The sequence below is a fragment of the Photobacterium toruni genome, assembly GCF_024529955.1.
In the GTDB taxonomy this organism is placed as follows: domain Bacteria; phylum Pseudomonadota; class Gammaproteobacteria; order Enterobacterales; family Vibrionaceae; genus Photobacterium; species Photobacterium toruni.
In genome coordinates this window covers 403,487-461,157 of record NZ_AP024855.1, presented here as the reverse complement: position 1 = coordinate 461,157, position 57,671 = coordinate 403,487, and the positions used below count along the sequence as shown (strand labels likewise).

Annotated in this window: 46 protein-coding genes, 20 tRNA genes and 1 pseudogene (1 of these 67 cut by a window edge); 40 read left to right on the top strand and 27 right to left on the bottom strand. The window is 37.0% G+C overall.

Annotated elements, in window-relative coordinates:
- A protein-coding gene (locus OC457_RS16430; RefSeq protein ID WP_262054044.1) for an IS630 family transposase occupies positions 1 to 573 on the bottom strand; the annotation gives its coding sequence in 2 pieces (ribosomal slippage) (positions 1 to 113 and positions 115 to 573; 1,035 coding nt in all); it reaches 463 nt to the left of the window's first position.
- Between the two features lie 106 nt (positions 574 to 679).
- Here OC457_RS16430 and OC457_RS16425 point away from each other — a divergent pair.
- From OC457_RS16425 to OC457_RS16330, 20 genes are all read left to right on the top strand, one after another.
- Positions 680 to 770, top strand: a tRNA-Asn gene (locus OC457_RS16425).
- 124 nt (positions 771 to 894) lie between these two features.
- Positions 895 to 980: transfer RNA gene (locus OC457_RS16420), tRNA-Asn, on the top strand.
- A gap of 352 nt (positions 981 to 1,332) precedes the next feature.
- A tRNA-Ser gene (locus OC457_RS16415) sits at positions 1,333 to 1,423 on the top strand.
- 40 nt (positions 1,424 to 1,463) lie between these two features.
- Positions 1,464 to 1,540 (top strand) — tRNA-Asp (locus OC457_RS16410).
- 50 nt (positions 1,541 to 1,590) lie between these two features.
- Positions 1,591 to 1,666, top strand: a tRNA-Thr gene (locus OC457_RS16405).
- Between the two features lie 9 nt (positions 1,667 to 1,675).
- Positions 1,676 to 1,760: transfer RNA gene (locus OC457_RS16400), tRNA-Tyr, on the top strand.
- A gap of 6 nt (positions 1,761 to 1,766) precedes the next feature.
- Positions 1,767 to 1,842 (top strand) — tRNA-Asn (locus OC457_RS16395).
- Positions 1,843 to 1,964: 122 nt separating this feature from the next.
- Positions 1,965 to 2,055: transfer RNA gene (locus tag OC457_RS16390), tRNA-Asn, on the top strand.
- 122 nt (positions 2,056 to 2,177) lie between these two features.
- Positions 2,178 to 2,265: transfer RNA gene (locus tag OC457_RS16385), tRNA-Asn, on the top strand.
- A gap of 127 nt (positions 2,266 to 2,392) precedes the next feature.
- Positions 2,393 to 2,478 (top strand) — tRNA-Asn (locus OC457_RS16380).
- 354 nt (positions 2,479 to 2,832) lie between these two features.
- Positions 2,833 to 2,923 (top strand) — tRNA-Ser (locus OC457_RS16375).
- 41 nt (positions 2,924 to 2,964) lie between these two features.
- Positions 2,965 to 3,041 (top strand) — tRNA-Asp (locus tag OC457_RS16370).
- Between the two features lie 50 nt (positions 3,042 to 3,091).
- Positions 3,092 to 3,167 (top strand) — tRNA-Thr (locus OC457_RS16365).
- A gap of 7 nt (positions 3,168 to 3,174) precedes the next feature.
- A tRNA-Tyr gene (locus tag OC457_RS16360) sits at positions 3,175 to 3,259 on the top strand.
- 414 nt (positions 3,260 to 3,673) lie between these two features.
- A tRNA-Ser gene (locus OC457_RS16355) sits at positions 3,674 to 3,764 on the top strand.
- A gap of 47 nt (positions 3,765 to 3,811) precedes the next feature.
- Positions 3,812 to 3,887 (top strand) — tRNA-Thr (locus OC457_RS16350).
- Positions 3,888 to 3,896: 9 nt separating this feature from the next.
- Positions 3,897 to 3,981, top strand: a tRNA-Tyr gene (locus OC457_RS16345).
- Between the two features lie 19 nt (positions 3,982 to 4,000).
- Positions 4,001 to 4,075, top strand: a tRNA-Gly gene (locus OC457_RS16340).
- Between the two features lie 6 nt (positions 4,076 to 4,081).
- A tRNA-Asn gene (locus OC457_RS16335) sits at positions 4,082 to 4,157 on the top strand.
- A 363-nt stretch (positions 4,158 to 4,520) separates the two neighbouring features.
- Entirely contained in the window at positions 4,521 to 5,000 is a 480-nt protein-coding gene (locus tag OC457_RS16330) for a hypothetical protein (protein WP_144379599.1), read from the top strand.
- Between the two features lie 101 nt (positions 5,001 to 5,101).
- Here OC457_RS16330 and norW read toward each other — a convergent pair whose 3' ends face one another.
- The 3 genes from norW to OC457_RS16315 all read right to left on the bottom strand — a co-directional run bounded on the left by norW (position 5,102) and on the right by OC457_RS16315 (position 8,340).
- Positions 5,102 to 6,247: an NADH:flavorubredoxin reductase NorW gene (gene norW, locus OC457_RS16325; protein ID WP_080175594.1), complete on the bottom strand. Its 1,146-nt coding sequence runs from the start codon at positions 6,245 to 6,247 to the stop codon at positions 5,102 to 5,104.
- An 18-nt stretch (positions 6,248 to 6,265) separates the two neighbouring features.
- Positions 6,266 to 7,789: an anaerobic nitric oxide reductase flavorubredoxin gene (gene norV, locus OC457_RS16320; protein ID WP_080175595.1), complete on the bottom strand. Its 1,524-nt coding sequence runs from the start codon at positions 7,787 to 7,789 to the stop codon at positions 6,266 to 6,268.
- Between the two features lie 218 nt (positions 7,790 to 8,007).
- Positions 8,008 to 8,340 carry a hypothetical protein gene (locus OC457_RS16315; protein WP_080175596.1) on the bottom strand — a complete coding sequence of 111 codons (333 nt, stop codon included), beginning with the start codon at positions 8,338 to 8,340 and terminating at the stop codon, positions 8,008 to 8,010.
- 245 nt (positions 8,341 to 8,585) lie between these two features.
- Between OC457_RS16315 and OC457_RS16310 the strand changes: the two genes are divergently transcribed.
- Together OC457_RS16310 and OC457_RS16305 are read left to right on the top strand one after the other, a co-directional pair.
- A tRNA-Ser gene (locus tag OC457_RS16310) sits at positions 8,586 to 8,676 on the top strand.
- A gap of 270 nt (positions 8,677 to 8,946) precedes the next feature.
- Entirely contained in the window at positions 8,947 to 9,381 is a 435-nt protein-coding gene (locus OC457_RS16305) for a hypothetical protein (protein WP_080175597.1), read from the top strand.
- Here OC457_RS16305 and OC457_RS16300 read toward each other — a convergent pair.
- The 3 genes from OC457_RS16300 to OC457_RS16290 all read right to left on the bottom strand — a co-directional run bounded on the left by OC457_RS16300 (position 9,371) and on the right by OC457_RS16290 (position 10,529).
- On the bottom strand, positions 9,371 to 9,523 hold the full coding sequence (locus OC457_RS16300; protein ID WP_162841692.1) for a hypothetical protein: 153 nt from the start codon (positions 9,521 to 9,523) through the stop codon (positions 9,371 to 9,373). The two genes, OC457_RS16305 and OC457_RS16300, sit on opposite strands and share 11 nt — an antisense overlap.
- Positions 9,524 to 9,812: 289 nt before the next feature.
- Positions 9,813 to 10,001 (bottom strand): hypothetical protein, encoded by a 189-nt coding sequence (locus tag OC457_RS16295; RefSeq protein WP_080175598.1) that lies wholly within the window; start codon positions 9,999 to 10,001, stop codon positions 9,813 to 9,815.
- 234 nt (positions 10,002 to 10,235) lie between these two features.
- Positions 10,236 to 10,529: a hypothetical protein gene (locus tag OC457_RS16290; protein ID WP_080175599.1), complete on the bottom strand. Its 294-nt coding sequence runs from the start codon at positions 10,527 to 10,529 to the stop codon at positions 10,236 to 10,238.
- 539 nt (positions 10,530 to 11,068) lie between these two features.
- Between OC457_RS16290 and OC457_RS16285 the strand changes: the two genes are divergently transcribed.
- Positions 11,069 to 14,407, top strand: a complete 3,339-nt coding sequence (locus OC457_RS16285; protein WP_080175600.1) for an Ig-like domain-containing protein — start codon at positions 11,069 to 11,071, stop codon at positions 14,405 to 14,407.
- 130 nt (positions 14,408 to 14,537) lie between these two features.
- On the opposite strand, the gene corA is transcribed toward OC457_RS16285, so the two are convergent.
- Positions 14,538 to 15,491 carry a magnesium/cobalt transporter CorA gene (gene corA / locus OC457_RS16280; RefSeq protein WP_080175601.1) on the bottom strand — a complete coding sequence of 318 codons (954 nt, stop codon included), beginning with the start codon at positions 15,489 to 15,491 and terminating at the stop codon, positions 14,538 to 14,540.
- Positions 15,492 to 16,455: 964 nt separating this feature from the next.
- Here corA and OC457_RS16275 point away from each other — a divergent pair.
- The 3 genes from OC457_RS16275 to OC457_RS16265 all read left to right on the top strand — a co-directional run bounded on the left by OC457_RS16275 (position 16,456) and on the right by OC457_RS16265 (position 19,702).
- Positions 16,456 to 17,835, top strand: coding sequence for a D-alanyl-D-alanine carboxypeptidase family protein (locus OC457_RS16275; protein WP_080175602.1), 1,380 nt, complete (start codon positions 16,456 to 16,458; stop codon positions 17,833 to 17,835).
- 451 nt (positions 17,836 to 18,286) lie between these two features.
- The gene (locus OC457_RS16270; RefSeq protein WP_080175603.1) at positions 18,287 to 19,108 is read left to right on the top strand and encodes a hypothetical protein; all 822 of its coding nucleotides are present in this window, start codon (positions 18,287 to 18,289) and stop codon (positions 19,106 to 19,108) included.
- 39 nt (positions 19,109 to 19,147) lie between these two features.
- Positions 19,148 to 19,702 carry a hypothetical protein gene (locus OC457_RS16265; RefSeq protein WP_080175604.1) on the top strand — a complete coding sequence of 185 codons (555 nt, stop codon included), beginning with the start codon at positions 19,148 to 19,150 and terminating at the stop codon, positions 19,700 to 19,702.
- A gap of 186 nt (positions 19,703 to 19,888) precedes the next feature.
- Here the strand turns inward: OC457_RS16265 and OC457_RS16260 are convergent, their stop codons facing one another.
- Entirely contained in the window at positions 19,889 to 21,769 is a 1,881-nt protein-coding gene (locus OC457_RS16260; RefSeq protein WP_080175605.1) for an ABC transporter ATP-binding protein, read from the bottom strand.
- A 345-nt stretch (positions 21,770 to 22,114) separates the two neighbouring features.
- Between OC457_RS16260 and OC457_RS16255 the strand changes: the two genes are divergently transcribed.
- Both OC457_RS16255 and OC457_RS16250 read left to right on the top strand, forming a co-directional pair.
- Positions 22,115 to 22,735, top strand: a complete 621-nt coding sequence (locus tag OC457_RS16255) for a DUF1294 domain-containing protein (protein WP_080175606.1) — start codon at positions 22,115 to 22,117, stop codon at positions 22,733 to 22,735.
- 396 nt (positions 22,736 to 23,131) lie between these two features.
- Positions 23,132 to 23,605, top strand: coding sequence for a septal ring lytic transglycosylase RlpA family protein (locus tag OC457_RS16250; RefSeq protein WP_235866971.1), 474 nt, complete (start codon positions 23,132 to 23,134; stop codon positions 23,603 to 23,605).
- A 128-nt stretch (positions 23,606 to 23,733) separates the two neighbouring features.
- Here OC457_RS16250 and OC457_RS16245 read toward each other — a convergent pair whose 3' ends face one another.
- Together OC457_RS16245 and OC457_RS16240 are read right to left on the bottom strand one after the other, a co-directional pair.
- On the bottom strand, positions 23,734 to 24,510 hold the full coding sequence (locus OC457_RS16245) for a DUF2076 domain-containing protein (protein WP_080175607.1): 777 nt from the start codon (positions 24,508 to 24,510) through the stop codon (positions 23,734 to 23,736).
- A 394-nt stretch (positions 24,511 to 24,904) separates the two neighbouring features.
- The gene (locus OC457_RS16240; RefSeq protein WP_235866972.1) at positions 24,905 to 25,624 is read right to left on the bottom strand and encodes an HAD family hydrolase; all 720 of its coding nucleotides are present in this window, start codon (positions 25,622 to 25,624) and stop codon (positions 24,905 to 24,907) included.
- Between the two features lie 250 nt (positions 25,625 to 25,874).
- On the opposite strand from OC457_RS16240, the gene OC457_RS16235 reads away from it, so the two are divergent.
- Entirely contained in the window at positions 25,875 to 26,213 is a 339-nt protein-coding gene (locus OC457_RS16235; protein WP_080175609.1) for a hypothetical protein, read from the top strand.
- A gap of 71 nt (positions 26,214 to 26,284) precedes the next feature.
- Here OC457_RS16235 and OC457_RS16230 read toward each other — a convergent pair whose 3' ends face one another.
- Together OC457_RS16230 and OC457_RS16225 are read right to left on the bottom strand one after the other, a co-directional pair.
- Positions 26,285 to 26,608 (bottom strand): hypothetical protein, encoded by a 324-nt coding sequence (locus OC457_RS16230; RefSeq protein WP_080175610.1) that lies wholly within the window; start codon positions 26,606 to 26,608, stop codon positions 26,285 to 26,287.
- Between the two features lie 183 nt (positions 26,609 to 26,791).
- Positions 26,792 to 27,289, bottom strand: coding sequence for a hypothetical protein (locus OC457_RS16225; protein ID WP_080175611.1), 498 nt, complete (start codon positions 27,287 to 27,289; stop codon positions 26,792 to 26,794).
- 541 nt (positions 27,290 to 27,830) lie between these two features.
- On the opposite strand from OC457_RS16225, the gene OC457_RS16220 reads away from it, so the two are divergent.
- A complete protein-coding gene (locus tag OC457_RS16220) occupies positions 27,831 to 28,130 on the top strand; it encodes a PepSY domain-containing protein (RefSeq protein WP_235866973.1) in 300 nt (99 codons plus the stop codon).
- Between the two features lie 93 nt (positions 28,131 to 28,223).
- Here OC457_RS16220 and OC457_RS16215 read toward each other — a convergent pair whose 3' ends face one another.
- The 4 genes from OC457_RS16215 to OC457_RS16200 form a co-directional block, all read right to left on the bottom strand.
- Complete coding sequence (locus OC457_RS16215) at positions 28,224 to 28,406, bottom strand: hypothetical protein (RefSeq protein ID WP_080175612.1); 183 nt, start codon at positions 28,404 to 28,406, stop codon at positions 28,224 to 28,226.
- A gap of 120 nt (positions 28,407 to 28,526) precedes the next feature.
- Positions 28,527 to 29,786, bottom strand: a complete 1,260-nt coding sequence (locus tag OC457_RS16210; protein WP_080175613.1) for a hypothetical protein — start codon at positions 29,784 to 29,786, stop codon at positions 28,527 to 28,529.
- A gap of 130 nt (positions 29,787 to 29,916) precedes the next feature.
- Positions 29,917 to 30,513 (bottom strand): DUF1415 domain-containing protein, encoded by a 597-nt coding sequence (locus tag OC457_RS16205; protein ID WP_080175614.1) that lies wholly within the window; start codon positions 30,511 to 30,513, stop codon positions 29,917 to 29,919.
- Between the two features lie 106 nt (positions 30,514 to 30,619).
- On the bottom strand, positions 30,620 to 32,632 hold the full coding sequence (locus OC457_RS16200) for an exoribonuclease II (RefSeq protein WP_080175615.1): 2,013 nt from the start codon (positions 32,630 to 32,632) through the stop codon (positions 30,620 to 30,622).
- 744 nt (positions 32,633 to 33,376) lie between these two features.
- Between OC457_RS16200 and OC457_RS16195 the strand changes: the two genes are divergently transcribed.
- Positions 33,377 to 35,317 carry a DEAD/DEAH box helicase gene (locus OC457_RS16195; protein WP_080175616.1) on the top strand — a complete coding sequence of 647 codons (1,941 nt, stop codon included), beginning with the start codon at positions 33,377 to 33,379 and terminating at the stop codon, positions 35,315 to 35,317.
- Between the two features lie 66 nt (positions 35,318 to 35,383).
- Here the strand turns inward: OC457_RS16195 and OC457_RS16190 are convergent, their stop codons facing one another.
- Positions 35,384 to 36,307 (bottom strand): LysR family transcriptional regulator, encoded by a 924-nt coding sequence (locus tag OC457_RS16190; RefSeq protein ID WP_080175617.1) that lies wholly within the window; start codon positions 36,305 to 36,307, stop codon positions 35,384 to 35,386.
- 227 nt (positions 36,308 to 36,534) lie between these two features.
- Between OC457_RS16190 and fabG the strand changes: the two genes are divergently transcribed.
- Positions 36,535 to 37,269, top strand: a complete 735-nt coding sequence (gene fabG / locus OC457_RS16185; RefSeq protein WP_080175618.1) for a 3-oxoacyl-ACP reductase FabG — start codon at positions 36,535 to 36,537, stop codon at positions 37,267 to 37,269.
- A gap of 558 nt (positions 37,270 to 37,827) precedes the next feature.
- Here fabG and OC457_RS16180 read toward each other — a convergent pair.
- From OC457_RS16180 to OC457_RS16165, 4 genes are all read right to left on the bottom strand, one after another.
- Positions 37,828 to 38,628: a TOBE domain-containing protein gene (locus OC457_RS16180; RefSeq protein ID WP_080175619.1), complete on the bottom strand. Its 801-nt coding sequence runs from the start codon at positions 38,626 to 38,628 to the stop codon at positions 37,828 to 37,830.
- Between the two features lie 169 nt (positions 38,629 to 38,797).
- Complete coding sequence (locus OC457_RS16175; RefSeq protein WP_080175620.1) at positions 38,798 to 40,141, bottom strand: TldD/PmbA family protein; 1,344 nt, start codon at positions 40,139 to 40,141, stop codon at positions 38,798 to 38,800.
- Positions 40,141 to 41,526: a TldD/PmbA family protein gene (locus tag OC457_RS16170; RefSeq protein ID WP_080175621.1), complete on the bottom strand. Its 1,386-nt coding sequence runs from the start codon at positions 41,524 to 41,526 to the stop codon at positions 40,141 to 40,143. The genes OC457_RS16175 and OC457_RS16170 overlap by 1 nt, the downstream gene beginning before the upstream one ends.
- A 116-nt stretch (positions 41,527 to 41,642) precedes the next feature.
- Complete coding sequence (locus OC457_RS16165) at positions 41,643 to 42,632, bottom strand: CobW family GTP-binding protein (protein WP_080175622.1); 990 nt, start codon at positions 42,630 to 42,632, stop codon at positions 41,643 to 41,645.
- Between the two features lie 205 nt (positions 42,633 to 42,837).
- Between OC457_RS16165 and OC457_RS16160 the strand changes: the two genes are divergently transcribed.
- From OC457_RS16160 to OC457_RS16150, 3 genes are all read left to right on the top strand, one after another.
- Positions 42,838 to 43,050, top strand: coding sequence for a KTSC domain-containing protein (locus OC457_RS16160; protein ID WP_080175623.1), 213 nt, complete (start codon positions 42,838 to 42,840; stop codon positions 43,048 to 43,050).
- A gap of 163 nt (positions 43,051 to 43,213) precedes the next feature.
- The gene (locus OC457_RS16155; RefSeq protein WP_080175624.1) at positions 43,214 to 44,209 is read left to right on the top strand and encodes a RelA/SpoT domain-containing protein; all 996 of its coding nucleotides are present in this window, start codon (positions 43,214 to 43,216) and stop codon (positions 44,207 to 44,209) included.
- Positions 44,210 to 44,321: 112 nt separating this feature from the next.
- Positions 44,322 to 44,744 carry a PACE efflux transporter gene (locus OC457_RS16150; protein WP_080175625.1) on the top strand — a complete coding sequence of 141 codons (423 nt, stop codon included), beginning with the start codon at positions 44,322 to 44,324 and terminating at the stop codon, positions 44,742 to 44,744.
- Positions 44,745 to 44,818: 74 nt separating this feature from the next.
- Here the strand turns inward: OC457_RS16150 and OC457_RS16145 are convergent, their stop codons facing one another.
- Complete coding sequence (locus tag OC457_RS16145; RefSeq protein WP_262054085.1) at positions 44,819 to 46,357, bottom strand: diguanylate cyclase domain-containing protein; 1,539 nt, start codon at positions 46,355 to 46,357, stop codon at positions 44,819 to 44,821.
- 564 nt (positions 46,358 to 46,921) lie between these two features.
- On the opposite strand from OC457_RS16145, the gene OC457_RS16140 reads away from it, so the two are divergent.
- The 3 genes from OC457_RS16140 to OC457_RS16130 are packed head-to-tail and all read left to right on the top strand — an operon-like array spanning position 46,922 to position 50,468.
- A complete protein-coding gene (locus OC457_RS16140; protein ID WP_080175664.1) occupies positions 46,922 to 48,244 on the top strand; it encodes a paraquat-inducible protein A in 1,323 nt (440 codons plus the stop codon).
- Positions 48,245 to 48,255: 11 nt separating this feature from the next.
- On the top strand, positions 48,256 to 49,896 hold the full coding sequence (pqiB, locus tag OC457_RS16135; RefSeq protein WP_080175627.1) for an intermembrane transport protein PqiB: 1,641 nt from the start codon (positions 48,256 to 48,258) through the stop codon (positions 49,894 to 49,896).
- Positions 49,897 to 49,898: 2 nt separating this feature from the next.
- Entirely contained in the window at positions 49,899 to 50,468 is a 570-nt protein-coding gene (locus OC457_RS16130; RefSeq protein WP_080175628.1) for a PqiC family protein, read from the top strand.
- 116 nt (positions 50,469 to 50,584) lie between these two features.
- On the opposite strand, the gene OC457_RS16125 is transcribed toward OC457_RS16130, so the two are convergent.
- Positions 50,585 to 51,241, bottom strand: coding sequence for an HAD family hydrolase (locus OC457_RS16125; RefSeq protein WP_080175629.1), 657 nt, complete (start codon positions 51,239 to 51,241; stop codon positions 50,585 to 50,587).
- A gap of 193 nt (positions 51,242 to 51,434) precedes the next feature.
- Between OC457_RS16125 and cqsA the strand changes: the two are divergent.
- Positions 51,435 to 52,593 (top strand): annotated as a pseudogene (cqsA, locus tag OC457_RS16120) (alpha-hydroxyketone-type quorum-sensing autoinducer synthase).
- A gap of 73 nt (positions 52,594 to 52,666) precedes the next feature.
- Here the strand turns inward: cqsA and OC457_RS16115 are convergent.
- A complete protein-coding gene (locus OC457_RS16115; RefSeq protein WP_080175630.1) occupies positions 52,667 to 54,718 on the bottom strand; it encodes an ATP-binding response regulator in 2,052 nt (683 codons plus the stop codon).
- A gap of 174 nt (positions 54,719 to 54,892) precedes the next feature.
- Between OC457_RS16115 and OC457_RS16110 the strand changes: the two genes are divergently transcribed.
- Positions 54,893 to 55,534 (top strand): class I SAM-dependent methyltransferase, encoded by a 642-nt coding sequence (locus OC457_RS16110; RefSeq protein ID WP_080175631.1) that lies wholly within the window; start codon positions 54,893 to 54,895, stop codon positions 55,532 to 55,534.
- An 81-nt stretch (positions 55,535 to 55,615) separates the two neighbouring features.
- Here OC457_RS16110 and OC457_RS16105 read toward each other — a convergent pair whose 3' ends face one another.
- Positions 55,616 to 57,022 carry an amidohydrolase gene (locus OC457_RS16105; RefSeq protein ID WP_080175632.1) on the bottom strand — a complete coding sequence of 469 codons (1,407 nt, stop codon included), beginning with the start codon at positions 57,020 to 57,022 and terminating at the stop codon, positions 55,616 to 55,618.
- Positions 57,023 to 57,251: 229 nt separating this feature from the next.
- Positions 57,252 to 57,590: a DsrE family protein gene (locus tag OC457_RS16100; protein WP_080175633.1), complete on the bottom strand. Its 339-nt coding sequence runs from the start codon at positions 57,588 to 57,590 to the stop codon at positions 57,252 to 57,254.
- Positions 57,591 to 57,671: the final 81 nt, after the last annotated feature.

Below are 57,671 nucleotides of genomic sequence, written 5' to 3'. Positions count from 1 at the left end.
CGGGTAGTGGTATTTTGTTGTCCAAATCTTGCTTCATCTTGAAACCATACATCGACCTTATCGAGCGCTATATGTCCTGGGATCTTAAGGATCGTTTCAATTTTAAATTTTTTTAAAATTATCCTGGGCTTGCTGTGATTGTTTTGGATGTTTTGACCGTGATGTTATCCACGAAAAGCCCATGCGCTTAAGTAGATAATAGATAGAATCTGGGTGGTAGTTTTTATCAAATTCTTTGAGAATGTAAGCATGAATATCCGCGCCTATTAATCGCCCGCCAGAAGAGTCTTGAGCTTTAAGTTTAATATAATTGGATAGCTGCTCACGTTGTTTAGGTGAGAGAAATGCAGGGCGACCACTACGCGTTTTTTCTTGAAGCCCTTCTAAGCCTTCTTCAAGAAAGATACTCACCCATTTATTAACACTTGTTCGGCTAACTTTGAGATATTTAGCAATTTGAGTACGAGATTTACCTTCCTTGAAGTGCTCCAAGGCAAGTAATCTCATTTTCATTTGAATTGTTTTTTGTTGGCGAGCAAGCTTTTTAAAGTCGGTATTGTTTAGGCTGTCCATAGCGAATCTCATTTAAAAATGATGGCTTCAATTAGATCATAATTTTAGTTAGATTGGTATTAGAGGCTGCGAGAGTGTAAAGTGCTAGAACCCACCACCATATAATTCCCTCTTAGTTCAGTTGGTGCTTCTTTATTGACAAGATTAGCGGACTGTTAATCCACATGTCACTGGTTCAAGTCCAGTAGAGGGAGCCAAATAGAGAAGCCCGCAAGTTATTGCGGGCTTTTTTACGTCTGAATTTTAGTGAAATGTAGTTTTGGGTTTCGAGGTTAGAGGTTGCGAGAGTGTAAAGTGCTAGAACCCACCACCATATAATTCCCACTTAGTTCAGTTAGTGCTTCTTTATTGACAAGATTAGCGGACTGTTAATCCACATGTTACTGGTTCAAGTCCAGTAGAGTGAAGATAATAGAGAAGCCCGCAAGTTATTGCGGGCTTTTTTACGTCTGAATTTTAGTGAAATGTAGTTTTGGGTTTCGAGGTTATAGGCTGCGAGAGTGTAAAGTGCTAGAACCCATCACCATATAATTCCCACTTAGTTCAGTTAGTGCTTCTTTATTGGCGAGATCTTGCCGTTATTCGTGATGGAGGATCTTTTTTAAATCTAGTCAGTCCATTATATTGGCTTATAGATTGTTGTATAAAACATCAAATTGAGTGATATTAACAAGTATTGAGCAATTGATGATCACTTGAAAAGCTTTTTAATATTATTGCTTTACAAGGAAAGGGTCACGCTATATTATACGCGGCATTGGAGAGATGGCTGAGCGGTTGAAAGCACTGGTCTTGAAAACCAGCATACGTTTATAGCGTATCTAGGGTTCAAATCCCTATCTCTCCGCCAAATTCTAGAGATTCGATTTGTCGAGTTTCATTAAAGAATTGGAGCGGTAGTTCAGTTGGTTAGAATACCGGCCTGTCACGCCGGGGGTCGCGGGTTCGAGTCCCGTCCGCTCCGCCAACATAAAGACATAGTGTTAGATATTAACATGCTATGTAACGAAATTTTGTGCCGACTTAGCTCAGTAGGTAGAGCAACTGACTTGTAATCAGTAGGTCACCAGTTCGACTCCGGTAGTCGGCACCATTAAATTTCGGTGGGATTCCCGAGTGGCCAAAGGGAGCAGATTGTAAATCTGCCGGCACTGCCTTCGAAGGTTCGAATCCTTCTCCCACCACCATATAATTCCCTCTTAGTTCAGTTGGTAGAACGCCGGACTGTTAATCCGTATGTCACTGGTTCAAGTCCAGTAGAGGGAGCCAAATAGAGAAGCCCGCAAGTTATTGCGGGCTTTTTTACGTCTGAATTTTAGTGAAATGTAGTTTTGGGTTTCGAGGTTAGAGGGTGCGAGAGTGTAAAGTGCTAGATCCTACCACCATATAATTCCCACTTAGTTCAGTTAGTGCTTCTTTATTGACAAGATTAGCGGACTGTTAATCCACATGTCATTGGTTCAAGTCCAGTAGAGGGAGCCAAATAGAGAAGCCCGCAAGTTATTGCGGGCTTTTTTACGTCTGAATTTTAGTGAAATGTAGTTTTGGGTTTCAAGGTTATAGGCTGCGAGAGTGTAAAGTGCTAGATCCTACCACCATATAATTCCCACTTAGTTCAGTTAGTGCTTCTTTATTGACAAGATTAGCGGACTGTTAATCCGTATGTCACTGGTTCAAGTCCAGTAGAGGGAGTCAAATAGAGAAGCCCGCAAGTTATTGCGGGCTTTTTTACGTCTGAATTTTAGTGAAATGTAGTTTTGGGTTTCGAGGTTATAGGCTGCGAGAGTGTAAAGTGCTAGATCCTACCACCGTATAATTCCCACTTAGTTCAGTTGGTGCTTCTTTATTGACAAGATTAGCGGACTGTTAATCCACATGTCATTGGTTCAAGTCCAGTAGAGTGAAGCTAATAGAGAAGCCCGCAAGTTATTACGGGCTTTTTTACGTCTGAATTTTAGTGAAATGTAGTTTTGGGTTTCGAGGTTATAGGCTGCGAGAGTGTAAAGTGCTAGATCCTACCACCATATAATTCCCACTTAGTTCAGTTGGTGCTTCTTTATTGGCGAGATCTTGCCGTTATTTGTGATGGAGGGGATCTTTCTTAAATCTAGCCAGCCCATTAAATTGGCTTATAGGTTGTTGTATAAAACATCAAATTGAGTAATATTAACAACCATTGAACAATTGATGAACACTTGAAAAGCTTTTTAATATTATTGCTTTACAAGGAAAGGGTCGCGCTATATTATACGCGGCATTGGAGAGATGGCTGAGCGGTTGAAAGCACTGGTCTTGAAAACCAGCATACGTTTATAGCGTATCTAGGGTTCAAATCCCTATCTCTCCGCCAAATTCTAGAGATTCGATTTAATCGGGTTTCATTAAAGAATTGGAGCGGTAGTTCAGTTGGTTAGAATACCGGCCTGTCACGCCGGGGGTCGCGGGTTCGAGTCCCGTCCGCTCCGCCAACATAAAAACATAGTGTTAGATATTAACATGCTATGTAACGAAATTTTGTGCCGACTTAGCTCAGTAGGTAGAGCAACTGACTTGTAATCAGTAGGTCACCAGTTCGACTCCGGTAGTCGGCACCATTATTTCGGTGGGATTCCCGAGTGGCCAAAGGGAGCAGATTGTAAATCTGCCGGCACTGCCTTCGAAGGTTCGAATCCTTCTCCCACCACCATATAATGTCTATTGGTTTTTACATCATTAGTTAATGCTAGTAGACAATGATAAATAAGAAAGCCCGCAAGCAATTGCGGGCTTTTTTACGTCTGAATTTTAGTGAAATTTGGTTTCAAGAATGAGGGGGTAAGATTCCAATATTATATTTTTTCCTCTGAGTTTAGTAGAGAGAGCTTGATCGATAAGAAACGATAACTACGGATGAAATGTTTTATCATTAGATAGTCGTTATTCGTCATGAATGATACCTCTTAAAAATCTAGCTATCGTATTATATTGGTCTTATTGTTTGTGGTATAAAGCAACAAATTGAACGATATTAGAAACTGTTGATTAATTGATGATCACTTGAAAATCTTTTTAATATTATTACTTTACAATGAATCGGTCACGCTATATTATACGCGGCATTGGAGAGATGGCTGAGCGGTTGAAAGCACTGGTCTTGAAAACCAGCATACGTTTATAGCGTATCTAGGGTTCAAATCCCTATCTCTCCGCCATATTTAATTGTTAAGTTTCGACTTGGCGATAAAAAAGAAATTAGTGTGCCGACTTAGCTCAGTAGGTAGAGCAACTGACTTGTAATCAGTAGGTCACCAGTTCGACTCCGGTAGTCGGCACCATTAAATTTCGGTGGGATTCCCGAGTGGCCAAAGGGAGCAGATTGTAAATCTGCCGGCACTGCCTTCGAAGGTTCGAATCCTTCTCCCACCACCATAATTTGTAAAGATACATCGCAGGTATCGTATAATGGCTATTACTCCAGCCTTCCAAGCTTGAGATGCGGGTTCGATTCCCGCTACCTGCTCCAAATAATTCCCTCTTAGTTCAGTTGGTAGAACGCCGGACTGTTAATCCGTATGTCACTGGTTCAAGTCCAGTAGAGGGAGCCAAATAGAGAAGCCCGCAAGCAATTGCGGGCTTTTTTACGTCTGAAATTTAGTGGAAATAGCTCTTGAGAATGCGATATCGCCAGATATTAGATTCCACCATCATATAATCTCTTCTGTGTTTAATGATGAGGAGCTTTGCTGCTTGTTAATTTATCTATAGATGCTTCAAATACAGTAGAGAAAAGCTAAATAAGAAATATTAAAATAGCTAATCTTGACCATTTGTAGTTATTAATAAAATAATTTTTAGTATCACTTAGTATCGTTGATGTTTTCTTTTTTCATAAAGGAAGTTTCCATTTTAGTGACTATCAATTCATTAAATATAGGTATTTAATATAAAAACGATAATATAAGGACAAAATGATGAAAAGTTTTAATCATACCCATCATGATACATTAGATTGTATTAACTCATTCGTTAAAGAGCCCAATAAATTAATAAATTATCTATCTGAGTTCGATGAATGTTTAAGAACTGTACATGCTAATGATGCGGCTTTTCTTATAGAAAGTTTATTTGAACAGGAAATTGAAAAAGATACGATACTATTTCCAGAAATACATATTTATGATGTGAAAACAGCTATTGGTGATGATTCTAATGATTCAATAAAAAATATGGCTGATAAGTTACCGTCGCTTACACTATGTCTGATAAAGCTTAAATGTGGTGAACTGCTTACTTTCGTCGATGCTTTTTTCTGTGATCGAAACACGGCACTGCTAATGTTAAAAAATTTAGAAAATAATCTTGATGAACATAAACGTTCTTATCATGTTGAGTACCATGGTCTACCTCATGGTGAAATGCTTGAATCATTACACTGCAATGATAAATAAGATTTAGATTTATAAAAATAGAATGGAGTATTACTAATACTAAGTATCATATTTTTAGTATAAAAAGGGCAAACAACAATATTGCTGTTTGCCACTATTATTTATAAAGTAGGTGGTAATTGTCTTAATAATGCAAATACTTGTTTTTGTTTATTATGAGAAGCGATAAATCCTATTAATGATTGATCTGCCGTATGTGCTTTAGCAATATAACCTTCATGATCACGTTCAATCTGCCAATGGATATCCATAGCAGTTGTGATCCCTGCCAAACTTAATGGCAACCACGGTGTTTTTGCTTTAATTAACATTGGTGGCAGTGATAATGGTGTAGGTGTTCCTGCTAATGTTTTTGCAAGTGCTATTGCTGATAACATGATAGGTTGAATAAACGCACTGATTTTACCGTCGATCTCAGCACAATCCCCAATAGCGTAGACATTAGTTGCTGAGGTTTCTAGCATATTATTGACGATAATGCCCCGATTGGTATTGATTCCAGCTTGTTGTGCTAATTGAATTCTTGGTGCTAGTCCCATCGCAGCAATGATAATATCTGTATGTATATCTTCTTTTCCTTGTAGCGAAACTATCATTTTCTCACCAGCAGTATTAATTTCATTGATGGTGGCGTTTAGCTGAAGATCGATATCGTTTTGACTTAATATTTGGTGCAGTTCTGCAGCTATAAACTCTGGCAGTAAAGCGGGCATCATGGCAGCGGCTTTATCACACAACGTAATTTGTTTACCGGCAGTAGCTAGATCAATCGCGATTTCAGTGCCAATTAAACCAGCCCCTAAAATAGTAATATGCTTTGCGGCATTTATTTGTAATTGATTTTGCTGTAATTCAGACAAGCTATTTAATGTGATGATCTTATCTGTCGCATTACCTGCAAAATTTGGTATAAATGAGGTTGCGCCAGTTGCAATAATCAATGAAGAATAGTGCAATTGTTGCTGATTAAAATATACCCATTGTTGTGCAGTATTAATTTCTTTAATAACGGTGTCTGTTATTAATTCAATATTATGCTCTGCTGCAAACTCAATCGCTGTTTGTTTAATAAGATCTGTTGCTTGTTGATTACGACTAAATACATGACTTAGTTCAGGTTTAGAATAATCAGCACCTTGATCTGCGGTGACTAAAGTAATGGCAGTATGTTGATCTAATTTTCTAAACGATTTCACCCACTGGTAAGCAGCAAAGCCACTACCAATGACAATAATTGGATTTGACATTGTTAGTCCTCACTTTGCTTAGTTAATAGGTTCAAAGACTTCTTTACCAATGCCACATTCAGGGCAAAGAAAACTGTCAGGAACATCTTCCCAAGCAGTGCCTGGGGCTACATCTTGATTAGGTTCTCCTAGTGCTGGATCGTAAACCCACTGACAGACAGTACATAACATTTTTTGACCATCGCCAGCCTGCGAGCAACATGTCGTTGCTGTATTTATTGCTGGCTCTATTTCTTCAACAATACATGTTTGTTGTACTATTTCAGGAATATCAATCGCAACTTGTATTGCCGTTGCTGGTGTTACTTCGGTAGTGAAAGGTGTGTAGTTATCATAAGGACGTTCGTTTTGCGCCCATTCTTTGGCTATTTTTTTACCATGATCACGGCATTCTTGCAGTGCTTTACCATCTGGACGCCACTTAGTTTTAAGACCAATTGTAGTAAAGAAACCAGCATCAGTTAAGCGTGCATGAATACGATCAACAGCACCACCATTCCAACCGTAGCTACCAAATGCACCCGCTCTTTTATTTTTAAAACGTAAGCCTGTGATTTCTTCTAGTAAACCAGCAACTTTAGGCATCATAACGTTATTCATTGTTGATGAGCCGACAAGTACACCTTTAGAACGGAACATATTAGCAAGAATTTCATTTTTATCATGACGAGCGACATTAAAAATCCGCACAATAACTTGATCATCTTCTTCAGTGATCCCTTGTGCGATAGCATCTGCCATCATACGAGTATTATTTGACATAGAATCATAGAAAATAGTAATGCGATTTTCTTGATATTGATTAGCCCACTCAAGGTATTTTTCAATAATTTGAGTTGGGTTATCACGCCAGATTACACCGTGTGATGTTGCAACCATATCAACAGGAAGATTAAAGCCTAGAACTTCTTTAATTTTATTGGTAACTAATGGGCTAAATGGTGTCAGAATATTAGAGTAATAACGTAAGCATTGATCAAGTAACTCGTTTTGGTCAACTTCGTCATTAAATAGGCGCTCATCACAGTAATGTTGACCAAAAGCATCATTACTAAATAGAACAGCATCTTCTGTCATGTAAGTCATCATGCTATCCGGCCAGTGCAGCATTGGTGTTTCAACAAACACTAATGCTTTACCATTACCAATATCGAGCGTATCACCCGTTTTTACAGTATTAAAGTTCCATTCAGGGTGGTGGTGGTGACCAACGATTGAATCAATAGCATTTTCAGTACAATAGATAGGTGTATTCGGAATGCGGCTCATTAATTCACTTAGTGCACCAGCATGATCTTCTTCTGCATGGTTAATTACAATGAAATCAATATCGTTTAGATCAATTTCTTGTTCTAAATTTTGTAAGAAAGCTAATGTAAATTTATGATCAACGGTATCGATGAGTACATTTTTGCCTTCACGAATTAAATAACTGTTATAGCTTGTACCACGGGTTGTTTTATATTCAGTGCCATGAAAGTCACGTACTTCCCAATCACGTTGTCCAACCCAAGTAATATTGTTTTTAACATGAACAGCCATTTTTAAATTCCTTTAACGCTTTAAGTTGTATTTTGAATGCATGTTATTCCTTGGGTGCTATTGTGTCAATATAAAAAGAGTCATTTAAAATACATGTTATAATTTATTTAATATTATCAGTGGATTAGTTGGTATATTTATTGTTGAACCGTCAAAGTGCTGGCGGTTCATGATCGCAAGAAAATGATGTGAGACGAGAAGGAGACGAAGATGAAGTATTAATTAAGATTAAAAACCAGTACGACAATAGTAATAAGACTTACTGCATTAAGTACTGAATAGAGAATCGTTTTTGGCATGCTAAATGCCAAACTATTAAAATCTCGCTTTGAGCCAATAACAGTAATCGTTAACGGTAATACAACCAATAAGCCAAATATCCACCGAATAGTGTCAGTGATGGCATAGCCTATTTGAGTTTCAGCAACAATAAAACCAAGGATAGATAAAATAAGGGTAGTAAGTGAAATTGCAAAGGTTCGATTGTAAGAATCCATCAATTGAGCAAAAGCTTGATATTCTTCATCCGTAAAGTCTGATTTATTCGGCATGTGTTTTTCAGTCTAATAGTAAGGTAACTGTTTCTATTATAACGGATCATTGCTGAGATAACGAAAATAAAGATAATGCCGCGATAAGAGAATATAGAAAGCGTTTATTTAATGACCACAAATGAGTGGGTTTAGTTACCTTACTGTGTTTATTTGATAAAATTTGGCGAAAAATGTTTTAAAATTAATCAGTTGGTTGTTTTTGAGTTTACAGCTGCTAATGTGAATTGTATTATACGCGCCATGGAGAGATGGCTGAGCGGTTGAAAGCACTGGTCTTGAAAACCAGCATACGTTTATAGCGTATCTAGGGTTCAAATCCCTATCTCTCCGCCATATTTATTTAGAAAAAGCCAACACTTCGGTGTTGGCTTTTTTTGTTTAAGTAAAAGGAGGTTCAAATCCTCTAATACTCAAACCAGTATCACTAAATTATTAGAAAGCCAGCATGTAGATGTTGGCTTTTTTCGTCTAAAAATATAATTATTTTGACTGGCGATATAATTATATCGTTGGTTTGAATTTTCATATCTTGCACCTAAAATAGATGAAATACCCTATTATGTATGTGAATATAGGTCTTATTTTTTATGGAAGACGTTGATAATGACTTTTGAGCAATGGGCTTTTATTGCTGATATTTATACTCCAATTATTGTTTTTATGTGCGTTATTTGTTTAGTGTTATTAGAGCGTCGACAGGGGATGAGAAGTGGCTTATTAGCGTTTAGTGGCGTGTTGCTATCGACCATTTTTATTTATGCAGTTATGTTTCTCGATAATACGCTAGGTATTTGGCCTGCATTTAATTTGGATTACAGCACTCATACTGCGATTGCATTAGTCTTTATTGGTTATTTTATTGTGTATACACCTAAGATAAGACTATTAATGATACTTTCAATCGTGGGATACGCGTTGTTGATGATACACCAAAAATACCATACGCTAACTGACATTATTAGCACCACCATTATTGTCATGCCCGTTATATTATTATGCCAATATAAATGTAAATTAGCAGCGAATACTAAGCGTTAGTTTTTTGAGTAATAATGACATAATTGAGTAAGGTTAAGCCAATGACGAAACACCAAAATTGAACGGTGGGTAAGACAGAAGCAACTGAGCCGATCAATAACCCTGAGCTTAGTCCTATGGCTATTTTTTGTGGTATACGCATATGTAATTTCCTTTTTCGTTATTAGTGCTATCTAGTTATATCGAGATTAGGATCTTATGACTAAAGTTGGTAAAGATAAAAACAGTTGCAATTATATGCTTATGCATTGTCGTATTGTTATATGACAATATGTAAATTGAGCGTTTTATCTCAAAAAAGTAACTTTAAAATAAGAATTACATTTTATGCTAAGAATAGTTATAAAAATAAAGAGGAAAAGAGGATGTGTCTACCATACTCGCTGAAATAACAGTGAGTATGATATTAGATAATAATATAGGATATAGCGTTATCCTAAATTGGTTAAAATTTCACTTTCATTAAAATGAAGGCTGATAATGTCGTTAAAATGTGTATATTCATCAATGAAAGGGATTTTAACATCAATAGTTTCTGCTTCATCTATCGGTAGCCATTGTCCATTAATAGTGATTTTCCAAATAGTTTCTTTTAGTTTGATATATATTTTAGGTTGCATCCTTTGCCTCATGCAATCGCAATGATGAGTAATCAGTTGTCTTATGGTATCGAACATTAAGTAATCTTCAATTGATATTTACCATAAATAATACCTTTAGCCCAAATAATTACTTAAATATTATCGTTAATTAGAATATTTTTTTATTGAAAACACATATTAGGTCTTTTTAATAAAAAAGCTAACAGTGATAACTGTTAGCTTTAAGTCTATGGAAGATGTTAGCAAAGAAGACTAATCTTCAAACTCAACAAGTAATTCATCTTCTAAGTAATCAATAATGCAACCTAAAGCTGGAGCTGAAACAATATAAGATGTTATTTCAGCAACTTCAGGGGTTGATAGTTGTAATACTTCTAATACTGTATGTTCTGGGTTATAAACGACATTGAATTCTTTGGCGATAGCACAACTGTCATTATATTCATCAACAGATAGCTCAATTTTACCATTGTATTCTCCAATATCCGTATCAAAATTATCAACTAATATTTCGATCATAGCTTCATAGTAATGTTGGTAATCCATTGATTTTACCTTAATCTCATTTGAAAAAATTGCTATCTAATACGTTAGCAGTACTGGCGCTATGTTACCTTATTTTAGTGTGACAGAAAGCCTTAATCTTTAATAATACGGTATTCATTATTAAATGATATTAAGGAGTGGCTATTAATGTTATATGCCATTATTAAATAACGGACATTAAAAAAACCACATTTCAATTAAAAATAAAAGTCATTAGGGACTAAATTTTTATTCATAAAACGCTATTTATATTCCACATGAGCCTTTGTTTAATAGTGGTAATTACTGCAAAGTATGTATTTTTGTGTTTGTTACACCTACTGCAATATTTTAACGCCTTGTTACATAAAGTATTAGTTAATCTAGTGATAGCTATAATATTAAATTGTATTATATGTGCAATTATATGGTCAGTAACGCCTCATTAGTAAAAACAAAATACTAAAAATAAGTAAGTTGTACGGAATACAACAATGATACTTATATAAGGATAAGTGCTTTAGGTTTGTTAAAACGAGTGAGCATACTTAGGAAGTTAAGTGAAAAAAATAAATAAAATAACAGCAGCTATTGTTAGCGCTATTCTTAGTGGTAATGTTTACGCTGCTGACACTCGTATTGTTTCTTTTGTTCCTGGAGAAACAATTGTTCAGAATGGTGATGTGGTTGCTTATAATGGCACATGTTTTGTTGCTAAAAATAACCCTGGAGTATGGGAATCACCAAGTGCCGATTCATGGTTTTGGGATTCAGCAGAATGTTCAGGTGAGCCTAATCCTAATCCTAATCCAAACCCAACGCCCGATCCTGAACCCAACCCTGATCTTGATGGAGTTATTCCTTTCATTCCTGGCACAACACAAGTCAAAAATGGTGATGTTGTATCCTATGACGGTCAGTGCTTTATTGCTCAAAATAATCCAGGTATATGGGAAGCACCAAGTGCCAGCTCATGGTTCTGGAAGTTAACAGAATGTTCTGATGAGCCGTCGCCTGAGCCAGATGTGACCGAATTGTCAATTTTATCGCCAGTGGCTGGTCAGTTAGTTAAAATTAATGAAGCCATTGTAATAAAAGCGAACATTGAGGGTGAATTAGCATCAAAAGTAGAGTTTTGGGTTAATAACACTAAATTAGCGGAAAAAGTGATTACTCAAAATACGATGCTTTACGCTCAAACTTGGACGCCAAGTGAAGCGGGCAGTGCCGTCATTAATGTGTTTGTATTTGATAAAAATAATCAAAAAATCGAACAACAATCAGTTGCTGTGAAAATCGAAGCTGAAGGTAATGAAGATTTTACCGCGCCAGTGGTGAGCTTTATTTCTCCAGCGAATGGCGCAACGGTAAATAAAACAGATACCGTCTCTATTGCTGTTAACGCATCAGATGCAGATAAAGACTTAACGACAGTGGTTATTAATGCTAATAATCAACAAATTTGTAGCTTTGATGCCGCTGTAGCAACTACATTTAGTTGTGATTGGCAGCCGACTCAATCTGGTAGCGTAACACTCAGTGCTATCGCAACGGATGCACAAGATCTTTCTTCTAGCACCCGTTTAACTATTACCGTTAAAGAAGAAACCATCGAGCCACCAGTAACACCGCCAGGCGGATTGTGTGAAGAGTTTAATGTTTACCCCGACTGGACGCGTGGCGATCATGCAACGGGTGGTGACATTATGGTGCATAATAATATTGCTTACTCAGCTGTTTATTGGACTCAAACAACCCCTGGTAGTGATAGCTCATGGGCGCTGCATCTAAATTGTGATGGTTCAGAGCCGGGCACTGCGCCACTGCTTTCGCTACCAAACCCGATGGATCCTGTCCGTCTGGAAGTTGCAGGTTGGCCAAATACTTTTGTGGTTGCAAGTCCATCATCAACTGCGCCTGCTACATTAACTATTGAGACAAGTAAGAGCGCAGATTTAGCCAATGTTGATAAGCTAACAGCATCGTTTGTATCAATGATTGAAATGGCAACTCAAGCGGATTCCGCAGCAATTATTATCACGAGTGATGTGCTTGATAAGGCAACGCAAGACAAGGCTTTATCGTCACAAACTATTGCGGTTAAAGAAGCATTAATCAAAGCTGTTGATAGTACTGGTAGTAACATTGATATTGATGCAATCAATGCCCTGAGCAACGATCTACAAGGCTGGGCGCAAGCACATAACTTGATCGTATCAACTGTTGCACCACAATCTTCATTTGGTTGGTCGCTATCGATTGGTGATTTTGCATTTAATACCCATTCAGGTCGTCAGTCAGTATGGAATGCGGCGTCTAATTACACCGCTGATTTACTGGATAAATTAGCGCTTTATAAAGCCGATAGTGCAACTAAAGCTGATTTTGTGGCGTTCACTAAATCAAGTGTAACCGCGCCATTATCAAGTGATCAATGGCACAACGCGCTAGAATACGTTAAGCAAGTAACTGATTTTGTAAAAACACCTGCGATGCTGGCAAATATGTCAACAGATCAAGCAGCGAGCTATTTTATGGGAGATACAACGCATAAAGCTCAACTGCGTAAAGCAGCTTACAGCAATGTTTTTGCACTTTTGTTTGATAAAAACAGCGCTAATTTAACCGCGCAAATTGAATCTTATCAAGCTGCTAAACTGCCACTGTACTATGTTGGTAAAGAGCTAGAAAAAGGCTCACTAACCCGTATTGAAGCACTTAACCGTGAGTTAACCAGTGCCGCGAATGTGATGGATAACGAGGCATTTCTGTATGAAACACCACAATCACAGTGGGTGCCATCGACGGTTTATAAATGGAATGACTTCCTTGATGGTCTAAATGCCATGCATAACATTGGCGTTGCGGGGAATAAATTCTGGCTTTTAAATGATGAAGCAGATGATGCAACTAACATCACTTATGCGAAAGTTGCAATTGCTGCATTCTTAGCTCAAAGCATGCAAGAAACTATTCGTTACAATGCGTGTGATGAGAATAACTGGTCTGAAATTAAATACGGTGCACCAGCGGATTATCCGATGTCAGCAAGTTGTGGTCAGTTAGGACAGAAATACGCAGACTACGGCGTAAACCCTAATTCTGGTCTAGATTATGCTTACTCTTGTCCTCGTGATAACAAGATGGAAGTCAGTGCGTTAACGCATGCTAAATGGTATGGCGCGCCAGCACCAGTGTTTGCAGCACCGAATGCCGTATTAGAAGAGCGTGGTTTACTGGTGAATGGTCATGTTGGTCGTTGGACGAACAGCGGTCACTGTAATGATGAACCAGAGACAGTTGATACCTCAAAGCAAGTGTGGGAACGCGATACGTGTAAAACGTACGTTGGTCAAAAGGCAGGTACATTTATTTGGGATGGTAGCAGCCAAGAAAGTGTTGAAGGTTGTGGCTGGTGGGGACGTGGTGTTATTCAAACTACAGGTCGTCAGAACTTTGGTACGCTGAACCATTACCTAGGTCGCTCACATGTTGATCCTGCAACAATTGGTCAAACAATTGATGGTGTAACCGTTGAAGCGCCACCGGCAAATCCACTGTATGCTGATCTTGATTTCTGTTCGAACCCAGGCTTGATTTGTAGCTCAGAAGAGAACAAAGAGATCAAATGGATCGCAGGTTTATTCTACTGGGTAACATCAGTGCAAGCATATTCTGATGAAGGTGGTCAATATGCAGATTGGAACTATTATAACGAACTGAAAAAGTACGTTGATAGCGGACTAAAAGGAACTGATTTTATTGATGATGTTTCAGGTATTGTGAACCGTGGTTGTCCAGATTCTGTTTGTTCAACTGGCGAAGTACATAATGCGAAAGAGCGTCAAGCTAACTTTAAGCTAGTGTTAGAAAAGTTAGGTCTTAATCCGCAATTATAATCGTTACTAAATAACCGTTATTTTAGACTATCAGTCAGTAAAAATTGGCGACAAATAATAAAGAACCCTGCTTGAAAGTAGGGTTCTTTTTTTATAAATAATCAGTTGGGTAACAAAGATTAATAGTGGCTTATAGCCAACCCTTACGTTTAAAGAATAAGTAAGGTGCAAACCCCGCAAGTACCATCAACCCCAACGCATAGGGATAGCCCAGTTCCCAATGAAGTTCAGGCATAAACTTAAAGTTCATACCATAGCTAGAGGCAACCAGTGTCGGCGGTAAAAATACAACCGATACTACTGAGAAGATTTTAATAATGCGGTTTTGCTCAATATTAATAAAGCCCATTGCCGCATCCATTAAAAAGTTAACTTTTTGGAACAAAGATTCATTGTGAGGTAATAAAGAATCAATATCGCGTAACACTTCACGAGCTTGTTCTAATTCAATTTCAGGTAAACGCGCTTTGCGTACTAAAAAGCTTAATGCTCGCTGAGTATCCATTAGACATAGACGTATTTTCCAGCCCGCATCTTCTTGTTTTGCTAGGTGCGATAAAGCTTGATCAAAATTAGCTCCGGGCTTATTGCCACCTAAAATAGTTTTACCAATTGATTCTAGTTCGCTGTAAATATCTTCAATTACATCAGCAAGTTGCTCTATTTTTGTTTCAAATAGATCAAGCAATAATTCATAAGCATTACCTTGCTGTAACCGCTGTGTACGCGCTCGCATGCGATAAAGACGAAAAGCGGGTAATTCACGTTCGCGTAAAGTAAATAAACGACCATCACGAATGGTAAAAGCGACGGTTGCATTGCTTACATAGTCTTCTAGATCTTCAAAATAAAAAAATGAGTGAATATGTAAGCCATCTTCATCTTCAAAAAAACGCGCACTAGCCTCAATGTCTTCTAATTCAGGACGTGTAGCAAGACCTTGACCCAGTTGCTGTTGAACGCGCTCTCGTTCTGCTTCATTGGGTTCGATAAGATCAACCCATAATGCTGATGAAATAGGATCTTGGGCGTCTAAATCTAAGCGTTGTAAACGTAGGTCGTTTAATGTGTATGCGTTCAGCATGTCTCATATCTCCACTAATGGCGATGATATAAAGAACACTTTAAAACACGATTTGAAACTGATAAATACAGGATCTACCAATACAAAACTGGAATAATAAGATTTAAGCAGAAGCAATGAACATAAAGAAGTGTGCATGCTGGCAGTTAAACATTGCCAACTCACGCATAAAAGCAGAAGAGGGCAGATTAACGGAGAAAAATCTCATTCCAGTACCGACTGGGTGTGTTCAAAGCGGTGTCCTCTCTAAATAATGGTGTGCGCATGTTACGTCTGACAGGAAGAAGGTTCAAGTTATGCTATTGCAACATTAGATTTTCTTCTCGGTGTGTTAAGCCAAAGACCCATTCATGCACGATTAAGGTTTATTAACTCTCTGTTTAACTAATTATAATGAGATATTGTTATTTTGCGTGATTAAATGTGGGACTAAGTAGAGTTATTGTTATTTAAGGTAGAATATTATTCTAACGACGTTATTTTTATTATAAATACCAATTTTGAAACTTCGCCATGCTTTACAACACATTCTTATGTCATCCAAACCTAAGCTATAGCCTAAAAGAATGACTTGCCGAATTTGTTGCAGCATAAACATCATTATCGTTCAGGTTCCTATAAAGGATCTGCTGGTAAGATGGAAGCAGACAATATACGAGAAGCTATAACCAGCATGAGGTTCAAATGATCCGCTGAGAAAGTAGGACGACTTAGCACCATCATTTGGTTATAGCTATCAACGAGATTAAGGCTATATGCGGATAATGATCGGAACATCATTATAGAAATACGACCTATAATCTAAGTCATTGCAACGCTGATCAAGAACGAAAAAGCACTCACCATTTTTGTGGGAGTGATGAATAGATTCCGCAGGGCATTAATTACTCAGCGGAGTCAGTATCCTATCTAGTCGCTTTTTTATATCGCGCCTTTAGTAAGTAACTGTAAATTAAATATTCTTATGACAATAATCAAACAGCTTTCCTTAGCAGCAACCATCGCAGCATTATTGACCTCCAGTACAGTATTTGCCACACCTAGTAATGACGCAACGAACACTATGCCTAATAGTGATTACTTCGCGGCAACGCAATACAAAGCCGCTCAAGCGCCACTTAATAGCTTTGGTGCTATCGATGTAAAAACCAATATTCCAGAAAATATACAAGTGCCTTCTGCACCCGTAGAAGCTGGTGGCAATAATGGGATCCCAGAAACACTGGTGCAAAAATGGACTCAGGCAGGAATATTCCTACCTCAAGTTGAAGCACGCGCTTTCATTTTAATGGATGCCAATACGGGACAGATTATTGCCGCCAATGATGCCAACATGCGCATGGCACCAGCCAGCACCACCAAGTTAATGTTAATGTACATTGTTGAGCAAAAACTGGCCGATGGTGTGATCTCACTAGACTCAAAAGTACAAGTACCAGAAGTCGCATGGCGCACTGGTGGCTCAAGAATGTTCTTAAAGCCCGGCTCTTATGTTTCTGTAAAAGATCTTATCTCAGGCGTCATTGTTGAATCGGGTAATGATGCCGCTGTAACACTGGCAAAATATATCGCGGGTTCTCAATCTTCATTCGTTGCAATGATGAACGCAACTGCCGTTAAGTTAGGCATGCATAATACCCACTTTACCACTGTCATGGGCTTGCCAGCGCCAGCACATTTCTCAACCGCTTATGATCTAGGGCTGCTCGGACAGCACATCATGAACGACTACCCTCAATACTTTCATTTTTTCAGTCAAAAGTATTTTGAATACAATCATATCCGCCAACCAAATTTCAATCGCTTATTGTTCACTTATCAATATGCGACGGGCATGAAAACAGGCAGTACAGAAGCGGCGGGCTACTCGCTGGTAAGTTCAGCTAAGATACCAGATAACCCAATGAAGTTAGTTGGCGTTGTTCTTGGTACAAAATCACTGAATGAGGTTGCCGCTCAAAGTAAGGCACTATTCAATTACGGCTTTCGCTTCTTCAAGCAAGATACTTTATATGCAGCAAACAGCAAACTTTCTGAACAAAACGTTTGGGGAGGAAAACAAGATACTGTCTCTTTAGGCATAGAGAAGCCACTAACCTTGGTTATTCCTTCCAGTGTTGATGAGAAAAATCTGCTAAGTAAGCTGCAAATTGATCGTGATATCAAAGCACCGGTTGATAAGGGTGAAAAATTAGGCAAAATTACCGTGACCTATAATGGTAAAGTTATTCAAACTGAGCCACTTATCGCGCTCAACAGTGTTCAACAAGGCGGCTGGTTTACACGAACTTGGGCAAGTATCTCACTGTATTTCCATAACTTGCTAGCATCTTACGGTCTGTAAACGTTAAAACAATCGCAACAGCTATCATACGAATAAAGCCAATACTTTTAGTCGAAAGTGAATAAGGTATTGGCTTTTATTTGGATATAACAATGCCTGTGCCAAAATTCCGTCATTCCCTACAGCGAATGCCCGCGAGGGCGATAGGGAATCTACAATTCGCGCGTTGTAGAGTTATTGTTTTCGTTGATTTCTATTAATGTTCCAATACGGGCTAAATAAATCACGGATAGCCATCACTTCTTCATTTTCAAAAATACAACCAATGTCATGATACTTATAGTTTAAATAAACTATTATCGAAAAAATAATGGGTATCAATAATTTTTTGTCTAGATGCTGTCATTCCTAATAAAGAATGATAGTGAGGACGATAGGAATTAACTTACGCATGCTGATTTTTTAAAGTAAAGATCTGACTATTCTATGTTTCTAGGCATAAGGAGTAAAATTGGAATTTATTCAAAATCAAATACTGGGTGGAACGTCAATAGATCGGCAAGGTGAAAAACTAACCTACGAGTTTCTAAATGATTTCTGTAACACTTTCAAAGGGAAACGTATGCCTCTAAATCAACAACATGATTTAGGTCTAAAGACAATTGGTTATGCAGAGAACTTAAGGTTAGAAAAGTTCGGAAACAGCGATAAAGAGTGGAGTCTTATTGGAGACTTATTTGTTGATCGAGACAATTTAGAAATAGCTGTCGGTGGTTTTAGCATTTCTGGTGTTGAAGAAATTAAGTCTGAAAATAACCCTGATTTTTTACTCTATATTCCTTTCCCCTATTATAATGATGCGGAGTTATTAGAGTCATTATCCGAATCTAACAAAATCAATTTGGGCAAATGGATTAAGAAAAACAATACACCTGAATCTTGGGCTATTTTTACAGCAGCTGTTGCCTTCGCTTTAACTCCGGTGTGGGATGATTTTTATAAAACAGTTATTGCGCCAAAAATAAAAAAATTTGTATCAGAAGAGCTTCCGAAACTAGCGAAAAAAGGCGTAGGGCTACATCATGCTCAAATTGTTGACTATCGTGGGTGTGAAATTGAAATTCGTTTTATAGGCGAATGGGGGAGAGAAAAGGAGTGCTATTCATTAAATATTATGAGAAATGCTATTAGCATGGTAAAGCACGAGCTTGATGCCACTTTTTCCACATCAGATCCTATATCTCGTATTGTTCTTTGTTACAACAAAGATAATAAGTCTTATTTTGTTCATCGTATAGAAAAGGATAGTGGCAATGTCGAGCATTATGCCTAACATGGTGTTATTTCAGCTGGTAGCTAGGAGATAAATTATTTGAATTTAAAAGATAAGATATTTGAACTAATACTCAGTGTACTATCTGCTATAACTTTGCTGTTTGTTTCAATCTATTTTGGTTATGTAGGTAAAGCCACGGAGATGGGGCTGGCGATTGCTGCGGGGTTTATCGGTTTGGTTTTTTCTAGTTTGGATAAATTTGAAAGTTTCAAAGCAGGTGGTGTTGAAGCAAAGCTACGAGCAGAGCAAATTAAAGCCGTCTTAGAAAAAGAAATTGAATCTGACTATTCCGAAGAGGTCGAGTCTCCTGACATTGAGGTTCCTAACTTGAATTTAGTACCTGAGAATGCTCAAAAAGTTTTGGTTTCATTGCATGACCCAAACTACACATGGCGTTATGTATTAGGTATTTGTAGGTCAACTAAAATCGACCGTACTGAAGTAAAAGTTGCGCTTGAGTGGCTTGTTGTTCATGGCTATGTAAAAAAATCTATAGGTAAAAATGGAGAAATATGGGCTTTAACAACCGAGGGACGTAGCTTGTATTTAAGGATTATTTTTAAAAATGTGCAAGGTGGAGTACCTGTATAACAAATAAGGATATGTGTCGCACAGCTAACACCTATTTGAAGTGTTGGACAAGCTTAAGCGAACTTACATAAGTAAATATTGAAAATATCATGGCAGTTAATGCTAAAAAGAAGTTGAGCATTGTCAAAGATAATTCAAAAAAAGCCTCTAAATCAGCGGCTTAGTGTTAAAGGGGATCAAATACAGCTATATATTCTGATTCAAATCATTAGCCGTCACTGAAACATCCTGCTCACCAATAAACCCACCGGTCTGATGCGCCCATAACTGCGCATAAATCCCCTTTTGCTGCAATAACTCAGCATGGGAGCCTTGCTCAATAATTTGACCTTTATCAAGGATAATCAAACGATCCATCGCGGCAATAGTCGATAAACGGTGCGCAATTGCAATCACTGTTTTGCCTTGCATTAACTCATTAAGACTGTCTTGAATCGCCGCTTCTACTTCAGAGTCTAACGCTGATGTGGCTTCATCGAGAATCAATATTGGCGCGTTTTTAAGTAAGACTCGTGAAATAGCAATACGCTGACGTTGACCACCAGAAAGTTTAACGCCACGTTCACCCACTTGAGCATCATAGCCAACGTTACCAAAAGAATCGGTGAGCGTTTCAATAAACTCATGCGCATGTGCTTGACGGGTTGCTGCTAATAACCGATCTTCACCCGCATCAGGTGCGCCATAGAGAATATTTTCACGAATAGAGCGATGTAATAGGGAAGTATCTTGAGTCACCATGCCAATATTACTGCGCAATGAGTTTTGAGTCACTGCGGTAATGTCTTGACCGTCAATACGGATATGACCACCTTCAACATCATGGAAGCGTAATAGCAAGTTAACTAAGGTTGATTTACCTGCGCCAGAACGACCGACTAAACCGACTTTCTCACCGGGTTTAATGTTGAGATTAAGATGACTGATCACACCTTTATTTTCGCCATAATGAAAGCTAACATCGTCAAATTCAATGCCGCCTTGAGTGACTGCCAATGGTTTAGCATCAGCAGCATCTTCAATAGCAATCGGTTTTGATAAGGTTTTCATACCATCAACCACTGTTCCGATGTTTTCAAATAACGCGCCAACTTCCCACATGATCCACATTGACATACCATTAATACGCAGTGCGAGGCTGATAGCAATCGCAATCGCACCGACTTGAATTGCACTGTGCATCCATAAATAAATCGAGATCGCAGAAATAGTAAACAGTAGGGTATAGTTGGTGAGTTGAACGCAAAAGTTAAACCCCGTTACTAACCGCATTTGCTGATGAACAGTACTTAAAAAGCCTTTCATGCCTTTTTCGGCATACTCTGTTTCTCGCTGATCATGAGAAAATAATTTGACCGTTGAAATATTGGTATAGCTATCAACAATTGAGCCAGTCATGGTTGAGCGCGCATCTGCTTGTTGTGCTGCAATGTGTTTAAGTTTGGGTACAAAATAAAGTTGGATACACACATAAGCTGCTAGCCAAAACAACATTGGGAGCATTAACAGCCAATCAGCTTGCGCTAAAATAACCAGTGATGATGTAAAGTAGACAGCGACATAAACAAACACATCCGCTGTTTTCATTACCGCTTCACGTACTGCCAGCGAGGTTTGCATGACTTTGGTTGCAATACGACCCGCGAAATCATCTTGATAAAACGATACGCTTTGTTTGAGTAAATAACGGTGTGCAAGCCAACGGATCGACATTGGGTAGTTGCCCAGTAACGATTGGTGGGTGATTAATGATGAAATCAAAACCAGAGTTGGCATGACGACCAAAATCACTAATCCCAACCAGAATAAACTGCTGCCATTTTGAGCAAGAAAGGTATGAGGATCACTGTCGGTGAGCCAATCGACCAATTTTCCCATGAAGCCGAACAGCACCACTTCTAAAATAGCAATTGTCGCACTTAGCAATGCCATTATAAGCAATGGTTTTTCAAATCCACGGCTATAGTATCGACAAAAAGCAATAATACCTTGTGGCGGTTGCTCTGGATCTTGTTTTGGAAATGCTTCTGTGAAATTTTCAAAGTGTTTTAAAAAGCGTTTAAGCATGGTTCACCTAATTGATGAAAGGCGCAATAAGCAAATTAACGAGATGTATAGATGAGTATTAAGCCGTGGTTAACGACGATTATTTTAGTAACAATAATGGAAGAGGGTGTGTAGTTATTGTATGCATTACTTTAACCGTACTCAACAATTGTGATATTTTTAATAACGAAAGTATTAACTTGATAGCAAAAAAAGGTTTACAGCTGTGTATATCGTTATACCCACCATTAAGTTACATGTTTATTGGTAATTATTATAATAAAACATCGATAATTCATGATGTTACTTGTTATTTGTCGTTAATTAATCTCCGTTCTGTTTACAGTGTAAAGTAATAGGTAAAGCATGAAATATAAAGGTACTGTTGTGCAATGGAACCATCAAAAAGGCTTTGGTTTTATTCAACCCCAGCATGGTGGTGATAATGTGTTTTTTCATATTAGTGCGTTGAGTGATCGTCAAAGTCGACCACGAATGAATGAACATGTTTATTATGAGCTTAGTACTGATCATAAAGGTAAAAAATCAGCAAAATCTGTCATGTTTGTTAAGGCTCATTCAGGGCTAGATAAATACACTGCGCCAATGAGTAAAGCTCAAGGTTTTAGTGTGTTATTTCTAGCATTAGTTGCGGGATGGGTATGGCTAGCTCGATGTCCATATTGGGTGTTAATTGGTTATGTCTGTTTGAGCATTGTAACTTTTGCCGTGTATGCGCATGATAAAAGAGCCGCGAGCAAAGATGCATGGCGCACTAAAGAAGCAAGTTTACATTTGTTATCCTTGGCTGGTGGTTGGCCCGGTGCTTTGTGGGCACAGAAAATATTACGGCATAAATCTCAGAAACAGCCATTTAAGGCGATCTTGTGGTTAACCATTTTAACCAATATTAGTATTTTTATGCTGGTATTTACTCCCCTTGGACAGTATGGAGTGCATGCTTTGAGACTGTTAGTGGCTAAATAATGATGTGATGCATTTTGCTAATGATATTGCGATACGACAGTGTTAAATAATACGCTTTAGTGGTTAATTTCATGTTTAAAAGCAGCATCTATACAGGTTTAAGCAAAATTATATGGAATATAAAATAGTGGTATGTAACTTGCTGTATGTATATTGTCATTGCTTATTTTTACAATGGAAGTAGAAATAAAGGATGGTTAGATAACAGTATGTTTTATTATTCCTTTTTGTAGCCGACATTATTAATGATGTCGGTTTTTTTTATTTTTAAAAGCGTAAATGAGTAATTTTAGTATTGCACGTTACATTTAGTGGTAATATTTAACATATGGTTAATTGTTATACGTTATTTTATAACTGACTGTCGTATAAGATAAGTTACTGTAGGTTATGGGTATGAATGGATCTATGAGGCGTTATTGGGGGGTGAGTGTTGTTCTTTTTGTTGTAGCGTCAGGCTGTGCTAGTCCTGATGTTCCAGAAGAAACCGTAAAAATTGATACTCAACGTCCAGTGTTAATTGTAAAGCCTGTTGAGTATAAGAAAGACGTTAAACCTGTATCAGTACCGTCGTCTTCAAAGATTATTTATGGTAAAGCGTCCTATTATGCCAATATGTTCCAAGGACGAAAGACTGCAAATGGACAAATTTTTGATCAAGGAAAGCTCACCGCAGCGCATCGAACATTGCCTTTTGGTACCAAAGTAAAAGTAACCAATATCAGTAACCATAAAAGTGTGATTGTTACGATTAATGATCGTGGCCCTTTTATTCGTGGGCGGATAATTGATTTATCACGTTCAGCATTTAAAACAATTGGTAACACGCGTACTGGTGTATTAAATGTCACCATGGAAATTCTAAAATAAAGACGGTAAATTTTGTAAACGGATATCGCTACATAATAGCACCAAGAAGTGAATGATCACGTCAGGTAATAAAACCCATAAAAAAAGAGCGTATAAACGCTCTTTTTGTGTAGTGAGTGACAACAAAATTAGAAGTCGTCGTCGTCGCCACCGAAATCGCCACCAAAGCCGCCATCGGTATCACCAAAGCCACTATTATTAGCGAATGTATCATCGTTGCCAAAGCCGCTGTCATCACCACCGAAGCCTGAATTACCAAAGCCACTGTCGTCGCCGCCAAAGCCACTATTGTCATCGCCGAAGCCTGAGTTACCAAACCCGCCAGTGTAATCAGATGCAAAGCTATTTGAATCATCATTATTTAAGAAGCTTGAATCATCAGCCTGTGGATCGGTTGTTGCATCTGCCGCGGTATCTGCCTGTGCAGTATCTGTTGCTGTTGTATCCGTTGCCGCATCTGCTGCTGGCGCAGGTTCAGCCGCAGCGGTTTCTGCTGGCTTATCATCAAACAACATATTGCTGATCACACTACCTGCAACCATACCTGCAGCTACACCTGCAGCCGTTTGCATGAAACCACCAAAAGCACTTGGCTGGCGAACAGGTGGTTGTGGCGGTTGTGGTGGCGCTTGACGAGAACCACCAAACATACGGCTCATTGTGCCACGGTTTGATTCTTCTTTGTAATACTCAGCGTTTTTCTCTAAGTAATCGTTCTTTTCTTTTAATTGCTTTAATGCCATTTCTTGCACAAGTACTGCTTGTGTTAGTTTGTAAATTGCATCTGGCTGTGCGCCAATTTCAGTATTAATAAATTGCTCTGCTTCCGCATCTTTCTTGCTTTCAGGGCTTTTTTGAAGCTTAGCAGCAACGCTTTGAATAAGTTCTTTTTCTTGTGGAGTCATGATTATTACCTTCTCAATACCCTGTCAGTGGTAGGGTGTACCGTTACTTGGTTGATGGTTGTTTCCTAACATCAGCCTTGCTAAATAAGATTGCTTATAAATTATAGTATTCTCATAGCAACATTGAACAGATGATGAATACATAATTATCATTTGTAAATCGAAATAGAATGCGCGAATACTGTATTACGTTCGCTGTACTACATCTATAGTTTGCTACAAGAAATTTAATTTAGTTTGTTACTATCTGTAAATGGGTACTGAAAATGTATTATCAAGTAGAGATAAAGAATATATTTATCGTCTGTTAACATATTCTCATTGTAAAGCGTGAATTATACTAAGTTAGTTGCGTAATTAAGATGAATCTATAGTAATAATGACCAACAAAGCATTAGCGAAGAATATTATTATCATGACGCCAATCCATTATCGTCCATTCTTGCATTTGAGCATGCATAGCAAGAGCGGGATCAGGATTAACAGCAAATGGTTTATTGACAAAGTTAAGCAGGGGTAAGTCATTAATGGAGTCACTGTAGCCATAACAGCCTTTGTAACGGTGGTTTTGTTGTTGTAACCATCGCTTTAAGCGCTCAACTTTTCCTTCTTTAAAACTTAATATACCTGTTGTTTTTCCGGTATAGACACCGTGATTTTGTTCAATTTCAATCGCAATAACATCGTCAATGCCAAGGAACGTTGCTATTGGCTTAACCAGATGTTCGCCTGTCGCCGATATAATCAAAAGATGATCACCACGCTTTCGGTGCCATTCTATACGCTCAAGTGCTTGTAGATATATTGCTGGCGTAATTACCTCACGAATAAAATCATCAACAAGGTGTCTTATTGTGTGAAGGCTTTTTCCTGTTAGTGGTTCAAGTGTTGTGGTGATGTAACTGCTCATATTCAGTGAGCTTTTAGCATCAGCAGCCATCATGGTGTTTTCATGTGTAAGTAATGACGGTGGAGCAAGCCCTTTTTCAACAAGGAAATGATGCCATAGGTGGGTGGTGTCTGCGGCAATGAGCGTTTCATCTAAATCAAAAATAGCAAGATAAGATGGCATCGTTATATTGCTATTGGTTATTGTTTGAGTTGTAAATGGCAAGTGTGATCCCTTCTTTCTTTATTGATCTATTTATCGTCAGTATGTAATGAGTTATCAGAGTAGGAAATAACGATGACATTTTTATGATGTTCTAGTGTTGTTTTTACTACATTCGATGACGTGATCCATTGATGGTGAGTATTTGCTGAATACGGCAGGGTTATGCAATATAAAAATGATCTTATGTTATTTCTATAATTGAAGGTGTAATTTATCGTTACGATAGATATCTATTCAATAGGAAATGGCGATGAGTAACACGGTAGTGACTATTACAACAAATTGTATCAACGACCTTGACCTTGCTGCTGAATTAGCAAAGCAGCAGGTTGTTGTGATGGATATTGAACAAATACACATTCAATCAGCAGATAGCACCATTGTGGTGTTTCAAAAAGATGCCGCTTTACAACATTATATGAACACGCTATTAGGAACAAATTTAAAGCGTGTGTTTAGAAATAATACCCATCAGTTAAATCACTTAACTGAAAAATCAGTCAATATTGATGGTACTTTATTATTATTAAAAGCAGATGGAGATTGGCTACGAATGCAATCTGATAATGGTATTTTGGCGCAATTGTAGTGTGATAAGAGAAAGATTGTCTTTAGTGGCCAATCTAGAATGAATACGATAGATTGGCCATTAAGTGTATATCAACGGATCACTTCGCAAATGCGCTTATTATTGGTGTAATAGTAACGGTGGTGGCTATCAGGTGTTTTATCGACAAAGGCCTTATCAATAACATAAGGTGTACCTTTGGCAAAAAGCCAAATAAATTGCTCAATAGCTGCGTCAAATTGGGCTTCAGTTGCATTTAGGGCTGGTGTTGAAAACTTAAATTGGGTTAGTTTGGTTGTATCGACGATCGAACAACGCTCAAAATCATGGAACCCCAATTGCTTAAGATTTGGATGAGGCATACCACCAGGTACCATATGTGAAGGTACTGTCACTACAGCTTGAGTAAGATTCATCGTATATTCTTCCTTATAATACCAATCTATCTATAAATAACTTTAACTGAGTTTGGTGATTTGCTCTACTTTTAAGTGAGATAGTCACCTTTTAATAGAGTGATAAAGTAAAAATAGCTCTATTTATAATGCAGCTATAAAAAAACCGTCATTAATGACGGTTTTTATGTTGATGGGGAAGAACTAATCTTTAACCCATTGATCGTTTACTTTTTTCAATGATACGGTTTCATTAACAGTATCAACAGTTTGTCCTGCTTTAAAGTCACCATATTTCGCACTAAATGCAACAACCATTACTTCTGCTGCTAGATTGTTTTTTAGAGTATGTAATGCTGATGACATATCGTCTGTTGTTGTGTCCGCAGTCGTATCTGTCGCAGGTGTTTTTGGTTTTGCTGCTAGGGCTTTCATTGAGCTTTTAAACTCATCTAAGCTTTTATTAGCAACTAAATCATAGCTTACGTCTGCTTTGTAATCTGTTTTAGTATCAAGTAATACTTTAGTGATCTTGAGGTTTTTTACTTCAAAAGGTGTTGTTTTTGCAGTAATACCTAGATTAGGTTGTTCATATTGGCTTGTTTGAACAACATTAGTAATTGTGGACTCGTCAACTTTATCACTACAGCCTGCTAAGAAAAGTGTTGATGCGATAGCTGCGGCTAAAACAAATTTTTTCATTAATAATGCTCTTTGCTTGTAAGAGATACCCAGTTCAAAATGTTGAACTGACGTTTATTTATATTATACGTTACATCCAGTTTTACTATTGAACAAGTAATGACCGTGATTTATTGCCTAATATTCACATTCAAAGTGTTAATGCTTAAATATTGAACGATGTTTTATATTAAAGTGGGGCGCACAATAATTATTTTGTAGCGTCACTTTGGGTTAGCTTTTTAAGATCGAATAATGATGTAAACTCAGTTCGGCGTAAATGAGCCTATTGTTCTGCAATATTAATAGCACTATGCATAATGATAGTATTTTTGCGAGCAATTGCCATAATGCGATAAGTTATTATAGGTTACTGCTGATATGGTTTTTTATTGATATCATTGCGTTCAAATACGGTATCACTTGTATTTTTATGGCTTAATTAAGATAAAATCGGGCTGTTTTATATCAATTATTGGTGTGATTCTTGCTTTATATAGTGAAGAGATAATATCTAAATGGTTTATGCTAGCTCTAGTCAGTGTGCTATTAAGGAGGACAAGTGATCAGAAATGTTAAGGTGTTATTTATTAGTAGTAGCATGTGTTGCTTATTACAAAGTTATATTGCTCATGCTGATCCTGTCGATACTAGTGCCGTTAATATGCTAAGCGTACCTAGTGCAATGCAACAATTGGAATCTGATGGTTATTATGATTTTAGAATGATAAAAATCGAACGTAAGCACAATGAAATTGCGGTAAAAGCACGCAATAAAGGGGGCGAGGCTGTTGAGTTAGAAATGGATTTATATACGGGGGTTATTTTACATGAAAAAACACATGGTACGGAGACACAATAGTAATGGCTAGTTGTTTATATTATTGTTATTTATTCATTATGAAGTCTGTAATGGATAAGTAAGGATACTGACCCTTACTTATCCATTGATATGCTATTCATCATCAGTAAAAATGCGTCCTTCAAGGGAGTATGGTTCGTTTTCATCGTATAAATTATGGTGTCCACGAATACGCTTGAGTGTTTTCTCAAGGGCTTTAGCTTGCTCAAAATGACCCTCTTGATAGGCAATGGATATTTTTTGTTCCATATCTTCAATTCTATCTTGATTGTTCATTTTAATTCTCCCATCCAGTTACTGATTATTAATTAGTGCCTCATATTATTTTATACCAAAATTTCAAATAATCGATTAGTGTAATTAATTGCTTATTTATTATTGAGTAATTGATTATCGTTAAAGTAATATCTCTGGATTATTCTCCGCAACATAAATTTGATGCTTTTTCTTATTTTTTTGGCGTGCCGTGTGTAATACATCAATAGCTAGCTGTAATACTGTCGTTGCGCTTTGGTCGATATTGACATTGCATATTCCGGCACTGACACTAACTTTTATGGATTTTTTCCGTGTTTTTTTAATTTTTACTGGTGATTGTTCTGGCAGTGGTTTGATGATCGGTGGTTCTATCGTGTGTTTTTCTGAGCCAATGGCTTGTTGGAGTTGTTCTATTATTTGCTGACATTCCGCTATTTTTTTATGCTCGAAAATCACAATAAATTGCTGTGATGCAAAATAGAGATATTGTGAACGTTGAATCTGTTTCTCTAATATGACAGCAATAGAACGTTGTATATCATTAATTGCTGATGGTTGATGTTTATCAATGATATTGGTTGGATTATCAATATCTAAGACTGCAATTATACAATCGTGGTGTAGAAGTGGCAGTTTTTGTGCGAGCGCGCGATGATCCGCCAGTTGAGTGAGTGGGTCGTGGAAATTTTGTTGGTAGCGACAATAGCCAAGATCGCTTAATAGAAAGAGCGCACAGAGGATGAAGGCACTGCTTGATATAAAAGGGTAATGAAAAAAAATAAAAGTGACAGTTGTTAATAAACAGCATATAAAAATATGACGATCAATACGATGGTGGTATCTCACGGCTAATGCACCAGCACCGCAACTGATAGCAAGATTAAATATAATTAAGATCAGTGGTAGTGAGGAAATATTGTGGTAAGTAAAGAGATGAATGTGCTGCCAAGATAAAAAATCTTCTTGATAGATGTTACTAATCACAGCACCAATAATACATTGGATGCTAAGCCCTAACAGTAGTATTACGGTCGTTAATGATAGCAGCTTAGGTAGATGAATAAACCGTAACAATAAAAGGTTAATGGGTAAGAATGTAGCTAACAGACAAAAAATTAATTTGGTATCAGTGTTGGCTAATGAGATCTGTAACCAATAGATAATAATGCTATAAGCGATCAGCATAACAATCGCAATGATTCCACTTTGAGCTTGAGGCAGCTTGTAATTTAAGATGACAACAGCACTTAATAATATAAATGGCAGGTTGATCCAGAGTTGAGAATAGGTCGTTATTAAAGGAGTGAATAACGGATAGCCTATAATCATTAGTACAGAAATAACAAAGGGCAGAACAAAGCGGGTATTTGGTGAGTGCAAACGTGACAATAACAACATTTAACAAGAAGCCCTAAATTAAACATAGAGTAGGTCATTAATATAACAAAGAAATAACGACAATAATTCGATATTGCCGTCATTTTAGGGTTATTGCTTCACGAAGTTATAATGAGAAGAAAATATAGAGTTATTTGATTAAGTAGGGAAATAACTGACGCATTTGTTCTGGGGTTAAACTTTCAACACATTCGATATTACGATCAGGGATCGCTTCCGGATTAGGGTAGTGTTTGATCACTTTTGCCATACTTTCTTCACGAATAAGATGAAAAATAGGATACGGTGAACGGTTGGTGAGGTTTTCTGCATCATCAGGCTCTGCACCATAGAAACAGTAGTCAGGATGGAAACTGGCAATTTGATAAGTACCACTTTTACCTAATTGCACCACAAGCCCTTCAACAAGATCGAGAAATTGATTGTAATCATCAAATTCTTTAAATAAGTAGGGCGCGACAACTAAAATGGTTTCCAGTGTTTCTGCTGGTGTTTCATCTAATTCTTTGAACTGCATGTAAATAGTTTCAAGCAGATCATTTTCATTATTGTCTTCGCTGACAAATATTCTGATTTGTTTATTACGGTTAGGCTTGGCAGCAAAAGGGCATAAATTAAGACCGATGACAACATCTTCAAGCCACTGTTTTACTTGGTGCTCGATAAGTTGGATTTGTTCTGGCGTGTTGTTGTTTTTGTTATCGCTTTCTGGAATATGATTTGACATTGAGAGCTGACTTCTATGAATTATTTATAATGGCATAATAGGATGAAAGATGTAAAAAAGGCCAGTAAATACTGGCCTTGTATAGCGGTAAAGCAGATAAATATCGTTATGCTTTTTCTTGATCGTCTGTTGCTTTCTCTGCGGTAGGAGCTACCCCTGGAGCAGGGTATTGCTGTACAGGTCTTGCGACTAATTGACGTGTTGCAGTACGAACCTCTGCTAATTTCACATCAAAGGTATCGCCAAGTTGGTATTCTTTAACACCATCAATACTAATAATGCCAAGCTCACCACTGCATACAATACGCTCTTTGTTATCAACAATTAGCGAACCTGGAATAAAGGCTGCTGCGCCATTCTCAAGTAGACGTACACGCATACCTGCACGATTAATATCAAAGATCTCAGCTTTAAAAACAGTTTCTTTTTTTACTGCATCTTTAAGTAAACGCACATATAGCCAATCAGACACATCACGTTCCGCCATGCGGTGATGACGACGGTGGTTAGCAATTTCATCACCAACATTGTCATCAGGCGTTTGTGTCGGTTCATTACCGGTGATTAACGCTTTCAGTAAACGGTGATTGATCATATCGCCGTACTTACGAATTGGTGATGTCCATGTTGCGTAAACATCCAGTCCCATTGCATAGTGTGGTGCCGGCGTATTAGCCACTTCACTATAAGCTTGGAATTTACGCAAACGGTTATCAAGATAGGTACTATCTAGCGTGTTTAACCAACGACGCAATGCACTGAAGCCTTCTAAAGTAACAATTTCTTCTTTAGTAAACGGCGCTTCTGCGTTGGTAATAAACTCCATGGCAGTATCAATTTTTTCTTGATGGAAACCGCTATGAACGTTAAATACACCCGTTGCAAATTTCGCTTGTAAAGCACGACCCGCACAAATGTTGGCGGTGATCATTGCTTCTTCGATCATGCGATTAGCAATACGACGTAAGTCTGTATGAATAGCGACAACGTCGTTATCTTCACTTAATTCAAAACGGTAATCTGGACGATCAGGGAATACCACTGCATTTGCCATACGCCAATCTGAACGTAAGGTTGCAAAACCCTGTAGAGCAACGATTTGTTGTTCTATGATTGGGCTTGGTGTCCAATCGTCGCAATGGCCATTTTCAAGGAAATCAGACACATTATTGTAAGATAAACGACCTTGAGATTTGATCCATGCGCCAAAGAACGTAATGTCGTCTTGAATAACACCCGTATTATCAATAGAAACTCGGCAGCATAAAACTGGACGTTTTTCATTTTCGATAAGTGAGCATAATTCGTCACTTAGTTCACGCGGCAGCATTGGAATATTACGGCCCGGAAGGTAAATAGTAAATCCACGTTCACGCGCTTCATCATCCATCTTATCGCCAACAGCAATGTAAGAGGTAGGATCCGCAATCGCGATGGTGATTTCATAACTACCGTCATCTTTAGCGGCAGTATATAAAGCATCATCCATGTCTTTAGTTGATTCACCATCAATAGTAATGAATGGTAAATCCGTTAAGTCTTGGCGTTCAATGCCTTCATCTAACATTGTCCAGCTTTCTTGCGGAGCAGGCTCTGCATTAGGTAGCTGGTGGCGAGCAAGCGTAACCCACCATGGTGCAATTTTGTCATTGCTATCAGTGATTTTTTTAGTTACTTCGCAGAAAAATGGCTGATTGCTACCTGCTAGAGGGTGACGAGTAAGCTCAGCAACAACCCAATCACCTTCTTTTAATGTTTCTGGATTAAGGCCTTTTATTGCTTGTGCCTTAATCGCTTCTTTTAATTGAGGGTGATCTGGAATGACATGCAAGCGATTACGAATCAGTTTTACACGACCAATAAAGCGTGTAATTGATTGTTCAACAAGTTCTTGTGGTTCAGCAACTTCACGTTCTTTTTCGGTACGAAGAACGGCGATAACACGATCACCGTGCATAACGTTTTTCATATATACCGGTGGAATGAAGATGCTTTCTTTGTTATCAGTTTCTAGAAAGCCAAAGCCACGATCTGTTGCTTTGATATAACCTTCCTTCTTAGGAAGTGTTTCTTGTATTTGCTTTTTTAGCTGTGCTAACAGCGGGTTATCTTGAAACATTATGTCTGGTCTCAGATTATCGACATAGACACTATACGTTTTTGGTCATATAAAACCAAGATTTGACTGTTTTAATTTTCATATTACATTGGTATTTTTTATAAAATCAATTAGTTATGTTTAAATTTCTGTATTTTATGATATGAAGTAAATAAATTATGACAAGATATGATGATTAATATAAATAACAGTGAAAATGTTAATTCTGAATAAAAGAGTAAGCAAAAGTGCTGTATTTTATTTTTTGGGTTTATCGGTCAACGAAAAGAACAGCATAAAGTGAGTAACTAACCATTAAAAACCATTTAAAAACAATAAGTAATAATATTTTTTTAGAAGAGAAGATAAATAAGAAGGTTAATATGGGAAATTAACTTATATAAAGAGTAGGAAAGATAACGATCAATATAAAAGTGCTAACAAATGATTACCCTAATCTAATTACAAAAGTAGGTTTAAGATGAGAAGACGAGATTTACATTGTTGGATTGCTCGTATTTTCAACAACATAGTCAATTGATAATCTATACAAAATCATGGGATGTTTATCAGCTGTACTATTTGTTCAATAAATGGGTGTTTGTGAGTTATTTTGTGACGTTGTTCAATTTTTTCTGGCTTTTTATCAAGTATTAGCCCACAATACGCCCCCTATTAGTCGAGGCCCGTGCTAGTGGTTGCTGTTGCAGAACCCTCTGTAGCAAAGGGGCCCCGTTTTTAAGTTGATCATATATTGGGATCCCAATGCAAGAAACTGTTACAGAATTTCGCCAACTAGATTTGGCCGACACACTATTATCCGCACTAGACTCTATGGGTTTCGTTTCGCCTACACCTATCCAGGCGGCGTCAATACCTCTACTTCTAACTGGTACGGATGCGCTTGGTAAAGCACAGACTGGTACTGGTAAAACAGCAGCGTTCTCGTTGCCTGTATTGAACAAAGTAAATCTTTCTCAGCATAAGCCACAAGCTATTGTTATGGCTCCAACACGTGAGCTTGCAATTCAGGTTGCTGCAGAAATTAAAGTACTTGGTCAAAATATCAAAGGCCTTAAGGTTCTTGAGATTTACGGCGGTGCTTCTATCGTTGATCAAATGCGTGCACTAAAAAATGGTGCTCACATTGTTGTTGGTACTCCGGGTCGTGTTAAAGACCTTATTTCACGTAAGCAACTTCACCTAGACGAAGTATCTACTTTCGTTCTTGATGAAGCTGATGAAATGCTAAAAATGGGTTTCGTTGACGACGTTACTTGGATCATGGAACAAGCACCAGAAACTGCACAACGTGTACTTTTCTCTGCAACTATGCCTCCAATCGTTAAAGAAATCGTTGATCGCTTCCTACGTGAACCAGCACGCATTGACGTTGCAGGTGAAAACCGTACTGTATCTCAAGTGTCTCAACAATTTTGGGTTGTTAAAGGCGTAGAGAAAGACGAAGCAATGAGCCGTCTTCTTGAAACTGAAAACACAGATGCATCAATCGTATTCGTTCGTACTCGTCAAGATACTGAGCGTCTAGCTGATTGGTTATCTTCTCGTGGCTTTAAAGCTGCGGCACTTCACGGTGATATTCCTCAGTCGCTACGTGAGCGTACTGTTGACCATATCAAACGTGGTGTGATTGATATTCTAGTTGCAACTGACGTTGTAGCACGTGGCCTAGACGTTGCACGTATTACACACGTATTCAACTACGATATCCCATTTGATGTTGAATCATACATTCACCGTATCGGTCGTACTGGTCGTGCTGGACGTGAAGGTAAAGCGATCCTATTGGTTCGTACTAACCAAATCCGCATGCTACGTACTATTGAGCGTGTTACTAAGTCTCGTATGGAAGAAATCCAACTTCCGCTACGTGATCTAGTTGCTGCATCTCGTCTAAACCGTTTAGGTGAAGAACTAGCTGCACAGAAAGAACAAACAAATGTTGATGCATTCGTTGAACTAGTAGCGAAACTACAAGAGTCAATCGATGTTGATGCAGCAACACTAGCTGCAATGCTTCTTCAGCGCCAACAAGGTAACCGTCCTTTATTCTATAAAGGTCCAGATCCAATGATCGCAGCTATCGAGCGTGAATCACAACGTCGTGAGCGTCGTGGTGACCGTGATGATCGTGGCGACCGTCGTGGTGACCGTCCTGATCGTGGCGACCGTCGCGGTGAGCGTGGTGGAGAGCGTGGCGAACGTCGCACTTTCAATAACGCTGATTGGGATACTTACCAGTTACAAGTTGGTCGTGAGCAAGGTGTTCAAGTTAAAGATATCGTTGGCGCAATCGCAAACGAACTTGGCTTAAGCAAAGAGTTCATCGGTGCAATTAAACTTGCTCCTTCACATACTTTTGTTCAACTTCCTAAGAAGATGACAGCAGAAGTTTCTGAGCAACTGAAGAAATTACGTATTCGCCAGAATGACGTTAAAGCAGTAGTTGTTGAAGGTGAAGTGTTACGTGAACATCGTCCACGTACAGGCAACCGTGACAATCGTAACGGTGGTGAGCGTACTGGTCATCGTGGTAGCCGTGATGGCAACCGTGGCGGTGAGCGCGGTGGCGAGCGTCGTTTCGATCGCAACCGTGGCAATGATAGCCGTGGTGGTTACCGTGGTAACCGTGATGGTGCTGCAGCACGTCCTGCGAGTGACCGCAAACCACGTACTGATGCATAATTTGCGCTAGTGTGATAAAAAAGCCAGACGAAAGTCTGGCTTTTTTGTGCCTTTTTTTTGCTAACACTAAATAACATTACAGTTACGGTGCAGGTTTATCTCTGTTACGCGTTTTAATAAATATTCTTTAAAATTAGCACAGCGGGCAGGCATATGTTTTCTTGGTTTGTAATATAGGCTTAGCTCAAATTCGCTACTAATATAGTTGTTAAGCACCGATACTAATTTATGCTGTTGTAACTCATCTTGAATTAAACTATAGGGTAAATAGGCTATACCCCCGCCAGCGAGTGCAATTCTCTTTAAAATCTCACTATCATCAACTTCAACAGTACGTGAAATCTGTACTGAGTTGTATTCACCATCTTGCTCGAAAATCCACCGGTTTCCTCCCACTAGTGTCGTTGCGAATAAGCATAAGTGCTTTTTTAAATCGTTAGGTATAACGGGTTGTCCGTAACGCGCAATATAAGCGGGAGAGCAACATGCCTTTAGTGGTTCACGTAATAATGTCCGTTTAACTAATAAGCTATTTTTGTCTTGAAAACCTCGATACGTTGCATTAGCGCGTATCGCAAAATCAACCTCATGAACATTATCCACTTCAAAAGCGGTTTCAATGACCACGAAATTAATGTTTGGATTATCACTGACATACTCACCAATAATGTCACTTAAATAATATTTAGCGAAAAGTGGCGTGCTTGCAATTTTAATGGTGCCACTATCTTCTTGACTTAGATTTTGAATTTCATTTAAGACATCAGTAATTTGATTATTTATTTGTGTGAATTGTTGAAATAAATGTTGTCCTGCTTGTGTGACTGAAATTTTACGAGTTGTACGCTTTACAAGGCTTATTCCCATTATTTCTTCAAGCTCAGTGATCCAGCGACTACCTGCGGATGTTGAAATACCATACTGCTTTGCAGCTTCTGTTACTGATTGACATCGAACAACATGAAGAAAAAAAATAATTTTATCTAACATCATTTTCTCTGTAACAATTGGTTGATTTGTATGCATGAATGACAATTAGAGTATACTTATTATGCGTAGTGTTGCACTTGTTTGTGACTTGTTTTGAACATATTGTCTCATTTTTGCAATTGTGTCTTGTGATATTGAGGTGAGTGTTTAGGTGAGAGTTATCTAAACTGAATGTTGAGCGCTAAGTTTTAATTTGATTGTAGGACGATAATATTAAGGGGAAAAATATGCTAACAGGTAAGGTTTGTCTTGTGACGGGTGGAGCCCAAGGAATTGGTCGTTGTATTGTTGAAACATTTGCTCGTCAAAATGCGACACGTGTTATAGCTTGTGATATGAATATGGGAATGATGGCTGATTTAGAGCAGCAGTTTCCAAATGTTACCGCACTTGAGCTTAATGTTTGTGACCGCCAAGGAGTAGCAGAAGCGGTGAGACAACTGACAGAGCAATATGGGCATATTGATGTTTTAGTTAATAATGCTGGTATCACCCGTGATAACTTAATCGATAAAATGACAGAGGCTGACTGGGATCTGGTCATGGACGTTAATTTAAAAGGCGTCTTTAATATGACTCAAGCGATTGCTCCTGTAATGATGCAAGCGGGGATTGGTTCAATTATTACTATGTCATCAGTAGTGGGAACTGACGGTAATATTGGGCAAACAAATTATGCTGCCACCAAAGCGGGTGTTATTGCAATGACAAAGTCATGGGCAAAAGAGTTTGCACGTAAAGGTGCACAAGTTCGTGCAAATTGTATTGCACCTGGATTTGTAGAAACACCGATGACTGTTGATTTGCCTGAAAAAGTTATTAATCATATGACATCAAAAACACCATTAAAAAGAATGGGTAAAGCGCAAGATATTGCCAATAGTGCACTGTTTTTAGCAAGTTCCCAATCAAGTTTCATCACTGGACAAGTATTAAAAGTAGATGGTGGACTTGTTATTTAGTACTTAATGGTGATTGAACTATTTTATAATCATTGTGCTTATTGGTTGTTAATTATTAATAAGCACAATGATGTATATTCAATGAGAGAAACGTTCATATAAGCATCGATATTTTTAAATATATCTTTATTTGTGTTATTTTCTTGTCAAATAAGTATATTTTTTAAAATTAAAACGAATAATTGAACAAAAAAGCGTTAAAATGCTAGTAGTGATAATTGTATTTTAATGGTTATATAAAGAATGATATTTTCATCAACGACACTTTGGTTTGTGAGCATTGCTTGTGTGCCATTATCCGTTACGCTTTTTTTATGTTCACTCAAGCAGAAAAAAATTTGGTTGAATATATTAACGCTGCTTTTTGTCTTTATTGGCTGTGGCTTAATTATTATTCAGCAATATGAAGACTACACGCATTTTACTAATTGCATAAGACAAGGATTTAATTACAATGCTTTTTCAGAAGAATGTGGCTTAGATTTATAAAAATAAAGCATTAATCTTATTCGCTCATTCCTTTGAGCATTAGGTTATTGTTGAGTATTAATTCATGATCTAGCACATGCTCGCAATAATAACGTGGGTTGAATGAAATAGACCGTAAATTGGCATCCCTAAACGCAAGGTTTCATCCATTAAATCTTGATTATCAACAAAAGCACAAATACTAATCTCATCCGTTAAACTAATGGTAATCTCAGTTGATTGGTGATCTTGTTTCATTGCAGTAAGCGTACCAAGTAATTGGTTGTCAAATCGATCACGTTTGCCATGAATTAAGTTTGCTTCACTACAAACTGTAATCGCAGGCCCTTTGATTAAGGTTACTACATCTTTATTTTGTTTTAGATGTAAGCGCAAGGTACTACCGTGGGTGATGGTCGCTTTAATATGGTGTTGGTCTGTAATTGCAATCGTTACGATATCATGCAGATCATGGGTTTCAATGGCACTAATATGGCCAAACAATTGATTACGCGCACTGGTTTGTAATGAAAAACGACTCATGACACCGAGTAGGCTATCAAGTGGTGCATTATCATCATTAAGTGCTTGTAAGCCCATATCTTGGATTTTATTTAGAAGATCATACATTTGTATTAAACGTTGACCAAAACGTGTCAGCGTTGCTCCACCGCCGCCTTTACCGCCTTTTTCGCAGTTAACTAATGGCTGTTCGTTATTGGTGTTCATATCTTTAATTGCATCAAATGCTGCTTTATAGCTAATACCTGCTAATTTAGCGCCTTGACTAATCGACCCTGTTGTATCAATCGCTTTTAATAGTGCAATTCGACGCGGGTTGGCAAACATCTTATTATTCATTTGTAGCGTTGCAATGGCTGTAAGATTCATGGTCTTATTCTTATTAGGTTTTTTCCTATGTTAGCGCATTTTGTAAAATATTTTAAATCTAATAACAGAGATTGTTAGTTGCGTAGATGAAAATGGACAAGTATTTGAGTTAGCGCAAAAAAACCTTACTGAATATAAATATCAGTAAGGTTTATTATTAATACTTGTATTATTTCCCTGCAATATTCAATCGAGTAAAGCGGATTTTAGGGGCATAGAAGCTACGGCTATAATCATTTTCAAGTTGATTACCGACAGCCTCAATTTCTTTGATCATTTGGTAAAAATTACCAGCAACAGTAATACCACGTACAGCTTGTAGGCGTTTTCCATCACGACACAGAAAACCACTAGCACCAAATGAGAAGTCACCACTAACGGCATCCGCACCAGAATGGACGCCTTGTAGTTCGACGAGTTCAAGGTATTCGCCAGCAGTAATTTCAGCGTTTGAACTACTTCCTGTCTGAATTACGGTATGAGATCCGCCGACACCTAACCCACCTTTTGCTGAGCGTGAGGCATTGGCTGTATTTTCAATGCCAAAGTAGCTAGCGGTATGGCTGTTATGCAATAAACTTTGTAATTTACCTTCGCCAATTAATAACGTGTCACAGGTGGAAAATCCTTCACTATCAAATGCTTTAATTGCAAAACCACCATTAACATAGGCAGTATCAGTGATGGTCAGTAATGGGCTTGCGACTGGCGTGAAAAGTGCGTCACGCCAAGGGTTAATCCCTTTCATTGCTGCCTGTCCTGAGAGACACATACCATAAGCTGAAAATAGATTACTTAAAGCACTCAGGGTAAATATTACTGAGTAATGTTTACTCGCAATTGGTGCTCCATCTAATAAAGCTTGTGCCATGTCGTAACCATGGTTAATACAATAAGTCGAATCTAATTGGTTAAATAAGCGCCCTGATGACATACCACCATGCATGGCTTGTTTTCCGTCTTTTTCATACAGAGTATAAGCATAGCAATAAGTTGAACGTTCGTTATGAGTACATAATGTCCCTTCGGTATTTGCTAAAATGACATGATTGTCAGATTCTGCAAAACCATTATAAGGTGCGCTGGTTGCGTGGGGTTTATTAACAACACCTTGCTCTAAGGATAATGCTAGTGCGATTTTGTCATCAACTGTTGCTGTTTCTATTTGGTAGACTTCAGGTTCAATTGTTGCCAATCGACTATCGAGACAACTGATGCTCTGATGAGGATCTTGTTGAGAATATTGAGCATTGATTAACGCATTATTAATCATTAAATCAAGACTTGCGACATCAAGAGATTCGGAATAACTGGTAGCGGTACGTTGATCTTTAATGATACGTACACCAATGACTTGACCTGATGTTACTTTGTATTCGTCAAGCTCACCTTGGTTGGCTTTTAATGAAAAATTATTGCTGCGGTTTGCAATGACATCGGCGGCAGCATCTTGTGCTTTAACGCGATCAAGTACGTAATCGATAGCTTGTTGTAGTGTGTTTTGATCTGTCATTAGTTGCCACCTCCCACAAGGATATTATCCACTTTTAATGCCGCTTGACCGACAGTTGTTGGCACAGAACCACTGACGGAGCCACACATGCCAGCGGCAAGGGCGAAATCATTACCTACCATACTAATTTCTTTTAGCACTTTTGGCCCTGTACTGATTAATGTGGCTGATTTTAGTGGTTTAGTAATTTTACCATTTTCAACTAAATAGGCTTCTTGGACGGCAAAATTAAATTCTCCGGTTCCCGGTTGAACTGAGCCACCGCCCATTTTTTTAGCATAAATACCTCGTTCAACGCCGGCTAGCATATCATCAAGAGTGCTTGTGCCAGGTTCAATAAAGGTATTACGCATACGCGAAGTCGGGGCGAACTTATAAGATTCACGACGACCTGATCCCGTACGTGCAAATCCTGTTTTTAAGCCCCCCATACGATCGACCATAAAACTAGTCAGCTTACCGTCTTTAATTAATTGAGTGCGTTGGGTTTCCATGCCTTCATCATCAATGTTAATCGATCCCCATTGATTGATCATGGTGCCATCATCCACTGCATTTACGACAGAATTGGCAATCATTTCGCCCATTTTATCGTAAAAAACTGAGGCTTTTTTAGCAACAGAAGTGGTTTCAAGTAAGTGACCACAGGCTTCGTGGAAGATCACTCCACCAAAGCCGTTACCAATAATGACGGGCATTTCACCGGATGGACAGGCATCAGCAAACAGTTTAACCATGGCTTGTTGTGCAACATCATGCCCCAGTTTTTGAGCGTCAAGATGGGTATTAAATTCCCAGCCAGTAAACGCCCCTGGCGCTTCATAACCTGTTGATTGTTCGGTACCATTTTGTGCGACAGCATTCGCTGAAATACGGGTATAGTGACGGGTATCGCCAATATGGAGACCATCGGAATTGAAGATCTCAATTTGTTGTTCACGTTGTGCAACGCTACCAATAAACTGGGCGATTTTCTCGTTTTCAGCGCGAGCTGCTTGATCAGCTTGGCGTAAAAAGGCAATTTTAGCTGCCATATTAGTATCTTGGCTTAGCGGTAATTGACAGCTATGTTTATTGCTATAACGGCTTAAATTTAAAGAGCCTGCGGTTAATATTTGATCGCGTTTATCTTTGGCTGCCAATAAAGTAGTAACCCGTTTTAGTTCTTCTTCATCAGTGCTATTGGTGTAACCGTAGAGGACTTTATGTCCAAAAAACAGACGAATACCAATACCAAAATCAATGCCGGAATTAACTTTATCAATATCAGCTGAAATAAGCTGAACAGAACTGGATTGATGGTGTTCAACAAATAACTCAGCAAAATCAGCACCAAGAAATAGGGCGTGATCAATCACTGTCTTAGCAGTATTAGGGTTTAGCATCTGTGCTCCCTTCTTTTTATGAGCTCTATTTTATAACCTAGCAGTAAAGTAATAAAATTTCTCACTATTACTGCAATCGGTATGAGCAATGAGTCGATAACGATGGATTAATCGAGCTATTTAGCTACCGTATTTTTAGTGATTGAACAGAGAATATTTTCAAGTTCATCCCATGGTAAAATTTCACTATCAATAACTTCAATGCGTGATTCAAACCCATCAAGTGAGAGTTCATTTACTGAGACAACTTGATTAACCACATTAAAAGCAAAACAGCCATTTTCAGTATTCACTACCGCTTTAATACGGTTGGCACTTAGATTAGAAAATAGGCTAAATAGTTTTGAAAATTCAAAGAGTTGATCTGCTGCAAAGAACCAGCCACAACTGTGATAGCCTTGACCATGATTTTCTTTACGAATGAATTGTTGTCCAGGGGCGAGTTCTAATTCAGGTAGTGGTTCTGCTTGATCGTGATGATGGTGGTGGTGGCTATGTTGTGCTTGACGGTCGCTACGTTCAATATCAAGCCATTCAAGTTCAAGTCGACCATGTTCAACTTCCGCGATAAGGGCTTTTTTAGGCTCGGATTTTTCCATCGCAGTTTGAAATGTGTATAAATCAAAGTCATCACATTGATCTATTTTATTGGCAACGACTATATCGGCTAATGCGAGTTGATCTTGAAAATTAACGTTATCGGTATAAACGCTATCTGCAAAGTGGCGTGGATCGACGACCGTAATTGTTGCGCGTAGATCAACATAGTTACGGTAGCTTTCTGATGTTAATTTATGTATCACTTCTTTTGGATGCCCTAAACCTGTTGGTTCAAGCAATAAGCGGTCAGGTTTTTGTGCTAATAAAGCATTAATACCTACGGACATTGGCAAGCCCGCAACACAGCACATACAGCCACCAGGAACTTCTTTGATGATGGCTCCTTGCTGTTCTAATAGAGCGCCATCAACCCCAATATTACCGAATTCATTGATTAAAATAGCCCATTTTTCATGTTCAGGTTTGCGTGCGAGTAGCGAGAGAATTGACGTCGTCTTACCTGCGCCTAAGAAACCAGTAATAATATTTGTTGGAATACGTTTCATGTTGTTACCAAATTCCTAAACGATTGAATGTCAAAAAATAGTACCGTCAGTTTACGTGAGCAGCACTAAAGTGACTAGTATAACTAGACGAAGCGTTAGTTAAGTGCCGTTTTTGACTGCAAAAATAATGAAAAGCAAAAAAAGGTAGGTATGTTGTAGCGTTTTTGGCATGATTAATTATTCAATGAATAGTCGGTGAATATGAATGATTGATTGGGTGATAGTGAGTTCCGATTTAATAAAAAAAATAGGTCATGATGTAACTAATGACTGTTTATATATTGATTTTAGTCAGCGTGATGAGTATGAAGTTTATGCGAATGTATCGTTATATGCTTTTTATCATTTCTCATTAGCAACCTCAATTGACGAGTATTACCAGCAGGTTATTCGATCCAGTTATTCATTAAAGCATTAATATTATTAGTGGTAACTTTGTTACCATTTTAAAAATTGTATTAGGTTGAAATACATATGTAAAAAGCATAATTTATGTTCGATATTAAAATAATAAGCGATGTAATATTTAATTGATCGTTAATATTTAGATGTAAATATTATTTATTAATAAGAGAGCTAAAATGAGTATTGCTTTTTTGACTGAAGATGAATTTCTACGCCAAAATCGAATTAGTCAACAACAGTGGCAAGCTAGCCAGATTACGTGGGCGACATTAAAAGCAATTGGTTTGTGTCATGAACAACGTACAGAAGCATTAAATGCCACTGCAGAATCATATGCACGTATTATTCAGCAGTGCTCTCATGTACATTCTGTGCGCTGGCGAGTGAAAAAACCGCAGCATTTGATGGAAAAAATTGTTAGAAAAACACAGCCTAATACGGTGACATTTAAAGCTAAATATCTTGGTATTAATCAATATAATTATGATGCTATTGTTACTGATCTTATTGGTGTACGGGCATTACATTTATTTAAAGATGATGGATTAGCTATTCATGACTATCTAATGGGTAAGTGGCAGTATGAAGAGCCACCTGTTTATTATGTAAGAAATGGAGATGATGAAGTTTCTGCTGAATTGCCTGAAGACATTAAAGTAAAAATCCACCCTGCAGGATATCGATCGCTACATTATGTCTTTGGTTCTGAGTTACAACAGCGGTGTATTTTTACGGAAGTACAGGTAAGAACTATTTTTGAAGAAGCGTGGACAGAGATCGATCATAAAATACGTTATCCTAATTTTTCTACAGATGCAGAAATTTGTTCATTTTTACTGATCTTTAATCGCTTGGTTGGATCTGCTGATGAAATGGGATCATTTGTAAAACAGCTTGCTGCAGAGGCAACACAACGACAACAAGCATTGACAGGATCAAATAAAAATACAGAAAGTAATACTGTTGATGTCGAAGATTTATTTCAAAAATTAGAAGATAAAGTAAAAAAACAGCATGATTCTCAATTGGTTATAGATCAATTACGTCAGCAAGTTATGCAATTAAAAGCAGATAAAAAAGCGTTACAACAATCAATGGACTCAAAGATGTTGGCCTCAACAATTGCTACGGCTCACCGATGCTATAAAGCTTCTGAGTTGTTAGACAAATAGCTATTCTATCCGTTTTTCGGATGGGTTCTAGCTTGTTAATAGCAAAAAAACATTTATAGTATGTGCATAAGAGCTATTTATTATAAAAATAAATGTACTGAGGAAATTTTTAATGAGAACGCGGTTGGATCGTATTCGCCATGCGATTTGTTTTGAAATTATTGGCTTAATTTTATTGGTGGGTGTATTAAGTCAGTTCGGATTTGATGGTAGTCATGTTGGTGTTGTTGGAATTGCTTTTTCAGTTTTAGCGACCGGTTGGAACTATGTTTATAATATATGGTTTGATCGAATGCTTTATCGTCGTTATAAAACCGCTACGAAAACGGCTATTATCCGCATTATTCATAGTATTGGATTTGAAGCAGGACTTCTTGTAGTTACTATTCCTATTTTATCTTGGGCGCTAAAAGTTTCATTGTGGGAAGCTTTTGTACTTGATATTGGTATGGTGCTTTTTTATCTTATTTACGCATATGTTTATAACATTGCTTATGATCGCTTATTTCCAATTCCTGAAGTACAACAAGATTAAAGCAGAATAGTTTGATAAAAGCCCCTAATACTCTAGTTGAAAGAGTATTAAGGGCTTTTTTATTGATTATAATATTAATGGGCAACATAAAAGCTATAGCAATTTTTGCCTTTTTTCTTACTGTCATAAACAGCTTGATCTGCATTATTGATTAATTGTTCGATATTTTGTGTTTGATTATTAGTGATAGCAACACCAATAGAGGCTGAAAATAGAATTGTTATATCGCCATTACTGACAGAACCATTTAATTGTTTAACTAGTTTTTCTAATTGATTAATGAGATCTTTTTTATTATAAAAATTGTTTGTTAGTACAATGAACTCATCACCTCCGAATCGACCAATTAAATCAGCCGGTTGGTTAAAAAATGATTTCACATGTTGAGCAAACATACTTATAACATCATCACCATAAAAGTGACCTAAAGTATCATTGATAGTTTTAAGGTTATCAAGATCAATAAAAAGGAGAGCCAAATTTTTATGAGAGTTTTGAATCATAATATTTGCATGTTGAATGAAATATTTACGGTTAAGTAAATCTGTTCGAGAGCAATAGACACCGTCTTTAGTTGTATCAATAATATTTTTAAAGTGATGATTTATATTGATGTTGTCATTTTTTGATTCAGATTGCATCGGTACAATAAATGCACTTTCTCGAATAAAGGTGTCGATGGGTGATGTGATCACAGCGATTTTTTTCATTAAATAATAACCAATAGCCACTGACGTCATTATTGATATTAAAATATTAATAATAACAAAGATAAATCGTTCATTTAGATATTGGTTATAATTAAACGTTGATACTAAATACCATGGTGTATTTTTTAAAGGACGTAGTGTTAAGAGTTCGAGTTGATTGTTATTATTAATAGTATGATAGCTGAATGTTTTTTTATTTATGATATTAAGCGATATTTGATCATTATCTAATGAATAATAAAGTTTATTACTATTAAGTGTGTTTATATTTCTACAATTGTTTTTGTCAGTAATGCAATCATTTAAAATATTATTTTTAATACTCGTATTTTCTTGGTAACCGAGTGCATTTTTTATTTCAGCGTATGATACGGATGCAAAAATGATTCCATCATTGACTGAGTTAGTAAATGGTTTACATAGGATATAAATATAACTATTAGAAATAGGAGAGTGGATTAAGTTACTTATAATCAATTTTTGTTGTTGTATGGCTTGTTTGAAATAACTACGATAGTTTATATTTTCTATATTATTGCTGTATGTTGTGGCAGCATTACCATTAATATCGCTAATACCCAATATTTCGATATTAAAAGCTTCTTGGTAAGGGCGAATAAACTCAATTCGTTGTGATAGTAATAATGAAGAATTTTTAACGATATCATCATTAGAAATCGCAGTGAGTAAGTTTGTATTTTTACTGATAATAGTTGCAATATTATTTTCGGTTACAACTCTATTCCTTGCAAGCAGGTTATTAATGCTTCTATATTGGTCGTAGGACCAATATACGATATTGAATATGATTAATAAGCTTAGACATAGCAAAATGTACTGGGTTATTTTTTTTCTAATACTATAGCTAATGTTCATACTGTGGCGTCTTTCTATTAAAAACATGCGATTATGCATAATGAAGACTATTTTACTGTTTTTGAAATACTGAAGAATATCCTTTATTTGTAACAATTAATTATTTTTGTAATTAAAAATAGAAGATTTAGGCATGATGAGGTGTTTTTGTGTAAAAAATGACGTTTTATTTGTTGGTTATTCTGTATTTAAGTATCTTGATTCTACTGTTTGTCGAAGAGCAAAATTAAATGCACTGTTGTTAAATGTAATACCGAATTCAACAAGAATACTGTTATAATGTATACTGTTCAAAATCAAATAATATAAGAGATAATCCTTAGTCATAATGACTATTGAGGTATATCAAATGTTGCTTAGGAATAATTATATAAATAAATTTCTTAACGTTTTGATATTTAATATATTATTAGTGTTTTTAATAACGTTACTTAGGGTGGTTAGCGATGGAGATTGCTACCGTTTGTCTATTTTTTGAAAATGATTTTTAACATGTTAGTAAACTATACTATCAGATTTATTTATCATAGGTAATGTACGTTGAGTAAACAAAGTAAACTCACACCAAAGGCGGTTGACGTGCAACAATCGATGATGATTGCGTGTGAAGAATGTGGGTTAGTCGTTGATATCCCAAATTTAAATGAAGGTGAGAAAGCGACTTGTCCTCGTTGTGGTCATACTTTAATAAAAGCTGTTAGTTTACCTTTTCAACGTCCTGTTGCTTATGGTATAGCGTGTTTGATTATGCTAACACTAAGTCTTTCATTTCCATTTTTATCTTTTACTGTCAATGGGATGGGTCATCAAATTACACTATTAAATGCGGTTGAAACATTACAGCATTTTGAAAATAGTGTCTTAGCGGTTTTATTAATGACAACCGTTATTGTGTTTCCAGCAGCATATATAGTATTAGTGCTTTATCTTTATTATTGTGCCCATAAAGTAAAGAATATTGGACATGTGATTCATGCACGTAGTTGGCTTAAATTTTTATGTCGAGTATTGTTTAAAATCCAGCCATGGTTAATGGTTGATGTGTTTTTAATTGGCGTATTAGTGAGCCTTGTTAAAATATCTGCACTAGCACACATTGGCTTAGGGAATTCGTTTTGGGCATTTTGTATTTACAGTGTATTAGTTGTTAAATGTGTTTCATTAGTTGACAGAACGTGGTTGTGGGATCAGTTTTTTGCCATGGTACCTGTTGCAGGGGTTCATGATGGTGACACGCATATGGATAATAACCATGTTGGGTGTCATGTTTGTAATCAAATAAACCCAATGCCAACAACCCATCATGCACGTTGTTTACGTTGTGATAGTCGATTACATATTTTTAATGTTAATCATTCATTACAATATGCTTGGGCTTATTTATTTGCTTCTATCGTTTTATATATTCCCGCTAACTTATATCCAATGATGTATACCGTGAGTTTAGGTCAAACAGAAGGATCTACGATTTTAGGCGGTGCCATTTTACTTTGGAAGATGGGATCATGGCCAATAGCGTTAGTTATTTTCATTGCTAGTATCTTTATTCCGATGGCTAAAATGTTTACCTTAGCAGGGCTATATTTTAGTGCTAGAAAACAAGCAAGTAGTTCTACTCATATAGCAATTAAGCGTTTGAAATTATATCGTTTAGCCGAATTTATTGGTCGTTGGTCTATGGTTGATATTTTCGTTGTTGCTATTTTGGTGGCTTTAGTTCAGTTACAAAATGTAATGGCAATTTCACCAGGCCCTGCGGCATTATGCTTTGCAACAGTGGTGATATTTACGATGTTATCAGCGATGAGTTTTGATCCACGGGTATTTTGGATATCTAAAGACAAGTCGTATCAACAAGATTCAGAGTTAGATGCTACTGAATCTAATTCAGTAGTGCCTAGTGTACATAAATGAGAAAGCAGATTATGAGTGATAACCAGCCGACAGAGGCTAAAGTACAGCGTTTGAAACAAGTATCACCAATATGGATTGTGCCATTGGTTGCGTTAGGTATTGGTATTTGGATGTTAATTCAATATTTAAATAGCCAAGGGCCTATTATTACCATTCGATTGCCCAATGCGTCAGGTATTGAAGTGGGTAAAACCGCGATTAAATCGTTAAACGTGAAAGTCGGTGTGGTAACAAAAGTCCAATTAAGTGAAGACTATAGTTACATTACAGTGACAGCTCAAATGGATAGTGATACTGCACGTATGATTAAAAACGACACACTATTTTGGGTCGTTAAGCCACGTATTGGTAAAGGTGGCGTGTCAGGCTTAGATACACTACTTTCTGGTTCATACATTGAAATGCAGCCTGGCGAAGGTAAAAAAGATAAGCATCATTTCGTTGCATTAGATGTACCGCCTGTTGCACCTGCTGATGCAAAAGGATTGCGGATTATTTTAACCAGTCGTCAAGCTGGTAAATTAGGCGTAGGCGATCCGGTGCTTTATGATGGTTTTACTGTTGGACGTGTTGAAAAAGTAAGTTTTGATATCAATAGTAAACGTGCTAATTATCAATTGTTTATTTTTGAACCTTATGACCGCTTAGTACGTACCAGCAGTAATTTTATCTTAACATCTGGCGTCCAAGTTAAAGTGGGTACTGAAGGTTTTGATGTTAAAATTGGCTCGTTAGAATCATTAATTACAGGTGGAGTAGCATTTTCTACGCCGACTGATGATCAAGGTTCATTGCAATTAAAGCAAAAATCATATTATCGTCTGTATGATAATATGACTGAAGTTCATGAAAAGATGTTTGAACAGCATCTTGATTTTGTAATGCTATTTAGTGAATCTATTCGTGGTTTAACCGCTGGGGCTCCCATTGAATATCGCGGTATTCAAATCGGTACGGTACAAAAAGTGCCACTACGCTTACCGACGAGTCAAGAAGGTTTTACCAGCAAGCAGATTCCAGTATTAGTAAGAATTGATCTTGGTCGTGTGTATGATCATACCGATGAAGGTACTTTAGCGTCATTACATGCCAATCTTGAAAAAGAATTTAAAAGAGGCCTACGCGCAACATTGAAAACAGGTAATTTACTTACTGGTGCGTTGTATGTTGGTACCGATGTTTATAAAGGTGAAAAGCCAATTAAAGCATTGGAATATGATGGTTATGATATTTTCCCAACGAAAGCGGGTGATTTAGCTGAAGTACAGAAGCAGGTAACAAACTTATTAACGAAATTTAATAAACTGCCGGTTGAAGATACTTTAAACTCAATGACAGCAACGTTAAAAGCATCTGAAAAAACAATGGCAACGATGCAAACGACGATCAATGATTTGGATCGCTTATTAAAGCAAAAAGATACACAAGCATTGCCTGGTGATATACGTGCGAGTCTAAAACAGATTCAAACAACGCTTAGTGGTTTCGGTCCGAATGCTGTGCCATATCAGAATCTTGAAGGTGCATTAACACGTTTTGAAGCCGTGATGACTGAACTTCAACCAGTGCTACGTCAAATAAATGAAAAACCAAATTCTCTTGTGTTTGGCGATGAGCAAACAAAAGATCCTGTACCTGTTGGAGGTCGTTAATAATGAAAAAATGGTTAATTATCGCGGCAGCTACTTTAGCCGTAACGGGTTGTAGTAGTGCGCCTGAAGGAATCAATACCTTCTTGCTACCCGCAGGTAAGACGTTAATGGTGTCACATGTCAATAATCAGCCATTATTGATTGTGCGTCCGGTTGAAGTTGCTGCTCATTTATCAGGTACTGGCTTAGTTTATCAAACGTCAGCCACAGAAATAGTGGAAGCCCAACAAAACTTATGGGGTGAGGCATTAGCTAAACAGCTAACTCGTAGGATCACTCATGATTTACGTCAAAAGCAACATCAGTTATGGGCAACACAATTAACACCAACGCTATCAACAACCGGAATTCCTAGTTTGCAGGTACGTATTAACCAATTTAATGGGGTCTATACGGGGGTTGCTAAGGTTGCTGGTGAGTGGATGATCATTGGCGGAAATGGTAATTTGCAAACTGTGCATCCGTTTGAATTTACTGTGCCATTAGTTAAAGACGGTTATAACGCTCAAGTTGAAGCGTTATCAACAGCTGTTGGTGAGCTAACAACCCAAATAGCGAATGCAGTGAAGTAAAATAATCCACCTAAAAAAAAGCCCACAAGTTAATCGCTTGTGGGCTTTTTTATTGATTATTATAACGCTATGCCAAACGATAACGGTTTTGATGTGAGATTCAATACCGCTATAGTTTATTGCTGAGTGTTTAAAAACGTTAACGCTTCATCCATAGTATTAAAGATAGAATGCCCTAAAGCGCGAGTATCAGCGTCTGGTTCAACTAAATCGATGATCTGTAGTGTGGTTATGTTGGCAGATACCGCAGCTTTTACACCATTATTAGAATCTTCAAAAGCAATACAATGAGTGGGGCTGATATTTAGACGTTGTGCTGCGAGAAGGTATATTTCTGGATTTGGCTTACCATGAGTAACTTCATCACCACCGGTGATATGTGAGAAGTATGTCGACAGCCCTGCGAGATGAAGTTTTTTTTGTGCGAGTGCTTTGTGAGTAGAGGTTGCCACAACCATCGTAATATTTTTTGACTGTAACCACTCCAATAATGCGATAACGCCAGGCTTAACAGGAATTGCTTGGTGCTCAACCACTGCAAGGTAGTGCTGCATCCACTGTGGATGAAATACACTATAATCTAATAATTCACCATAGCCTTGTTCAATAATCGGCTTAATACCCGCTTGATTACACCCAATGATCGAGAGATAGATATCTTGTTTGAAGGGAATATTCATTTCAGTACATGTCTGTTTAAATGCGGTCATGCACACTTGTTCGGTATCAAGTAATAATCCATCCATATCAAATATTGCGGCATTATATTTCATCATATTCTCAGTATAATTATTTTGTAATACAGTCTCTCATAATATTAATTTTTAGAATAGAGCAATTAGATATATTACTCAGTTATAAATGCGAGCAGAATTATAGGTTGTGTATTTTTTATTTGATAATAAGATATCATCGTTATTTATAATTTTATAAATAATACGATCTTTAATTAAAAGGGAAATATCCATGAATAAGCCTGATTTATCTAAACCATTACCTGAGTTTATAAAAAAAAATTGAATTTCATCTAGAAGAATTAATTTATCCAAGGAAAAATCAACAACATTTAGTTTTAGGAAAAAAACCAACGGTAAATGGAGTTTTATTACAGAGTAATGATTATCTTGCTATATCAAATCATGAATATATTCGAAATATACACATAGAGGCTTTGAGTAATAATAAAAAAGATATTGTCATGTCTGCAATATTTTTACATAAAGAAGACGATCATTCATTTGAACATCAACTTGCTGATTATCTCGGCTTTGAGCATTGTATATTATCACAATCAGGTTGGGCGGCGAATGTGGGCTTAATCCAAACAATTTTGCCTGTTAATACGCCTGTTTATATTGATTTTTTTGCTCATATGTCTTTATGGGAAGGTGCTCGAGTTGCAGAAGCTCAGATTCATAGTTTTTTGCATAATAATATTCGGCATTTGGAAAAACTAATAAAACGTAATGGCCCTGGGCTTATTTTAGTTGATTCTGTTTATAGTACATTAGGAACAGTGGCACCATTGACTGATATTGTTGCGCTCGCTAAACATTATGGCTGTGCTATTTTAGTTGATGAATCTCATTCTTTAGGTACTCATGGACCGCAAGGTGCAGGGCTGGTTGCTCAATTAGGTTTAACAGATGATGTTGATTTTATAACCGTGAGTTTGGCTAAAGCATTTGCTTATCGTGCAGGGGCAATATTGTGTAGTAATAAAATTGGGCAAGCATTACCGTTTGTCGCACGTCCTGCTATCTTTAGTTCTGCGCTATTACCTCATGAAATTGCAGTATTAGAGGCAACATTAAATGTGATTAAAGATAGTGATGAGCGCCGTTCACGACTGGTAGCGCAAACTGATAAATTACGTGATGGATTAATTCAACTTGGATTTAAGATTCAAAGTCGATCACAAATAATTGCTCTTGAAACAGGCAATGCCACAAATACAGAAATAATACGGGATCATTTAGAGGATATGAATGTTTTTGGTTCTGTTTTTTGTGCGCCAGCAACACCCAAAAATAAAAATCTTATTCGTTTTTCTGTTAATAGTGAAATAACAGATCAAGAAATTGATATTATTTTACATGCGTGTTCTGTAATAAATATGAAGTAACTTTTTTATAAATATTATCATTAAGTAATAGTTAAAGAGTAGGTATATATTGCCTACTCTTTATTAGAAGGCATTATTCCAACCATTTATTGACAATATCTAACAATGTTGATTTAGATGAAGGTTTTAAAAGAAAATCATTAACACCAACGCTCATTAATTGTTTTTTATGAGCGTCATCTAATGAACCAGAATAACAAATAATAGGTATGTACTGATGTGCTTTATATTTATTGTTAGTTCTTATTTCTTTAGTTGCATCTATGCCTGACATGATTGGCATTTGTGAATCCATTAAAATAAGATCAACGGCTGTTTCTTGTAAATAATCGAGAGCTGTTTGTCCATTATCAGCTTCGATAACATCATAACCTGCGTTTTTTAATAATATACCAGAATATAATCGTAATGAAATATTATCATCAACAATCATGATTTTAGCTTTATTTGAATAAACGGTTTGTAGTAAAGAATTAGCTGATACTCTTGGCGTAAAAATTTGGGCTATTAATTTTTTTTGTAATGTGTCTATAGATTGGTAATTTAATAAGTATGGTTTATGTATTTTTGATAGTGTGATCTTTTGATCATTTTGTTGGCGTTGAATAAAGAGGATTTTTATAGCCGTAGTAGCGATATGATTATATATTTTAACTAATAATTCACTGTCGATATCACTAATATCAAGGATGATATAATCATAATTGTTTTTGTCATTATTTATAAGATTATAAGAAGATATTTTTTGATTGTTAAATGTAAAATTATAAAAAAAGGCGAGATGATTTATATCAGTTATAATTTTACGATTATTACCTAAGAGTAATATTTTTTTAGTACTCATAAGATCATATTGCATTTTTTCGACTATCGATGATGTGATAATAGGTAATCGAATAATAAACGTTGTTGATATATTTTCAGTTGAATAGCATTCAATTGTTCCAGAAAAAGCATTAATTACCTTTTTACAGAAAGATAAGCCTAGCCCCGTATTGTTTTCTTTTCCTGAAGTATAATATTCAGTAAAAATGTTTTTAAGTGATGATGATGGTATACCTTTACCGTAATCTTTTATGCTTATCACAGTTTCATTTTTTTTACTATAAACAGAAATAATAATTTTAAAATTTGTTTTTTCTTTGTAGTAAAAAGAATTTTTTAATAAATTAAAGAAAACATAACGTAGTAAAATTTCATTACCAAAAAAAGTATTATCTTTATTTATTTGAAAAAACACTAACGCTTTATCACTTTTTTGTTGATAGCCATAGACATTAAGTGCGTTGCGAATTACATCAAAAACAGAAAGATTATAGAACGATTGTGGTGATATTTTTTGACTATCAATTGAACTTAATAAGAGATTTATTGTGCTATGACCATTGTTGATGATTGAAATATTATCTTTAATAATCGTTCGTAATTTATGTATTTCCGCATTAGAGATCAGGCGATGTTGTTGAGGATCTGCGGTTACATTTTCAGGAAGCAGTTCTAATAATACTTCTTGAGCAGCATATAACGCACTAAGAGGATTACGCATTTCATGAGCGATACCGCCACTAAATGATCGTGAAAACAATTGCTTACTTTCAATTTCTATACGGTTGCGGTAATTAAAGCAAATCCCCGTAAAATAAGAAAAACTGAATACAATAAGATATGAAGAATGAAAACCAATTCCAATATTTCCCATTGTTATATAACCGAGTAGGGCGGCACTGCTCGCGGCTATTGTGGTAAAGATAAGAATAACTAGCCAGTCATAGATAATAATGATGGATAAAAAAATGGCAGCCATAAAAGACATTATCCACTCAACTGACCATTCATTACGTATCATCATATAACAGAAGAAAAAAGGTAAACAAAAACAGATACTAAATACGAAATGTTTCTCTTTATAACGAGAAAAGAAGCTCGGCATGTAAGATTTAAGAGCAAAAGGTACAAAGAGTAATGCGCATATTAAGCGTAAGGGTAAATTCTCATAGGGCTGAGGGAATACATAAGCCCAGATCAAATAATAAGCAGGAAAACCTATACTACCAAACAGCCCGATAAAAAATAAATTCGGTTCAATATAACGGTAAGCGCTGGTTATTCTTTGCTTAATACTCATTTAATTTCACATGACTGCGGATGACTATTGTTAATATTATCTGTGTGGCTAATCATTAGCAAGTTATTACGTTTTAGTACTTTTATTTTATTGTTAACCATAAAGATTCGTTAAAAACTCTGATTGTTACTTTGAAAATGTTATGGTGACGACTTATTATTTTGGAGCGTTTAAATGTCTTTTTTTACCGCTTTATTTTACGACAATGTAATGAAATACACTGAAGAAGCTTGTTTGGTTGAATGGCGACGCACGTTGCTTGAAAATGTAGAGGGCAATGTATTGGAAATTGGGGCGGGAACAGGTGCAAGTCTTGGTCTTTATCCTCAAAAATCATCGTTAGCGCTTTATTTATCAGAACCAGATCAGCATATGCGAATGCAGTTAGAGCAGAAATTACAGTCACAAGCGAATAGTAAAGCTAATAGTAAAGTGACCGTTTTATCTTGCTCAACAGAGAAGATTGATAGTGATGATGATTTTTTTGATTATGTCTTCGTGTCATTAGTTTGCTGTTCAGTGAAAGATGTTGCCGCGTCATTACAAGAAATTAAACGGGTACTTAAGCCGACAGGGCGATTTATTTTTTTAGAACATGTTGCCGCCGATCCTGATTCTAGTTGTTATCATTGGCAGCAGCGGCTGAATTTTATTTGGCGTCGAATTGCTGATAATTGTCATCTAAATAGAAATACTGAACAATTGATCATTGATGCTGGATTTGTGATTGAAGATATTAAATATGAAAATATGCGTAAAATGATCGCCGTTGTGCAGCCAACAATTAGAGGTGTTGCTAGAATTGCATCAGAGTGAGTGATGTGACTGTGGTGGTGTTAGTGAAGATAGAAAAGAGTGCTGGGCACTCTTTTCTTAAATAACAGATCTATATCAGAGCTATTGTACGATTTCGCCGCTTTCGACCACGGTTTTACGAACGACATCAGCAAACTTTAGTGCTTCATCGCGTACTGTTTTTTCATTAACCGTGAGAATGTTACGATCTTCCATTAGCAATTTACCGTCAACCACAGAGTGCTTAACATTGGTTGCATACGCTGAATATACTAATGCAGAGTATGGGTTATAAACTGGAATCATATTGGGTGCTTTCGTATCAATCACAATAATATCCGCCAGTTTACCAACTTCTAAAGAACCAATTTTATCTTCCATGTGTAACGCACGTGCCGCGCCAATGGTTGCCATTTCAATCACATTGATTGGAGGCATTGCTGCGCGATCTTTATTGACTAATTTGTGTACTTTCGCTACTTGGTTAAATTCATCAATGGTACTTAATGTATTACCCGACATAGGACCATCAGTACCAAGACCAATGCGCAATCCGTCATTAAACATTTTTAATGCAGGTGCGACACCTTTAGCTGATTTGATATTAGCACTCATGTTATGAGCAACACCAACATCATGCTTTTTCAAAATAGCGATATCTTCGTCATTTGCATCAATAACGTGGGCAGCTAAGAAGTTAGAATTTAGTGCACCAATTGATTCCATGTATTTAATTGGAGATAGACCGCCAGAACGTTTAGCAATTACTTCACGCTCACGATCAGATTCAGCAAGGTGCATCATTACTGGCACGTCATGTTTTAATGATAGCTTAGCGATAGTTTGTAGCGTTTCAGTTGAGTTTGTGTAAGGACCATGAGGTGCAAATGCAGGGGTAATGCGTGGGTGGTCTTTATATTGTTCAATAAAATTAAGTGTGTATTTAATACCATCTTCTGGTGTTTTAGCGCTCGCTACAGGAAACTGAATGATGGTTTCTCCCAAAATAGCGCGCATACCAATCTGATCAACAGTTTTAGCTACTTCATCTTCAAAGTAATACATATCAGCATAAGTTGTTACACCACCTTTAAGCATTTCTACGTTGCCAAGCTGTGCACCGATACGCACCATGTCACGCGAAACCAGTTTTTTTTCTAGCGGGAAAATATAACGGTGTAATCGATCTGGCACATCATCAGCCATAGAGCGAAAAACAGTCATTGATGCGTGAGTATGAGAATTAATAAGACCTGGCATAACAATATCACCATCAGCATCAATGGTTTTAATTGCTTTGTATTCACTTAGATTCGTACCATCAGTAACGGCATAAATTTTATTACCTTTTACTGCGATTAAACCATTATCAAACACAGTTTTGTCTTGATCCATGGTAAGCACTGTCGCATTTTTTATCAATAAATCAACATTTTCAATTGCATAAGCTGATGTGCTAATAAGCGAAGTTGCAGCTAGAGAAACAGCAAGTAACGTTTTTTTAAACATGGTGTATTACCGAAACGATGGATTTTCGCCGATAATACAGTGCAATAAATGAATGAAAATAACTATTTTATAGATTACCTCCATTTGTGATCAAGATCTTGTTGAGGCTGTAGATTTACGCCATAAATGGCATAAAATTGCTCAATTTTTAAAATAGAAATCGATTGCTTTGATGTGGATTGATCTAGTCACATTTCACATTACTTGCTTTTTACTATGATACTAGATGCTAAGGTTTAAGATAGCCAAATCCTTGCTGTTGGCGGAGTGCGATTTCATAAGCGCCTGCGGCAACGATTTTAACACCAGTAGCCAGTTGATCTGCATGAATTGCAAGGCTATCTAGTGAGTGTTGACAAACGGTAATAATAACGTCGCTTTGAATCAAACGTTCAATAATTTCAGTCTGTTTATTTTGAGCTAGTTTTACGTTGGTAACGAGGGCTGGTGCCTCACCATTTAATGCGAGTTCAACTATTGCTGTATTATCCATTGCGATAATATTTTTAACGTTATTTAATGCAATTTCCCAACGTTCAGCTTGGTTAACATGAATAAGAATTTTCATAGAATACCTTTTTATAATATGTAGAAAGTGGACAATAGCGTCATTATATTCCTCTTATCTATCGATATATTTATCTAATAT

Coding starts and splice junctions, on each gene's coding strand:
- OC457_RS16330 (WP_144379599.1), top strand. CDS start 4,521: ATGATGAAAAGTTTTAATCATACCCATCATGATACATTAGATTGTATT.
- norW (WP_080175594.1), bottom strand. CDS start 6,247: ATGTCAAATCCAATTATTGTCATTGGTAGTGGCTTTGCTGCTTACCAG.
- norV (WP_080175595.1), bottom strand. CDS start 7,789: ATGGCTGTTCATGTTAAAAACAATATTACTTGGGTTGGACAACGTGAT.
- OC457_RS16315 (WP_080175596.1), bottom strand. CDS start 8,340: ATGCCGAATAAATCAGACTTTACGGATGAAGAATATCAAGCTTTTGCT.
- OC457_RS16305 (WP_080175597.1), top strand. CDS start 8,947: ATGACTTTTGAGCAATGGGCTTTTATTGCTGATATTTATACTCCAATT.
- OC457_RS16300 (WP_162841692.1), bottom strand. CDS start 9,523: ATGCGTATACCACAAAAAATAGCCATAGGACTAAGCTCAGGGTTATTG.
- OC457_RS16295 (WP_080175598.1), bottom strand. CDS start 10,001: ATGCAACCTAAAATATATATCAAACTAAAAGAAACTATTTGGAAAATC.
- OC457_RS16290 (WP_080175599.1), bottom strand. CDS start 10,529: ATGGATTACCAACATTACTATGAAGCTATGATCGAAATATTAGTTGAT.
- corA (WP_080175601.1), bottom strand. CDS start 15,491: ATGCTGAACGCATACACATTAAACGACCTACGTTTACAACGCTTAGAT.
- OC457_RS16275 (WP_080175602.1), top strand. CDS start 16,456: ATGACAATAATCAAACAGCTTTCCTTAGCAGCAACCATCGCAGCATTA.
- OC457_RS16260 (WP_080175605.1), bottom strand. CDS start 21,769: ATGCTTAAACGCTTTTTAAAACACTTTGAAAATTTCACAGAAGCATTT.
- OC457_RS16255 (WP_080175606.1), top strand. CDS start 22,115: ATGAAATATAAAGGTACTGTTGTGCAATGGAACCATCAAAAAGGCTTT.
- OC457_RS16250 (WP_235866971.1), top strand. CDS start 23,132: ATGAATGGATCTATGAGGCGTTATTGGGGGGTGAGTGTTGTTCTTTTT.
- OC457_RS16245 (WP_080175607.1), bottom strand. CDS start 24,510: ATGACTCCACAAGAAAAAGAACTTATTCAAAGCGTTGCTGCTAAGCTT.
- OC457_RS16235 (WP_080175609.1), top strand. CDS start 25,875: ATGAGTAACACGGTAGTGACTATTACAACAAATTGTATCAACGACCTT.
- OC457_RS16230 (WP_080175610.1), bottom strand. CDS start 26,608: ATGAATCTTACTCAAGCTGTAGTGACAGTACCTTCACATATGGTACCT.
- OC457_RS16225 (WP_080175611.1), bottom strand. CDS start 27,289: ATGAAAAAATTTGTTTTAGCCGCAGCTATCGCATCAACACTTTTCTTA.
- OC457_RS16215 (WP_080175612.1), bottom strand. CDS start 28,406: ATGAACAATCAAGATAGAATTGAAGATATGGAACAAAAAATATCCATT.
- OC457_RS16210 (WP_080175613.1), bottom strand. CDS start 29,786: ATGTTGTTATTGTCACGTTTGCACTCACCAAATACCCGCTTTGTTCTG.
- OC457_RS16205 (WP_080175614.1), bottom strand. CDS start 30,513: ATGTCAAATCATATTCCAGAAAGCGATAACAAAAACAACAACACGCCA.
- OC457_RS16200 (WP_080175615.1), bottom strand. CDS start 32,632: ATGTTTCAAGATAACCCGCTGTTAGCACAGCTAAAAAAGCAAATACAA.
- OC457_RS16195 (WP_080175616.1), top strand. CDS start 33,377: ATGCAAGAAACTGTTACAGAATTTCGCCAACTAGATTTGGCCGACACA.
- OC457_RS16190 (WP_080175617.1), bottom strand. CDS start 36,307: ATGTTAGATAAAATTATTTTTTTTCTTCATGTTGTTCGATGTCAATCA.
- fabG (WP_080175618.1), top strand. CDS start 36,535: ATGCTAACAGGTAAGGTTTGTCTTGTGACGGGTGGAGCCCAAGGAATT.
- OC457_RS16180 (WP_080175619.1), bottom strand. CDS start 38,628: ATGAATCTTACAGCCATTGCAACGCTACAAATGAATAATAAGATGTTT.
- OC457_RS16175 (WP_080175620.1), bottom strand. CDS start 40,141: ATGACAGATCAAAACACACTACAACAAGCTATCGATTACGTACTTGAT.
- OC457_RS16170 (WP_080175621.1), bottom strand. CDS start 41,526: ATGCTAAACCCTAATACTGCTAAGACAGTGATTGATCACGCCCTATTT.
- OC457_RS16165 (WP_080175622.1), bottom strand. CDS start 42,632: ATGAAACGTATTCCAACAAATATTATTACTGGTTTCTTAGGCGCAGGT.
- OC457_RS16160 (WP_080175623.1), top strand. CDS start 42,838: ATGATTGATTGGGTGATAGTGAGTTCCGATTTAATAAAAAAAATAGGT.
- OC457_RS16155 (WP_080175624.1), top strand. CDS start 43,214: ATGAGTATTGCTTTTTTGACTGAAGATGAATTTCTACGCCAAAATCGA.
- OC457_RS16150 (WP_080175625.1), top strand. CDS start 44,322: ATGAGAACGCGGTTGGATCGTATTCGCCATGCGATTTGTTTTGAAATT.
- OC457_RS16145 (WP_262054085.1), bottom strand. CDS start 46,357: ATGTTTTTAATAGAAAGACGCCACAGTATGAACATTAGCTATAGTATT.
- OC457_RS16140 (WP_080175664.1), top strand. CDS start 46,922: ATGATGATTGCGTGTGAAGAATGTGGGTTAGTCGTTGATATCCCAAAT.
- pqiB (WP_080175627.1), top strand. CDS start 48,256: ATGAGTGATAACCAGCCGACAGAGGCTAAAGTACAGCGTTTGAAACAA.
- OC457_RS16130 (WP_080175628.1), top strand. CDS start 49,899: ATGAAAAAATGGTTAATTATCGCGGCAGCTACTTTAGCCGTAACGGGT.
- OC457_RS16125 (WP_080175629.1), bottom strand. CDS start 51,241: ATGAAATATAATGCCGCAATATTTGATATGGATGGATTATTACTTGAT.
- OC457_RS16115 (WP_080175630.1), bottom strand. CDS start 54,718: ATGAGTATTAAGCAAAGAATAACCAGCGCTTACCGTTATATTGAACCG.
- OC457_RS16110 (WP_080175631.1), top strand. CDS start 54,893: ATGTCTTTTTTTACCGCTTTATTTTACGACAATGTAATGAAATACACT.
- OC457_RS16105 (WP_080175632.1), bottom strand. CDS start 57,022: ATGTTTAAAAAAACGTTACTTGCTGTTTCTCTAGCTGCAACTTCGCTT.
- OC457_RS16100 (WP_080175633.1), bottom strand. CDS start 57,590: ATGAAAATTCTTATTCATGTTAACCAAGCTGAACGTTGGGAAATTGCA.